The 52624-nt window shown below is 70.5% G+C and carries 63 protein-coding genes and 1 tRNA gene (1 of these 64 cut by a window edge); 33 read left to right on the top strand and 31 right to left on the bottom strand.

All coding sequences use genetic code 11. The features are described 5' to 3' along the window. Positions 1-342: hypothetical protein (locus AX721_RS11360; RefSeq protein ID WP_156467136.1), on the bottom strand; the 342-nt coding region annotated here is incomplete at its 3' end. A 117-nt stretch (positions 343-459) separates the two neighbouring features. On the opposite strand from AX721_RS11360, the gene AX721_RS11365 reads away from it, so the two are divergent. The 3 genes from AX721_RS11365 (at position 460) to AX721_RS11375 (ending at position 3970) form a co-directional block, all read left to right on the top strand. Then, on the top strand, positions 460-3153 hold the full coding sequence (locus AX721_RS11365; protein WP_068876124.1) for a GNAT family N-acetyltransferase: 2694 nt from the start codon (positions 460-462) through the stop codon (positions 3151-3153). 69 nt (positions 3154-3222) lie between these two features. Next, positions 3223-3537 (top strand): hypothetical protein, encoded by a 315-nt coding sequence (locus AX721_RS11370; RefSeq protein WP_068876125.1) that lies wholly within the window; start codon positions 3223-3225, stop codon positions 3535-3537. Positions 3538-3541: 4 nt separating this feature from the next. Next, on the top strand, positions 3542-3970 hold the full coding sequence (locus tag AX721_RS11375) for an ATP-binding protein (protein ID WP_068879300.1): 429 nt from the start codon (positions 3542-3544) through the stop codon (positions 3968-3970). Between the two features lie 6 nt (positions 3971-3976). Here the strand turns inward: AX721_RS11375 and AX721_RS11380 are convergent, their stop codons facing one another. The 5 genes from AX721_RS11380 to AX721_RS11400 form a co-directional block, all read right to left on the bottom strand. Continuing rightward, a complete protein-coding gene (locus tag AX721_RS11380) occupies positions 3977-4966 on the bottom strand; it encodes a zinc-dependent alcohol dehydrogenase family protein (RefSeq protein ID WP_068876127.1) in 990 nt (329 codons plus the stop codon). A 13-nt stretch (positions 4967-4979) separates the two neighbouring features. Further along, positions 4980-5459, bottom strand: a complete 480-nt coding sequence (locus AX721_RS11385) for a GNAT family N-acetyltransferase (RefSeq protein ID WP_068876128.1) — start codon at positions 5457-5459, stop codon at positions 4980-4982. Between the two features lie 231 nt (positions 5460-5690). Then, complete coding sequence (locus AX721_RS11390; protein WP_068876129.1) at positions 5691-5933, bottom strand: helix-turn-helix domain-containing protein; 243 nt, start codon at positions 5931-5933, stop codon at positions 5691-5693. Positions 5934-6035: 102 nt separating this feature from the next. Next, positions 6036-7808 (bottom strand): arginine--tRNA ligase, encoded by a 1773-nt coding sequence (gene argS, locus AX721_RS11395; RefSeq protein ID WP_068876130.1) that lies wholly within the window; start codon positions 7806-7808, stop codon positions 6036-6038. Further along, entirely contained in the window at positions 7805-8485 is a 681-nt protein-coding gene (locus AX721_RS11400) for a Tat pathway signal sequence domain protein (RefSeq protein WP_068876131.1), read from the bottom strand. Before AX721_RS11400 ends, argS begins: the two co-directional genes overlap by 4 nt. Before the next feature lie 123 nt (positions 8486-8608). On the opposite strand from AX721_RS11400, the gene ispH reads away from it, so the two are divergent. Next, positions 8609-9550, top strand: a complete 942-nt coding sequence (gene ispH, locus AX721_RS11405) for a 4-hydroxy-3-methylbut-2-enyl diphosphate reductase (RefSeq protein ID WP_068876132.1) — start codon at positions 8609-8611, stop codon at positions 9548-9550. 4 nt (positions 9551-9554) lie between these two features. Here the strand turns inward: ispH and AX721_RS11410 are convergent, their stop codons facing one another. The 3 genes from AX721_RS11410 to AX721_RS11420 are packed head-to-tail and all read right to left on the bottom strand — an operon-like array spanning position 9555 to position 10450. Then, positions 9555-9950, bottom strand: a complete 396-nt coding sequence (locus AX721_RS11410) for a type II toxin-antitoxin system death-on-curing family toxin (protein WP_068876133.1) — start codon at positions 9948-9950, stop codon at positions 9555-9557. Next, positions 9947-10174 carry an AbrB/MazE/SpoVT family DNA-binding domain-containing protein gene (locus AX721_RS11415; protein ID WP_068876134.1) on the bottom strand — a complete coding sequence of 76 codons (228 nt, stop codon included), beginning with the start codon at positions 10172-10174 and terminating at the stop codon, positions 9947-9949. Before AX721_RS11415 ends, AX721_RS11410 begins: the two co-directional genes overlap by 4 nt. A gap of 48 nt (positions 10175-10222) precedes the next feature. After that, positions 10223-10450, bottom strand: coding sequence for an AbrB/MazE/SpoVT family DNA-binding domain-containing protein (locus tag AX721_RS11420; protein WP_068876135.1), 228 nt, complete (start codon positions 10448-10450; stop codon positions 10223-10225). Positions 10451-10554: 104 nt separating this feature from the next. Here AX721_RS11420 and thrB point away from each other — a divergent pair, with 104 nt between their 5' ends. Further along, positions 10555-11526, top strand: coding sequence for a homoserine kinase (gene thrB / locus AX721_RS11425; RefSeq protein WP_068876136.1), 972 nt, complete (start codon positions 10555-10557; stop codon positions 11524-11526). After that, positions 11523-11978 carry a ribonuclease HI gene (gene rnhA / locus AX721_RS11430; protein WP_068876137.1) on the top strand — a complete coding sequence of 152 codons (456 nt, stop codon included), beginning with the start codon at positions 11523-11525 and terminating at the stop codon, positions 11976-11978. Before thrB ends, rnhA begins: the two co-directional genes overlap by 4 nt. Positions 11979-11986: 8 nt before the next feature. On the opposite strand, the gene AX721_RS11435 is transcribed toward rnhA, so the two are convergent. Then, a complete protein-coding gene (locus AX721_RS11435) occupies positions 11987-12526 on the bottom strand; it encodes a carboxymuconolactone decarboxylase family protein (protein ID WP_068876138.1) in 540 nt (179 codons plus the stop codon). Between the two features lie 66 nt (positions 12527-12592). Here AX721_RS11435 and AX721_RS11440 point away from each other — a divergent pair, with 66 nt between their 5' ends. The 5 genes from AX721_RS11440 (at position 12593) to AX721_RS11460 (ending at position 16183) form a co-directional block, all read left to right on the top strand. Further along, on the top strand, positions 12593-12931 hold the full coding sequence (locus tag AX721_RS11440) for a helix-turn-helix domain-containing protein (RefSeq protein ID WP_068876139.1): 339 nt from the start codon (positions 12593-12595) through the stop codon (positions 12929-12931). Positions 12932-13010: 79 nt separating this feature from the next. After that, entirely contained in the window at positions 13011-13295 is a 285-nt protein-coding gene (locus tag AX721_RS11445) for a hypothetical protein (protein WP_068876140.1), read from the top strand. Between the two features lie 118 nt (positions 13296-13413). Then, the gene (locus tag AX721_RS11450; RefSeq protein ID WP_068876141.1) at positions 13414-13962 is read left to right on the top strand and encodes a Spy/CpxP family protein refolding chaperone; all 549 of its coding nucleotides are present in this window, start codon (positions 13414-13416) and stop codon (positions 13960-13962) included. Between the two features lie 68 nt (positions 13963-14030). Further along, positions 14031-14762, top strand: a complete 732-nt coding sequence (locus AX721_RS11455) for a response regulator (RefSeq protein WP_082765628.1) — start codon at positions 14031-14033, stop codon at positions 14760-14762. Then, on the top strand, positions 14759-16183 hold the full coding sequence (locus tag AX721_RS11460; RefSeq protein ID WP_068876142.1) for an ATP-binding protein: 1425 nt from the start codon (positions 14759-14761) through the stop codon (positions 16181-16183). The genes AX721_RS11455 and AX721_RS11460 overlap by 4 nt, the downstream gene beginning before the upstream one ends. On the opposite strand, the gene AX721_RS11465 is transcribed toward AX721_RS11460, so the two are convergent. Both AX721_RS11465 and AX721_RS11470 read right to left on the bottom strand, forming a co-directional pair. Continuing rightward, a complete protein-coding gene (locus tag AX721_RS11465) occupies positions 16180-16935 on the bottom strand; it encodes a Crp/Fnr family transcriptional regulator (RefSeq protein WP_068876143.1) in 756 nt (251 codons plus the stop codon). The two genes, AX721_RS11460 and AX721_RS11465, sit on opposite strands and share 4 nt — an antisense overlap. Positions 16936-17012: 77 nt before the next feature. Continuing rightward, positions 17013-17735 carry a Crp/Fnr family transcriptional regulator gene (locus AX721_RS11470; RefSeq protein WP_082765627.1) on the bottom strand — a complete coding sequence of 241 codons (723 nt, stop codon included), beginning with the start codon at positions 17733-17735 and terminating at the stop codon, positions 17013-17015. 129 nt (positions 17736-17864) lie between these two features. Here AX721_RS11470 and AX721_RS11475 point away from each other — a divergent pair, with 129 nt between their 5' ends. Next, complete coding sequence (locus AX721_RS11475; RefSeq protein ID WP_068876144.1) at positions 17865-19544, top strand: sulfatase-like hydrolase/transferase; 1680 nt, start codon at positions 17865-17867, stop codon at positions 19542-19544. Between the two features lie 4 nt (positions 19545-19548). Here the strand turns inward: AX721_RS11475 and AX721_RS11480 are convergent, their stop codons facing one another. From AX721_RS11480 to AX721_RS11490, 3 genes are all read right to left on the bottom strand, one after another. Next, on the bottom strand, positions 19549-20058 hold the full coding sequence (locus AX721_RS11480; RefSeq protein WP_068876145.1) for a hypothetical protein: 510 nt from the start codon (positions 20056-20058) through the stop codon (positions 19549-19551). 113 nt (positions 20059-20171) lie between these two features. After that, positions 20172-20588: a DUF1330 domain-containing protein gene (locus AX721_RS11485; protein WP_068876146.1), complete on the bottom strand. Its 417-nt coding sequence runs from the start codon at positions 20586-20588 to the stop codon at positions 20172-20174. Further along, positions 20585-21490: a haloalkane dehalogenase gene (locus AX721_RS11490; RefSeq protein WP_068876147.1), complete on the bottom strand. Its 906-nt coding sequence runs from the start codon at positions 21488-21490 to the stop codon at positions 20585-20587. Before AX721_RS11490 ends, AX721_RS11485 begins: the two co-directional genes overlap by 4 nt. Positions 21491-21588: 98 nt before the next feature. On the opposite strand from AX721_RS11490, the gene AX721_RS11495 reads away from it, so the two are divergent. From AX721_RS11495 to AX721_RS11510, 4 genes are all read left to right on the top strand, one after another. Continuing rightward, positions 21589-22185, top strand: a complete 597-nt coding sequence (locus AX721_RS11495) for a TetR/AcrR family transcriptional regulator (protein ID WP_068876148.1) — start codon at positions 21589-21591, stop codon at positions 22183-22185. A gap of 47 nt (positions 22186-22232) precedes the next feature. Further along, positions 22233-22430: a hypothetical protein gene (locus AX721_RS11500; protein ID WP_068876149.1), complete on the top strand. Its 198-nt coding sequence runs from the start codon at positions 22233-22235 to the stop codon at positions 22428-22430. 106 nt (positions 22431-22536) lie between these two features. Next, positions 22537-22935, top strand: a complete 399-nt coding sequence (locus AX721_RS11505) for a hypothetical protein (RefSeq protein ID WP_068876150.1) — start codon at positions 22537-22539, stop codon at positions 22933-22935. Positions 22936-23074: 139 nt separating this feature from the next. Beyond that, positions 23075-23608: a PEPxxWA-CTERM sorting domain-containing protein gene (locus tag AX721_RS11510; protein WP_082765626.1), complete on the top strand. Its 534-nt coding sequence runs from the start codon at positions 23075-23077 to the stop codon at positions 23606-23608. 19 nt (positions 23609-23627) lie between these two features. On the opposite strand, the gene AX721_RS11515 is transcribed toward AX721_RS11510, so the two are convergent. Then, positions 23628-24188, bottom strand: a complete 561-nt coding sequence (locus tag AX721_RS11515) for an HNH endonuclease (RefSeq protein ID WP_068876152.1) — start codon at positions 24186-24188, stop codon at positions 23628-23630. A gap of 1073 nt (positions 24189-25261) precedes the next feature. On the opposite strand from AX721_RS11515, the gene AX721_RS11520 reads away from it, so the two are divergent. From AX721_RS11520 to AX721_RS11530, 3 genes are read left to right on the top strand one after another with little or no spacing between them, the layout of a single operon-like run. Beyond that, positions 25262-25891: a TetR/AcrR family transcriptional regulator gene (locus AX721_RS11520; protein WP_068876153.1), complete on the top strand. Its 630-nt coding sequence runs from the start codon at positions 25262-25264 to the stop codon at positions 25889-25891. A 10-nt stretch (positions 25892-25901) separates the two neighbouring features. Then, positions 25902-26729: a tRNA glutamyl-Q(34) synthetase GluQRS gene (gluQRS, locus tag AX721_RS11525; protein ID WP_068876154.1), complete on the top strand. Its 828-nt coding sequence runs from the start codon at positions 25902-25904 to the stop codon at positions 26727-26729. Next, the gene (locus AX721_RS11530; protein WP_068876155.1) at positions 26722-27612 is read left to right on the top strand and encodes a DMT family transporter; all 891 of its coding nucleotides are present in this window, start codon (positions 26722-26724) and stop codon (positions 27610-27612) included. Before gluQRS ends, AX721_RS11530 begins: the two co-directional genes overlap by 8 nt. Here the strand turns inward: AX721_RS11530 and AX721_RS11535 are convergent. The 4 genes from AX721_RS11535 to AX721_RS11550 form a co-directional block, all read right to left on the bottom strand. Continuing rightward, complete coding sequence (locus AX721_RS11535; protein WP_068876156.1) at positions 27557-29020, bottom strand: protein adenylyltransferase SelO; 1464 nt, start codon at positions 29018-29020, stop codon at positions 27557-27559. The two genes, AX721_RS11530 and AX721_RS11535, sit on opposite strands and share 56 nt — an antisense overlap. A 151-nt stretch (positions 29021-29171) precedes the next feature. Next, complete coding sequence (nhaA, locus tag AX721_RS11540; RefSeq protein WP_068876157.1) at positions 29172-30419, bottom strand: Na+/H+ antiporter NhaA; 1248 nt, start codon at positions 30417-30419, stop codon at positions 29172-29174. Positions 30420-30465: 46 nt separating this feature from the next. Beyond that, complete coding sequence (locus AX721_RS11545) at positions 30466-31266, bottom strand: SDR family NAD(P)-dependent oxidoreductase (RefSeq protein ID WP_068876158.1); 801 nt, start codon at positions 31264-31266, stop codon at positions 30466-30468. A 1-nt stretch (position 31267) separates the two neighbouring features. After that, the gene (locus AX721_RS11550) at positions 31268-31837 is read right to left on the bottom strand and encodes a carboxymuconolactone decarboxylase family protein (protein WP_068876159.1); all 570 of its coding nucleotides are present in this window, start codon (positions 31835-31837) and stop codon (positions 31268-31270) included. 96 nt (positions 31838-31933) lie between these two features. Here AX721_RS11550 and nhaA (AX721_RS11555) point away from each other — a divergent pair, with 96 nt between their 5' ends. The 3 genes from nhaA (AX721_RS11555) (at position 31934) to AX721_RS11565 (ending at position 35892) form a co-directional block, all read left to right on the top strand. After that, entirely contained in the window at positions 31934-33124 is a 1191-nt protein-coding gene (gene nhaA / locus AX721_RS11555) for a Na+/H+ antiporter NhaA (RefSeq protein WP_068876160.1), read from the top strand. Positions 33125-33190: 66 nt separating this feature from the next. Beyond that, the gene (locus tag AX721_RS11560; RefSeq protein ID WP_068876161.1) at positions 33191-33652 is read left to right on the top strand and encodes a (2Fe-2S)-binding protein; all 462 of its coding nucleotides are present in this window, start codon (positions 33191-33193) and stop codon (positions 33650-33652) included. Next, entirely contained in the window at positions 33649-35892 is a 2244-nt protein-coding gene (locus AX721_RS11565; protein WP_068876162.1) for a xanthine dehydrogenase family protein molybdopterin-binding subunit, read from the top strand. The genes AX721_RS11560 and AX721_RS11565 overlap by 4 nt, the downstream gene beginning before the upstream one ends. Before the next feature lie 185 nt (positions 35893-36077). On the opposite strand, the gene AX721_RS11570 is transcribed toward AX721_RS11565, so the two are convergent. Continuing rightward, positions 36078-37520, bottom strand: a complete 1443-nt coding sequence (locus AX721_RS11570; protein WP_068876163.1) for an aldehyde dehydrogenase family protein — start codon at positions 37518-37520, stop codon at positions 36078-36080. A 73-nt stretch (positions 37521-37593) separates the two neighbouring features. Between AX721_RS11570 and AX721_RS27360 the strand changes: the two genes are divergently transcribed. From AX721_RS27360 to AX721_RS11585, 4 genes are all read left to right on the top strand, one after another. Next, positions 37594-37812, top strand: a complete 219-nt coding sequence (locus tag AX721_RS27360) for a hypothetical protein (RefSeq protein WP_156467137.1) — start codon at positions 37594-37596, stop codon at positions 37810-37812. 13 nt (positions 37813-37825) lie between these two features. Then, positions 37826-38557 (top strand): SDR family oxidoreductase, encoded by a 732-nt coding sequence (locus AX721_RS11575; protein ID WP_068876164.1) that lies wholly within the window; start codon positions 37826-37828, stop codon positions 38555-38557. Further along, positions 38554-38922, top strand: a complete 369-nt coding sequence (gene folB, locus AX721_RS11580) for a dihydroneopterin aldolase (protein WP_068876165.1) — start codon at positions 38554-38556, stop codon at positions 38920-38922. The genes AX721_RS11575 and folB overlap by 4 nt, the downstream gene beginning before the upstream one ends. A 90-nt stretch (positions 38923-39012) precedes the next feature. Next, entirely contained in the window at positions 39013-39408 is a 396-nt protein-coding gene (locus tag AX721_RS11585) for a hypothetical protein (protein ID WP_068876166.1), read from the top strand. Here the strand turns inward: AX721_RS11585 and AX721_RS11590 are convergent. Together AX721_RS11590 and alr are read right to left on the bottom strand one after the other, a co-directional pair. Next, complete coding sequence (locus AX721_RS11590; RefSeq protein ID WP_068876167.1) at positions 39405-40661, bottom strand: D-amino acid dehydrogenase; 1257 nt, start codon at positions 40659-40661, stop codon at positions 39405-39407. The two genes, AX721_RS11585 and AX721_RS11590, sit on opposite strands and share 4 nt — an antisense overlap. Beyond that, positions 40658-41797: an alanine racemase gene (alr, locus tag AX721_RS11595; RefSeq protein ID WP_068876168.1), complete on the bottom strand. Its 1140-nt coding sequence runs from the start codon at positions 41795-41797 to the stop codon at positions 40658-40660. Before alr ends, AX721_RS11590 begins: the two co-directional genes overlap by 4 nt. A 134-nt stretch (positions 41798-41931) precedes the next feature. Here alr and AX721_RS11600 point away from each other — a divergent pair, with 134 nt between their 5' ends. Further along, entirely contained in the window at positions 41932-42417 is a 486-nt protein-coding gene (locus AX721_RS11600) for an Lrp/AsnC family transcriptional regulator (protein WP_068876169.1), read from the top strand. A gap of 12 nt (positions 42418-42429) precedes the next feature. On the opposite strand, the gene AX721_RS11605 is transcribed toward AX721_RS11600, so the two are convergent. Both AX721_RS11605 and AX721_RS11610 read right to left on the bottom strand, forming a co-directional pair. Continuing rightward, positions 42430-42514: transfer RNA gene (locus AX721_RS11605), tRNA-Leu, on the bottom strand. 187 nt (positions 42515-42701) lie between these two features. Next, positions 42702-43250 carry a dihydrofolate reductase family protein gene (locus AX721_RS11610; protein ID WP_068876187.1) on the bottom strand — a complete coding sequence of 183 codons (549 nt, stop codon included), beginning with the start codon at positions 43248-43250 and terminating at the stop codon, positions 42702-42704. Positions 43251-43300: 50 nt separating this feature from the next. Here AX721_RS11610 and AX721_RS11615 point away from each other — a divergent pair, with 50 nt between their 5' ends. The 5 genes from AX721_RS11615 (at position 43301) to AX721_RS11635 (ending at position 49120) form a co-directional block, all read left to right on the top strand. Beyond that, positions 43301-43867: a TetR family transcriptional regulator gene (locus tag AX721_RS11615; RefSeq protein WP_068876170.1), complete on the top strand. Its 567-nt coding sequence runs from the start codon at positions 43301-43303 to the stop codon at positions 43865-43867. Between the two features lie 201 nt (positions 43868-44068). Beyond that, positions 44069-44377 carry a FeoA family protein gene (locus AX721_RS11620; RefSeq protein ID WP_197422538.1) on the top strand — a complete coding sequence of 103 codons (309 nt, stop codon included), beginning with the start codon at positions 44069-44071 and terminating at the stop codon, positions 44375-44377. Next, positions 44374-46248 (top strand): ferrous iron transporter B, encoded by a 1875-nt coding sequence (locus AX721_RS11625; RefSeq protein ID WP_068876171.1) that lies wholly within the window; start codon positions 44374-44376, stop codon positions 46246-46248. Before AX721_RS11620 ends, AX721_RS11625 begins: the two co-directional genes overlap by 4 nt. Before the next feature lie 93 nt (positions 46249-46341). Then, on the top strand, positions 46342-46662 hold the full coding sequence (locus AX721_RS11630) for a hypothetical protein (RefSeq protein ID WP_068876172.1): 321 nt from the start codon (positions 46342-46344) through the stop codon (positions 46660-46662). 196 nt (positions 46663-46858) lie between these two features. Beyond that, entirely contained in the window at positions 46859-49120 is a 2262-nt protein-coding gene (locus tag AX721_RS11635) for a PAS domain-containing hybrid sensor histidine kinase/response regulator (protein WP_068876173.1), read from the top strand. Between the two features lie 6 nt (positions 49121-49126). Here AX721_RS11635 and AX721_RS11640 read toward each other — a convergent pair whose 3' ends face one another. Beyond that, positions 49127-49537, bottom strand: a complete 411-nt coding sequence (locus AX721_RS11640; protein WP_068876174.1) for a DUF1801 domain-containing protein — start codon at positions 49535-49537, stop codon at positions 49127-49129. Positions 49538-49688: 151 nt separating this feature from the next. Here AX721_RS11640 and AX721_RS11645 point away from each other — a divergent pair, with 151 nt between their 5' ends. Then, positions 49689-49985: a hypothetical protein gene (locus tag AX721_RS11645; protein WP_068876175.1), complete on the top strand. Its 297-nt coding sequence runs from the start codon at positions 49689-49691 to the stop codon at positions 49983-49985. Between the two features lie 9 nt (positions 49986-49994). On the opposite strand, the gene AX721_RS11650 is transcribed toward AX721_RS11645, so the two are convergent. The 5 genes from AX721_RS11650 to AX721_RS11670 all read right to left on the bottom strand — a co-directional run. Further along, a complete protein-coding gene (locus AX721_RS11650) occupies positions 49995-50498 on the bottom strand; it encodes a MarR family winged helix-turn-helix transcriptional regulator (RefSeq protein WP_068876176.1) in 504 nt (167 codons plus the stop codon). A gap of 79 nt (positions 50499-50577) precedes the next feature. Next, entirely contained in the window at positions 50578-51582 is a 1005-nt protein-coding gene (locus AX721_RS11655; RefSeq protein WP_068876177.1) for a fumarylacetoacetate hydrolase family protein, read from the bottom strand. After that, positions 51579-51854: a hypothetical protein gene (locus AX721_RS11660; RefSeq protein WP_068876178.1), complete on the bottom strand. Its 276-nt coding sequence runs from the start codon at positions 51852-51854 to the stop codon at positions 51579-51581. Before AX721_RS11660 ends, AX721_RS11655 begins: the two co-directional genes overlap by 4 nt. Before the next feature lie 2 nt (positions 51855-51856). Continuing rightward, positions 51857-52222 carry a cupin domain-containing protein gene (locus tag AX721_RS11665; RefSeq protein ID WP_068876179.1) on the bottom strand — a complete coding sequence of 122 codons (366 nt, stop codon included), beginning with the start codon at positions 52220-52222 and terminating at the stop codon, positions 51857-51859. Beyond that, positions 52219-52624: the end of a homogentisate 1,2-dioxygenase gene (locus tag AX721_RS11670; protein ID WP_068876180.1), read on the bottom strand. Its footprint extends 728 nt past the window's final position; the window shows 406 of its 1134 coding nt (coding positions 729-1134); its start codon lies beyond the right edge, outside the window; it ends in the stop codon at positions 52219-52221. Before AX721_RS11670 ends, AX721_RS11665 begins: the two co-directional genes overlap by 4 nt.

Below are 52624 nucleotides of genomic sequence, written 5' to 3' on the forward strand. Positions count from 1 at the left end.
GGCCAGTCCCCCGAGCCAGGCATCCAGCCGCCCCGCCGCGCGCGCCGCCGCCAGTTCGGCCGCCAGGTCGCGCACCGGCGGCGCCAGGGCCCAGTCGGAATCGATCCGCGACGGGCGCACCCGCTGGCCCGTCTCCACCCGCGCATAGGCGAGGATGCGGCCCGACAGCGCCCGATCGTCGAGATCGAAGCGGCGATCCTCCAGCCCCAGCGCCGCGCCGATGATCACCCGCTCGGCGGCCGTGAACGGCGGATCGGCGGCGGCGCGCGCCGCGGGCGCGAGGGCCAGCGCCGCAAGCAGGGCGCCCAGCGATCGTCGCCGGCCGCCGGCGGCGTATGTCATGAGCGCCATCATCGGGCCGACATACCCGCCTGGCAGGCTGGGGACCGTGATCCAGATCAACGGGGCCGCTTGCGCCCGATCAAGGACGCCGGCCGTTAGAGGCGTCATGAGCCGCGCATGACCACCAGAAACTTCGAAGCCCTGTTCGCGCCCAGGCGCATCGCGCTCATCGGCGCCAGCGACCGCGCCGGCTCGGTGGGCGAGGTGCTGGCCGCCAACCTCCTGGGCGGCGGCTTCCGCGGCGAGCTGCTGTTCGTCAATCCGAAGGGCCGGCCGGTGCACGGCCGCACGGTCTTCCCGTCGATCGCGGCCCTGCCGCAAGCGCCCGACCTGGCCGTTGTCGCCACGCCTGCGCCCACCATCGCCGGCGTGATCGCCGAGCTGGGCGCCCGGGGGTGCCGGGCCGCGGTGGTGATCAGCGCCGGCTTCGAAGGCGACGATCCCGACAGCGCCGCCCGCCGCCAGGCCATCCTCGACGCGGCGCGGCCCCACCTGCTTCGGATCGTCGGCCCGAACTGCCTGGGGCTGCTGTCGCCGGTCCACGGGATCAACGCCAGCTTCGCCCGCAGCACACCGCCCGCCGGTGGCCTCGCCCTCGTCGCCCAGTCGGGCGCGGTGGCGGCGGCCGCGCTCGATTGGGCCCCGCCGCACGGCCTGGGATTCAGCCACGTCGTCACCCTGGGCGACTCTCTCGACGTGGACGTGGGCGACCTGCTCGACTTCCTGGGCCGGGACCCGGCGACCCGCGCCATCATGCTCTACGTCGAGAGCCTGCGCGATGCGCGCAAGTTCATGAGCGCGGCGCGGTACGCGGCCCGGGCCAAGCCCGTGATCCTGCTGAAGGGCGGCCGCAGCCGCGCCGGCGCCAAGGCCGCCTTCTCCCACACCCGGGCCCTGGCCGGCGCCGACGACGTCTACGCCGCCGCCTTCCGCCGCGCGGGCGTTCTGCAGGTGGACGGCCTGGACGACCTTCTGGACGCCGCCCTGGTCTTCGCCGACGGCCGCCCGCCCCCGGCCCGTGGCCTGACGATCCTGACCAACGGCGGCGGCGCCGGCGTGCTGGCGGTGGACGCGCTGGAGCGCACGGGGGCCAGGCTCGCCTACCTGGAGCCGGCGACCCAGGAGACCCTGCGGGGCCTCGCGCCCGCACACGGCGCCGTCGGCAATCCGGTGGACATCCTGGGCGACGCCGGCCCCGGCCTCTACGGGCGCAGCCTGGGCGCCCTGCTGGCCGCGCCCGAGGTGGACGCCGTGCTGGTGATCAATTGCCCCACGGCCGTGGCCGACAGCGGCGAAGCGGCTGACGCGGTCATCGCCGCCCGGACCGCCGCCCGGAGCCGCAAGCCGGTGCTGGCCGCCTGGCTCGGCGAGCCCAGCGTCGCCCTGGGCCGCGCCCGCCTGACCGCCGCCGGCGTTCCGACCTATCCCACCGCCGAGGCCGCCGTCCGCGCCTTCGCCGGCTGGGGCCGCGCGCAGGCGCTGCACGCGCTGCTTCTGGAGGCGCCCGACGGCGCCGCCGGTCCGCCCGACCTCGCCCACGCCCGGGAGATCGTCGAGCGCGCCCTGGCCGAGGGACGGGCGGCGCTCGCCCCCCTCGAGGTCCAGGCCGTGCTCCAGGCTTACGGGATCACGACCGCGACGGCGCGCCTGGCGCGTACGCCCGCGGAAGCCGGCGAGGCGGCGGCGGCCATCGGCGTAGATGATCCCGTGGCCCTGAAGATCCAGTCGCCGGACATCAGCCACAAGTCCGACGTGGGCGGCGTCCTGCTCGATCTGCGCGGCGCGCAGGCCGTGGAACAGGCCGCCCAGGCCATGCTGGACCGGCTGGCCGCGGCCCGACCCGACGCCCGTCTCGAGGGTTTCCTGGTCCAGCCGATGATCTCGCGGCCCAAGGCCCAGGAGGTGCTGGCCGGCCTGGTCCGCGATCCAACCTTCGGCCCGGTGGTGGTCGTCGGCCACGGGGGCGTCTCGGTGGAGGTGGTGGCGGACCGCGCGCTCGGCCTGCCGCCCCTGAACGCCGCCCTCGCCCGGGACATGATCGGCCAGACCCGGGTGTCGCGCCTGCTGGCCGGCTACCGCGACCGGCCCGCGGCCGACCTGGACGCCCTGGCGGCGGTGCTCGTGGCCCTGGGCCGCCTCGCCACCGACCTTCCGGAGATCGCCGAGCTCGACATCAACCCCGTGCTCTGCGACGCGCAGGGCGCCCTGGCGCTGGACGCACGCATCGCGGTGCGCCGGCCCGACGCCGCCACGGCCCGGCCGGCGATCCTCCCCTACCCCGAGCACCTGGCCCGGGACATCGTGGCCGACGGCGAGGCCCTGCGCCTGCGCCCGATCCGGCCTTCCGACGTCGCCCGACTGATCGAGATGGTCGACCGCTGCACGCCCGAAGACATCCATCTGCGCTTCTGCAGCGGGATGGGGCATCTCAATGAGGATCTGGCCACTCGCCTCTGCCAGATCGACTACGACCGTCACATGGCCTTCGTGGCCGAGACGGCGGCCGGCGACCTCCTCGGCGTGGGCCGCCTCGTGGAGGACCCGGAGGGCGAGACGGCGGAATTCGCGCTGATGGTGCGCAGCGACCGCCAGCACCATGGCCTGGGCGGCATCCTGCTGCAGGCGGTGCTCGACTACGCCGCGGCCCGGGGGCTGCGCGAGGTCTGGGGCGATATCGCGCGGGAGAACAGCCGGATGCTGGACCTGGCTCGCGCCCTGGGCTTTTCGACCGCGCCCAGCGAGGGCGACCTCGCCCGCGTCTGCGCCACCAAGGCCCTCCCGGCCAGCCACGGCGACGCGGTATCCGCATAGGGCCGTTGATCGAGGTCAAGGCGTAGATGGCCCGGAGGCGCACGGTCGGCCCGCAACGGGAGACCGGCCATGACTGTCCAGTCCGCGACGACCTCGAAGACCCCCGCACCCTTTGACGCCGCGACGCGCGATGCGCTCGGGCCCTGGGTCCAGGCGTGGGGTGTCGACGGCTACGCCTTCGCCTGCGAGGCCATGGGCGCCTGGGCGTGCGCCTCCACGGCCTGGATGAACTATCTCAGCCGGCTCACGACCTGCGCCACGCCCCTGGCCGCCTTCGACGCCGGCTCGGCTCTGATGACCGACTGCCTGGAGATCTGCAGCCGCGCGGCCAGCGACCGGCTGAAGGACGCCGGACTCGCGACTCCTCTCCTCAACGATGCGTGATCCGATGACCAACCCAGCTCCCCTCGCCGAGTCCTCGGCCCTGGCCCTTCCCGCCCTGGCGGGCCTCGCGACCGCCTCTTCCAGCCCGCTGCGCGACGTCCAGGTCGAATGTGCCCCGGATTTGCGTCTCCCGGCCTCCGAGCTCGCGCCGATCAAGACCATCACCGGCGAGGCCATCGCCTACGCCTTGCAGCATGCCTTTCCCGAGGGCCGCCACGGTCACATCTGGATCAAGCTGGCCGAGAAGGAAGGCCGGCTGGTCCTGACCGTCCGCGATGACGGCATCGGCATGCCCGACGACCTGCCCGCGGAACCTTCCAACGGCTTTGGGGCGATCCAGGCCCTGGCGCGGCAGCTCGGCGGTTACGCCCGGATCGGCAGCGCGCCCTTCGGCGGCGGCCTCGTCAGCGTCATCTATCCGCGCACCCACTGAACGGCGTCAGGGGATAAGCACCGCCGCGCCCGTGAACGCGCCGCGACGCAGGTCGTCCAGGGCCGCGTTCGCCTCGGCCAAGGGATAGCGGCGCACGTGCGGGCGCACCCGGGCCGCGGCGGCCAGGGGCAGATACTCGCGCGCATCCTGCCGCGTCAGGTTGGCCACCGAGACCAGCCGCCGCTCCTCCCACAGCCGGGCGTAGGGAAAGCTTGGGATGTCGCTCATGTGGATGCCCCCGCAGACCACCGTGCCGCCCTTGCGCACCGCGGCCAGCGCCAGGGGGACCAGTTCGCCCACCGGCGCGAAGATGATCGCCGCGTCCAGCGGGTCGGGCGGCGCATCCTCCGATCCGCCCGCCCAGACGCAGCCCAGCCCGCGGGCCAGCGACTGCGCCGCCTCATCGCCGGTCCGCGTGAAGGCATGGACGGCCTGGCCCTCATGGATGGCGAGTTGCGCGAGCAGATGGGCCGCGGCCCCGAAGCCGTAGAGGCCCAGGCGCCGCACCGGCCAGTCCGCGCACGCCAGGCGCCAGGCCCGGTAGCCGATCAGGCCGGCGCAGAGCAGCGGCGCCGCCTCTTCGTCGGTGAGGCCTGGCGGCAGGGGAAAGCAATAGTCCGCCCGCGCGATGACGGTGGACGCATAGCCCCCGTCGCGGGTCCAGCCGGTGAACTCGGGCGCGTCGCAAAGGTTCTCGCGGCCCTCGCGGCAGTAGGGGCAGATCCCGCAGGTCCCGCCCAGCCAGGGCACGCCCCGCCGCTCGCCCAGCGCCACGCCTTCGACCCCGGGGCCGACGGCCTCCACCACGCCCACGATCTCGTGCCCCGGCACGATGGCGGCCCGGCGCGGCGGAAGGTCGCCGTCCACCACGTGCAGGTCCGTGCGGCAGACGCCGCAGGCGCGGACGCGCAACCGCAACTCGCCGGCCCCGGGCTCGGTCGGCTCGCAAGCCTCGGCGACGAGGAGCGTCCGCGGCTGCCGCAGGACCATGCGCATGGCCTCTTCCTTCCTACAGGGTCAGCGCCATGAAGATCGTGCCGGGCGGCGTGGGGGCATAGTAGGGGGCGATCCGGGCGAACCCCATCCGCTCGTACAGCCCGATCGCCGACGCCATGTCCGGCAAGGTGTCCAGGCGCAGCTCTGTATAGCCGATCGCCCTGGCCCGACCTACGGCCGCCTGCGCCAGCGCCCGGCCGAGCCCCAGGCCCCGTCCGGCGGGCGAAACATAGAGCCGCTTCATCTCGCAGCAGCCGGCCGGCGCGATCGGCCTTAGGCCCACGCATCCGAGCGGCGCGTCCCCGGCGCCGCGCGCCAGCAGCAGCGCCCCGGCCGGCGGTCCGTACTTTCCCGGCAGGGCGGCGAGTTCGGACCCGAAGTCCTGGTAGCCAAGATCCACGGGCAGGGAGGCGGCGTAGGCCTGGAACAGCGCCGCCACTGCGCTGATGTCGTCTGACGAGATGGCGGGACGGATGACGAACGCCTCGGGCATGGGGCGACATGAGCAGTCGGCGGGCCGCCCTGCAATGGCGCCGCTACAGTCGGGCTTCCGACGTTAGCGTTGAGGCCGACGGGACCTCCGAAAAAATAATCCTCACCCGAGGAAACCTTCTCGCGTCAGTTGAAGTTTTCTCGTCGACGGTGAGACATCCAGCCCCCCGTCACAGCCCCAAAGCCCCCGATCCTCACAGCCCCGGATCGGGGGCATCCCTTTTTAGGTCCCTCAAGCTTCGGCTCGGGCCAAGGCCTCCAGATCCTGGAAGAAGTAGCCGACCGGCACGCCGAGGCATCGGGACAACCGGTACAGCATCGGCGCCGAAATCGTGCTCTGCCCGCGCTCGTACTTGTGGATCTGCTGCAGGCTGACGCCGCAGCGTTCGGCGACGTCGGCCAGCGAGAGGTTCAGGTCGCGGCGCCGTTCGGCGAGCCTGCGGCCAATCTGCCGGGTGATGTCGTCGTTTGTCACGTTGTCCTGTCCAGGATCGGGGCTTCCTGGCGACGGGCGTGCAAACCGCGCGCCAGGACGGGGGCAGATAGCCGCCCGGTCCTGACCGCAGGATGAACGCTGTTACATGCGCTCGGGCGTGGCGATCCCCAGCAGGTCCAGGGCCAGTTCCAGCTGCCGCAGGGTGGCGCCGGCCAGGGTCAGGCGCGAGGCCTTGACCGCCGGCTCCGACAGCATGATCGGGCAGGCGGCGTAGAACTTCGAGAACGCCTGGCTCAGCCGGTAGGCGTGCTCGGCCAGGGCGTTGGGCGCCTTCTTGTCGTAGCCCTCGGTCAGGGCGGCGTCGAACGCGTCCAGGGTCAGCACCAGGTCGCGCTCGGCCGGCTCGGCCACGGTGACCGGCCCCGCCTGGGCGCCTTCGTCGGCGGCCCGGCGCAGCAGGCTCTTCACCCGCACGGCCTGGTACAGCAGATAGGGTCCGGTCTTGCCCTCGAAGCTGGTGAAGCGGTCCAGGTCGAAGACATAGGACGTGCCGCGGAAGTTCTGGAGGTCGGCGAACTTCAGCGCCGCCACCGCGACCTTGCCCGCGATCTCCTCGAACTCTTCCGTGGGCAGGTTTTCGCCCAGCCCCGCCTCGTGCAGGCGCTCGCGCGCCTTGGTCCGGGTCATTTCGATCAGGTCGTTCAGCTTGAGGACGCCGCCCTCGCGGGTCTTGAAGGGCTTGCCGTCGGTCCCGTTCATGGTGCCGAAGCCGATGTGCTCCAGCTGGCCCTCGGTCGCATAGCCGGCCAGATAGGCCGCGCGGAACACGATCTCGAAGTGGTCGGCCTGGCGCTGGTCGACGCAATAGATGACCAGATCCGGCCCGAACTGGCGCTTGCGGTCCAGGATGGTGGCCAGGTCCGTGGTCCCGTACATCGCCGAGCCCTCGGACGAGACGACCAGCAGGGGCGGCAGCTCGCGCTTGTCGCCCTCCTTCGCCACCCGAATAATCCGCGCGCCCTGGTCGTCGACCAGCAGGCCCTTGGCGTCCAGCTCGGCGACCATGCCCTCGATCAGCGGATCGGCGTCGCTCTCGCCCTTCCACCAGTCGAAATCCACGCCCAGGGCATGGAAATCGCGCTCCAGCGCCACCTGCGTCACCGCGCGGAACTGGCGCCACAGCACGTAGCAGCCCGGCTTGTGGCCCTGCAGGTCGGCGGTCAGCTTGCGCGCGCGGTCGCGGTAGGCCGGGTCTTCCTTCCCCTTGGCCGCGGCCAGGGGGTAGAGCCGGTCGAGGTCGGCCAGGGTGATCTTCTCGAAGGCCGCCGGGATCGGCGCGTCCTTGTCGTCCAGCGTCTCCACCAGGGCGGCGATGTCGGGGTGCTCGTCCATCACGGCCCCGATCAGCAGGCCCATCTGGTAGCCCCAGTCGCCGAAATGGGCGTCGCCCACCACGGTGTCGCCGCGGAATCGATAGAGGCGCTTGATGCTCTCGCCGATGATCGAGGCGCGCAGGTGCCCCACGTGCATCGGCTTGGCGACATTCGGGCCGCCGTAGTCGACGATCACCTTGCGGGCGTGCGCCACCGTCTCGGCGCCCGCGCGCGGATCGGCGGCGATGGCGTCGGCCCGGGCCGACAGGGCGGCGTCGGCGACCTTCAGGTTGATGAAACCCGGCCCGGCGATCTCCACCGAACTCAGCCGCGGATCGCCCGCCAGCTTCTCCGCCACGGCCGTGGCGATCTCGCGCGGGTTCTTGCCCAGCCGCTTGGCTGCCGCCAGCGCGCCGTTCGACTGGAAGTCGGCGAGGTCGGGGCGGTCCGAGGGCGTGACCCGGCCGAGTTCGGCAGGCGCGCCAATGGCGGCGAAGGCGGCCGCGACCGCCTCGCCCAGGGCCGATTTCAGGTCGCTCATGGGTTCGGGGTGGTGCTCGCCTGGCCGACGTTCAGGCGGAAGCGCTTGCCGTCGCGGTTGAAGGCCGCCATCTGCGGCGTCACCTCGAAGCCGATCAGCACCTCGAAATTCGAGCCGGATGTCGCGATCGACGCGCGCGGGATGGTGATGTTGTTGATGTTCTCGGTGACGTACAGCCGGTCCTCGCCCTCGGGGAAGGTCACCGGCAGGTCGAACGTCTCCTTGGCCAGAACGCTGCGGTTGCGGTCGGTCACCGCCACCCAGTAGCGATAGGTCTTCTGGCGGCTCTCGGCCTGCGGGCCCTTGCCCACCTCGAACAGCACCTCCATCCGCAGCTGGATCGGCTCGTCGTCCTTGTACTGGCAGCCGGCCGAGATGCCCTGGATCTCGCCGGACCAGGCGACGTTGGCCGACGCCTCGCGGCCTTCCTTGAACTCGACGTAGCGGGCGGCGTCGTACAGCGACTTCACGAACGGGCACGGGCCGGCGTTGCGCAGGGCCTGCAGCGGCGCCTGGTTGTCGCCCCACTCCTCGCGCTGCCTGCGCTTCTTGGCCGCCTCTTCTTGCTGCTTGCGCTGCTCGGCCTCGGGGTCGCGGCGTCCCTGCGCATACGACATGGCCGGGACGGCGGTGAAGGCCGCCACGACGGCGGCGGCGAGGAGCATCTGGCGGCGCATGGAAAAGCGTCTCGAAAATCGGCCCGCGAGGAGTTCGCGGGGTCAGGCCGCTAAGTACAGCCTGAGGACTATGGCTGCAACGCGGCCTAGCGATTGCGGCCATGCGGCACTAGGTTCCGCCCCATGTCGACCCGCCCGCCGCTCACCGTCCTGCTCGCCAGCCCCCGCGGCTTCTGCGCCGGCGTGGACCGGGCCATCCAGATCGTCGAGCGGGCCATCGAGAAGTACGGCGCCCCGGTCTATGTCCGCCACGAGATCGTCCACAACCGGCACGTGGTCGACCGGCTGAAGGCGCTGGGCGCGGTCTTCGTCGAGGAGTTGGACGAGTGCCCGGCGGACCGGCCGGTGGTGTTCTCGGCCCACGGGGTGCCCAAATCGGTTCCTGCCGACGCCAGGGCGCGCAAGATGCTGTACCTCGACGCCACCTGCCCGTTGGTCTCGAAGGTTCACGTCGAGGCCGGCCGCCACTTCGACGCCGGCCGCGAGATCGTGCTGATCGGCCACGCCGGCCATCCCGAAGTGGTCGGAACCATGGGCCAGCTTCCCGAGGGCGCCGTGGCCCTGATCGAGACGGTGGAGGACGCCCGGGCGTTCCAGCCGCGCGACCCGGCCAACGTCGCCTTTGTCACCCAGACCACCCTGTCGGTGGACGACACCGCCGAGATCGTCGCCGCGCTGCGCGCCCGCTTCCCGCAGATCGCCGCGCCCCACAAGGAGGACATCTGCTACGCCACCACCAACCGGCAGGAAGCCGTGAAGGCCATCGCCGCACGGTCCCAGGTGCTGCTGGTGCTGGGGAGCGCGAACTCCTCCAACTCGGTGCGCCTGGCCGAGGTGGGACGGCGCTCGGGCGCCGAGGCCTATCTGATTGACGACGCCTCGGCCCTGGACCTGTCGTGGATCGACGGCGCGCGGACGGTCGGCGTCACCGCCGGCGCCTCGGCGCCCGAGGTGCTGGTCCAGGGCGTCATCGATCGCCTGGCCGAAAGCTTCGACGTCACCGTGGAAGAGATCGACACGGCCCGCGAGACCGTCACCTTCAAACTGCCCCGCGCGGTGGCTTAGGGTCTCACGACCCCGGCGCACATCGCGCCCTGATCCATTCCGCCAGCGCGGCGATGTCGTGGTCGCCCGCGGCGACCGCCAGCACCCGATGCGCCGCCTCCGGCTGGGCCGCCGTCAGACGCAGCCCGTTCTTCCGCAGGAACAGACCTGCGGCAAGAAACGCCGCGCGCTTGTTCCCGTCCGCAAACGGATGGTTGCCGGCCACGGCCACGAGGTAGGTCGCGGCGAGGGTGCAGATGTCCGCCTCGCCCTCGTAGTGGAAACGATTGGCGGGACGCGCCAGGGCGGACTCCAGCAGCCCCTCGTCACGGAGCCCCGCCACGCCGCCGTGCAGAGCGATGCTCCGATCGTGGAGAACGAGGATGGCCGCCTTGGAAACCCAGTTGGGCTCGCCCGTCATTTCGCAAGTGCGCGGAACGTGTCGCGATACTCGTCCATGAAGGCCTCGCCCATGGCGATCTCTTCCGCCACGGCGGGATCGTATGCGGAGATCCGCATCTCGCCGTCGGGCGCCTCGGTCAGATAGACCACGCCGCCCTTCTCGACCCCGAGTTTCGCCAAGGCCTCTTTAGGAAGGATGACCCCGACAGAATTGCCGACCTGGGTGAGTTTCAGCGCGATCATCGGGAACCTCCACCGGAGGTTATAACAAACGTATTACGGACTGTCAGCTCAGCCCTCGAACCGTTCGAACGTGCGGTTGTAGCGGCGCAGGAAGGCGCGGCCGCGGGCGTGGGGATCTTCGATCCAGCCTTCCCGGCCCATGGCCTGCAGGCCGCCGTCGCCCGACGGCGTCAGCTGCAACGTGTCGCCCACATTGAGGTGGAGGGCCTTCAGCACGTCTTCCGTGAGGACGACCGCCACCCGGTCGCCGATCCGCTCGACCTTCAGCTCGATCATGTGTTCCTCCCGTGAGGGTCCTCGTCTTGTAGCACAATCGCGCGCCCGGGCGGAAAGCGCGCAACGTCCTTGACCGGCCGCCCGACCTCCCCCATCGGGGGCCCATGGCGGTCTACACCGACATCACCGACGACGAGCTCGCCACTCTGCTGGCCGACTTCGACCTGGGCGCGCCCCTGGCGTTCAAGGGCATCGCCGAAGGCGTGGAGAACTCCAACTTCCTGCTGGAGACCGAGGCCGGCCGCTTCATCCTCACCGTCTACGAAAAGCGGGTGAACGCGGCCGATCTGCCGTTCTTCCTGGAGCTGATGCGCTGGCTGGCCAGGCACGGCTATCCGTCGGCCGAGCCCAAGGCGGACCGCCGCGGCGACCTGATCAAGACCGTTCGCGGCAAGCCCTGCGCCATCGTGGAGTTCCTGAACGGCCTGTCGGTCCGCCGGCCGACCGCCGCGCACTGCCGCGAGGCGGGCGCTGGCCTCGCCGGCCTGCACCTGGCCCAGGCGGGCTTCCCCGGCCAGCGCGCGAACGACCTGGGCCAGGCCGCCTGGGGGCCGCTGTTTGCGGATTTGCACGCGGCGGCCGAGGGGCTGAAGCCCGGCCTGTCCAAGGTGATCGCCCAGGATCTGGAGATGCTGGCCCGGCGCTGGCCCACGGGCCTGCCGACCGGCGTGATCCACGCGGACTACTTCCCGGACAACGTGTTCTTCGCCGGGCCGAAGTTCGCCGGGACGATCGACTTCTACTTCGCCTGCGTCGACGCCTTCGCCTACGACGTGGCGATCGCCCTGAACGCCTGGTGCTTCGAGCCGGACGGCAGCTTCAACATCACCTCGGCGCGGCAGTTCCTGGCCGGCTACGAGAGCCTGCGCCCGCTGTCCGACGCCGAGCGCGCCGCCCTGCCGGTGCTGGCGCACGGCGCGGCCATGCGCTTCTTCCTGACCCGCCTGCACGACTGGGGCGCGACGCCGGCCGGGGCCCTGGTCCGGCCCAAGGACCCACTGGAGTACGAGCGCAAGCTGGCCGTCCACCGGTCCTCGCCCGACCTCGTCCTGTTCGGGGCGCCGGCCGCAACGTGACCCCGGGCGTGGTGATCTATACGGACGGCGCCTGCTCGGGGAATCCGGGCCCGGGCGGCTGGGGCGCGATCCTGATGCACGGGTCGACGACCAAGGAGCTCTCGGGCGGCGAGCTGGCCACCACCAACAACCGCATGGAGCTGATGGGCGCCATCGCCGCGCTGGAAGCCCTCAAGAAGCCCTGCCAGGTCGAGCTGCACACCGACAGCCAGTACGTGATGAAGGGCATCTCGGAGTGGATCCACGGCTGGAAGCGCCGCGGCTGGCGGACCGCCGACAACAAGCCCGTCAAGAACGACGACCTGTGGCGCCGTCTCGACGAGGCCCGCGCCCGCCACGACGTGAAGTGGCGCTGGGTCAAGGGGCACGCCGGCCACGAGCACAACGAGCGCGCCGACGAGTTGGCCCGCCAGGGCCTGCGCGAGACGGTCGAGGCCGCGGCGTCGCAGTAGGCCCAGCGTCAGGCCGGGAACCGCGCGGCGCCGGGCTCCAGCGGCAGGGCGAGGCCGCCGACCACGTACGACACCATCCGATAGAAGCCGCAGAGCAGGATCGCCTCCAGCACCTGCGCCTCGTCGTAGTGCGCGCGCAGGGCCGCGAACTCCGCATCGCTCAGCGCCGCCCGGGCGTGCAGAGCCTCGGCGGCGGCCAGCAGCGCACGTTCCGCCGGGCTCCAGCAGGCCGCCGCGGAGCCCTCGCCCGCCGTGGCCGCGACCTCCTCCGGCGTCAGGCGCGCGGCCGCGGCGAAGGCCGAGACATGGACGCCCCACTCATACTCGGCGCCCGCCAGCGCGCAGGTCCGGTCGATCAGCAGCTCGCGCTCGCGCAGCCCGAGCGGCCCCCGGTCCAGCAATGAGCCGGCCCGGAACTTCCGCCAGGCCCGCTCCGACGTGGCCAGGGTGCGGAACAGCACCAGCGGCGGCGCGCCCTGCATGATGGCGTCGAAGTTGGCCTGGATGTCCGCCGGATAGGGCGGTTCCAGCGGGGCGATCCTTGGCATGAGCCCGGCTCCTTGCTACGATTTCGATAGCATGAACGCTACATTTTCCGTAGCGCCGGTCAAGTCATGACGGATCGGCGCGTCCGCGGCTCGCGCACGGGGCGGCCGATCATGGTGCTGCTCGACCTGCTCGGGCGGCGCTGGGCCTTGCGCGTGCTCTGGGAGTTGCGCGACGGGCCGCTGACGTCCCGCGCACTCCGGACCGCCTGCGACGAGGCCTCGCCCACCGTGCTGCAGGCCCGGCTGGCCGAGCTGCGCGAGGCCGGGCTCGTGGACCATGCGACCGGCCACGGCTATGGGCTGACGGCGCGCGGGCGAGAGCTGCTGGACGCCTTCGCCCCGCTCTACGACTTCGCCGAGCGATGGGCTGGGGATAAGCCCTCCGGCTCAACCACGCCGGGTTGAGGCGACTCAAAAAAACAGCCGGTATGGCGTAGTCGCGTCCGAAAAGTTCTGCTTTTGTTCGCGCCAAGGAGTCTCGATCATGGCGGACGGAAGCAGACAGTTTGCGCGCGAGTGGAGCTTCGGCGAGGCGCGCCTGGGCTGGGCCACGGCGGCCAGGTCCAGCCTGTGGGCGCGCTGCGCCTGCGGGCGTGAGGCGGCGGTCGACCCCAGGCCGTGGCTCGCCCAGGGCCTCAGCCGCCAGACCCTGCACGACCTGGAGCACCGGCTGCGCTGCGCCTGCGGCGCGCGACGCGCCCAACTGGAGATCCGCGGCCTGGCCGAGGCGCCCGGCGGCGGCGCGGGCGGCATCCACGTCTTCCGCTGACCCAGCGTAGGCGCCGCCGCTTTTCCCGAACGTTTCAGGGATGTCGCCCGGGCCGGCATCATGAACGGTGCGGCCCGTGAGAAACTCCTCGACCTCAGGGAAGAGGAGAATGCCCCCGATGACACGCCGACTGATCCTGGGCCTGGTCCCGGCCGCGCTCGCGCTGGCCAGCTTCGCCCATGCCCAGCCCGCGCCCCCTCACCTGCGGGGTGAACCGCCGTCAGCCGAGCTGAAGGCGCGCCATGAGGCCATGCGGAAACAGCACCTGGAGGACCTCAAGACGGTGCTCCGCCTGCGGCCGGACCAGGAGCCCGCCCTGGCGGCCTTCGTCGAGGCTCACAAGCCGAAGATCCACGAACGCAAAGGCCCCGCAGAGCCCACGCCGCTGACGACGCCCCAGCGCCTGGAGGAGATGTCGCGGCACGAGGCCGAGATGCGCGCGCACCTCGACGCGATGCGCCAGGCCCTCGCCAAGTTCTACGCCGCCCTGTCGCCCGAACAGCAGAAGGTGTTCGACGCGCTCCAGCGCCTGAAAGGGCCGCGCGGCGGCACGGGCCCTCACATGATGATGGGCGTCGCCGGACGTCCGGGCGATGGTCCCCACATGATGATCCGCCGGCGCGGGGGCCCCGACGACGACCCGCCGGCCCCCTCTATCCCGCACTGACCGGTCCCGGCGGCGAATTGTGGCGAAGTCGCTATGACGGCGCCACAGTTCGCGGCGAGAGGACCTTCATGATGGCCCAACCTTCGGTCCTGCCGGCCCGCCACATCCTGGTCGTCGAGGACGACACACAGTTGCGCGAGCAGGTGACCGCCTACCTCGCCGATCACGGGTTCCACGTGCATGCCGCCGCAGACGCGCGCGCGATGGACCGCGCCCTGGCCCAGGCCCCCGTAGACCTCGTCGTCCTCGACCTCATGCTGCCGGGCGAGGACGGCCTGTCGATCTGCCGACGCCTCTCGGCGGAGGGCGGCCCGGCGATCATCATGGTCAGCGCCATGGGCGAGGAGATCGACCGTGTCCTGGGCCTCGAGCTCGGCGCCGACGACTACCTGCCCAAGCCCGTGAGCCCCCGGGAGCTGCTGGCCCGCGTCCGCGCCGTGTTCCGGCGGCTGGAGGAGGTGCGCGGCGGCGCGCCCCGCAAGGGCAAGGCCTACCAGTTCCAGGGCTTCGTCGTGGACGCGCTGCGCCGCCAGCTTCGGGCGCCCAACGGCGCGACCATCCTGCTGACCTCGGGCGAGTTCTCGCTGCTGTCGGCGTTCCTCGACCATCCGCAGCGGATCCTGTCGCGCGACCAGCTCCTCGACATCGCCCGCGGCAACGACGCCGACGTGTTCGATCGCGCGGTCGACGTCCAGATCAGCCGCCTGCGGCGCAAGCTGCACGCCTGCAGCGAGACCGAGATCATCAAGACCGTGCGCGGCGCCGGCTACATGTTCGACGTGGCGGTCACCCGGCCATGAAGCTTCCGGCGCGCCCGCGCGCCTCGATCGGCCTGCAGCTCGTCGCCCTGCTCGTCGCGTGCCTGGTTGCAACGCATCTGCTGGTGTTCGTCGCCGTGGCCCTGCTGCCGCCGCCGCAGCCGCCGCTGTACCGCCTGAGCGAGATCGCCGGCGCCTTGCAGGGCGGTCCGCTGACGACGCGGTTCGGCCGGCCGATGCAGCGGACCGTCGCCGAGGCGCCCCCACCGCCGCCCAGCGCCCGCCGCCACATGGCCGTGCATGGCGAAGCCGCACTGGCCGCCGCGCTTGGCCGGCCGCCGGGGGACGTGCGGTTCGTCCCGCGGCCGCCCGCCCTGTTCGAGCGCCTGCTTCACCCCAGGATGCGGCGGATGGTGTTCGAGGACCGCCGCGAGCGGGACGGCGCGCGGCCCGGGCTTCCGCAGGGCGCCGGCGTCAACGGTCCGCCAGGACCGCCGCCGCAGTTCCGCGTCCGCGGCCCGCGCGAGATGGTTCTGGGCGACTTCACGGCGGCCGTGAGGCGCGACGACGGTCGCTGGATCGTGGTGCGGTCCAGCCCCGAGCCGTTCCCGACCGATTGGCAGAAGCGCATCTTCCTCCTGCTGGCGACGGGGTTCGCCGTGGTGGCGCCGGCGGGCTTCCTGTTCGCACGCCGTATCACGGCGCCCCTGAAGCGCTTTTCGGAGGCCGCCGAGCGCCTGGGCCGCGATCCCCACGCCCCCCAGATGGCGCTGTCCGGCCCGGCCGAGATCGGCGCCGCCGCCGAGGCCTTCAACGGCATGCAGGGCCGCCTCAAGCGCTACATCGACGACCGCACCGCCATGGTCGGCGCCATCAGCCACGACCTGCGCACCCCGCTGGCCCGCATCCGGTTCAAGCTGGAGGGCGCGCCGCCTGCGCTCAAGCAGACGGTCCTCTCCGACGTGGCCCAGATGGAGCAGATGATCCAGGGCGTGCTCACCTTCATCCGCAACGAGAGCACCCCGCGCCATCGCGAGCGGCTGGACCTGCTGTCGCTGGTGGAGTGCGTCGCCGACGACGCGGCCATGGTCGGCGGCGATGTGGAGATCTGCGAGTCGGCGCCGGTGACGGTGGACGGCGACGCCGTCGCGCTCCAGCGCCTGTTCGTGAACCTAGTGGACAACGCCGTGAAATACGGCGGCCGGGCGCGGATCCGCGTCGGCCGTGAAGGCGACCAGGCCGTGGTGGAGATCGACGACGCCGGCAAGGGGCTGTCCGACGACGATCTCGAGCGGGTGTTCCAGCCCTTCTACCGCGCCGACGCCTCGCGGAACCTGGACGCCGGCGGCATCGGCCTCGGCCTGCCCATCGCCCGCTCGACGGCCCGCGCCCATGGCGGCGACGTGGAACTGTTGTCGAGGCCGAGAGGGCTGCGGGCGCGAGTCACCTTGCCGGTGGTCTAGCCTCGGGCGGCCAGCCCGCCGCCGACCCGCGCCGTCGCCGCCCGGTCCGCGGCGCCCTGAAGGTAGGCCGGGTCGAACTCCCCCGCTGCGGCCAGTCCGGCCCAGTCGCGCACGATCAGCTCGCGCGAGCGCAGCTCGATCAGGCCGTTGGCCCGGAGCGCCTGCAGCACCCGGTTGGTGTGCACGCCGGACAGTCCGGCCGCGTCCGCCAGGTGGTTCTGGGTGATCGGGAAGCGACAGCGGTTGTTCTGCACCAGGTCCGCCCGCTGCATCCGCGCATAGACCTCGCACAAGAGGTGGGCGACGCGGGCATAGGCCGTCCGCCGCCCCATGCCGAACATCCACTCGCGCTGGATCGCCGCTTCCAGCAGGCTGAGGCGCCAGAAGGCCTGGCCCAGCCGCGGACGCAGCGCGATCAGGTCGGCCAGCCGCCCCCGCGCGATGGGCGCCACCCGGCACATCGCCAGGGTCGAGACGCTGTAGTCCACCGCCATCCCCACGAGTTGCAGGTCCAGGATGTCGCCGGGGACATGGAAGAAGACGATCTGTCGCCGCCCGTCGGGCAGCGTCTTGTGTCGGAAAGCCTGGCCCTCCATCAGCACATGGCAGTCGGGCGAGGCCTCGCCGTCCGTCACCAGCTCCGTATCGGACGGCAGGGTCTTCATCGGGCCTACCAGGGCCTCGACGGCGGCGCGTTCCTCCGGCGCCAGCGGCCCGTGACCTTCCAGATTCGCGATAAGTCTCCCCGACATCCCGGTTTGCAGACCATGCGCCGCGGGCTCTGCGAATTAACTGGGTTAAGGTCGCTCACAATTGCAGCGTGCAGGCGTCAGCGATCCATGGCCTCCAGCATCAGGTAGGTCGGGTCGAATTCGGCCAGCGCTTGCAGTCCCGGCCAATCGAGGATCCGCACCGTCTCGTCCCGCCAGGTGACGAAACCGCGGCTCCGCAGTTCGCCGACGACTCGGTTCGCATGGACCTGCGAGACCCCCAGCGCATCGCCCAGCTCGGCCTGGGTGAGGGGCAAGCTGAACAGGCCGTCGGGGGCCGCGCCCACCACGTCCAGCCGGGTGAACAGCTCGCAGATGAGGTGAGCCGCCCGTTCGAGGGCCGATCGCTGGCCGGCCCCCAGCAACCATTGCCGAAGGATGGCCGCATCGATCAGCGTGGCCATCCACAGCAACCGCGTCAGGTGCGGCATCGTCTCGCTCAGGCGGCGCAGGTTCTCGTGCGGATAGACGGCGATGCGGCAGCGGCTCAGCGTCGCCACGGTGTGGTCCATGCGCTTCAAGGGGAAACTCTGCAGGTCCACGAAATCCCCGCTGACGTGCAGCGCCAGGATCTGCCGGCGGCCGTCCGGCAACGCGCCGTACCGGCAGGCCCAGCCCTGTTCCAGCAAGAGGGACTGGTGGCTGATCTCATCCTGGCGGACCAGCTCCACGTCGGCGTCCACGTCAATTCGGTGCGATACGGCCGCCTCCAGCGCCTGCGCCTCGCCTTCGGTGAGGCTGCGGTCGCGGCGCAGAAGCTTGCGGAAGAAGGGGTTCGTCACGAAGGCTCCACGTCATCGACGTCCGCTACCCCCGCTCCCAAACGCATCCGAACGGCTAAGGTTCGAACGATCTAGCGACATGCATAATGTCACTATATGCTGTCCTCAACGAAAGAGAGGGAGGACGGCATGCGGCTCTGGAAGTGGCTGGCGGCCCTTGTGCTGGTCGTGCTGGTGGGACTGGGCGCGGCCTATCTGAACCGCACGACGATCTTCGCCATGATCGCCCGCTCACGCCTGCCGCCGGTGGAGCCCAACCGGCCCGTCACCTGGGCCCAGGGGCCGGCCACGGCGCCCGAAGGCCAGCGGCCGCCGAACGTCGTGTTCATCCTGGCAGACGACCTCGGCTACAACGACATCAGCTTCAACGGCGGCGGCGTGGCGAACGGCGCGGTCCCGACGCCCAACATCGACGCCATCGGTCGCGAAGGCGTGGCCTTTACGGCAGGCTACGCCGGGAACGCCACCTGCGCCCCCTCCCGCGCGGCGCTCATGACGGGCCGCTACCCCACGCGCTTCGGCTTCGAGTTCACGCCTGCCCCCGTCGCCTTCGAGCGCATGGTCGGCACCGAGGCCGAACCCGGCGCCCTGGTGAAGCCGAAGTTCTTCAAGGACCGGCTGAAGGACATGCCGCCCGGGAGCACGGCACGGACGCCCGACGCGGTGAACACCCTGAGCATGCCCGCCGGCGAGATCACCATCGCCGAGGTGTTGAAGACCCGCGGCTACCACACCGTTCACCTCGGCAAATGGCACCTGGGCGGCAGGAAGGGCTCGCGCCCTGAGGACCAGGGCTTCGACGAGAGCCTGGGCTTCATCGCCGGCGGCGCCATGTACCTGCCCGAGAAGGACAAGGGCGTGGTCAACGCCAAGCAGCCCTGGGATCCCATCGACCGCTTCCTGTGGCCGAACTTGCCCTATGCCGTCCAGCACAACGGCTCGCCGATGTTCCAGCCCAAGGGCTACATGACCGACTATCTGGCCGACGAGGCGGTCCGCGCGATCAAGGCCAACCGGAACCGGCCCTTCTTCATCTACTTCGCGCCGAACGCCATCCACACGCCGCTGCAGGCCAAGAAGGCCGACTACGACGCCCTGCCCCAGATCAAGGACCATCGCTTGCGCGTCTACGGCGCCATGGCCCGGAACCTGGACTGGAACGTCGGCCGCATCCTCCAGGCGCTCAAGGACGAGGGGCTGGACGACAACACCCTGGTGATCTTCTCCAGCGACAACGGCGGCGCCGGCTACGTCGGCCTGCCGGACGTCAACCGCCCGTTCCGCGGCTTCAAGTCCACCTTCTTCGAGGGCGGCATCCACGCGCCGTTCTTCATGCGCTGGCCCGCCGCGATCCCCGCCGGATCGCGCTATCCCTATCCCGTCGGGCATGTGGACATCTTCGCCACCGCCGCGGCGGTGGCCGGCGCCGCCGTCCCGACCGACCGCAAGATCGACGGCGTCGACCTCCTGCCCTACGTCCAGGGCAAGGCCTCCGACCGGCCGCACCAGGTGATGTTCTGGCGCTCGGGCCAGTACAAGGTCGTCCGCGACGGGGACTGGAAGCTCCAGTCCAGCGAGGCGCAGAACAAGGTGTGGCTGTTCAACCTCGCCGCCGATCCCACCGAGCAGCACGACCTGTCGAAGAAGGAGCCGGCCCAGGTCCAGCGCCTGCTGGCCCTGATCCGCGCCCAGGACGCCGAGAGCGTGAAGCCGCTATGGCCGTCCCTACTGCAGGGGTCCGTCTTCGTCGATCGCCCCAGCGGACAGCCGCAGAAGCCCGGCGAAGAATACGTCCTCTGGGATAACTGAGGCGCTATTTGCCTGCGTAGTAGTCCACGGCGGCCTGGGCGGCCTCGTCATAGGCCGCCAGCAGCGGGTCGGTCTTGGCCGAGCCCGCGCCGTTGCGGGCGGTCAGAAAGTAGTTCGCGTAGTGGCCGTAGGCGACGCGGCACAGCCGGTCGCGCTCGGGGTCCCCGTAGTTTGACACGAAGGTGCGGTAGTTCTCCCAGGCGTAGCCGACGCAGGCGACCTCATGCGCCAGCCAGTCAAGCCGCCCGCCGTGCGCGTCCGCGATCCGCTTGGCGAGGCTGGGCGGCTCGACCGCCACCGGCGCCGAATAGCCGCCGTCGCGCACGCCCTGCTCGATCTCCTCGGCCTGCCGCAGCAGGTCGGCGACATCCTCGGGCGGCAGGCTGTCCTTCATCTGCGCCGCCTGCGCGCGCAGCTGCCGGGCGAGGTCCAGCATCTTCTGTGGCGTGTCCTGCGCCTGCGCGGCGGGCGCCGCGACCAGGGCGAAGGCGAGGGCGAGATGCAGGAGACGCATCCTGAAATTCCTGTGCTGCTTGGACCGGTGAGCGGCCGCGCGCGGGGCCGCTCACATTCTACGCAGGAATGCCGGTTTCGGACGACACAGCCAAGCTTGCAGTTCGCAGGCGGCTACAAGCCCAGGCCCGGCTTGGTCCGAATGTTCAGCTGGCCCGCAAGGCCCGCCTTCCGGTGGTGCTCGATGGCGCCCATCTGCGGCGACATGGCCATGGCGCGGAAAGCCTCCAGCGACGGGTATTCCGCCAGGGCCACCATGTCCCACAGCTCCTCCACCTCGCCCAGCAGCAGGCCGGTGACATGGCCCGAGTAGCGGATCCTGCCGCCCAGCCCCTCGACCAGCTTGCGCACCTCCTCGCCGTAGCGGGCGTAGGCCTCGGCGCCGGTCAGGTGGGCGTCCGAGCCGTCGGCGTACTCGGCCTTCGGCTTGAACTTCAGCAGGTTGACCATCACGAACGGGCCGTCCTCGGCGTCGCCGAAGAACGCCATCGCCTGCTCGGGCTGCGGGAAGACCGCGTTCTCGACCTTCACGACCGCGCCCTCTCGATCAGCCCGTCGATGGCCTCGACGATCGGTCCCGGGCTGTCCTCCTGCAGGAAGTGGCCGCCGCTCAGGGTGACATGCGGCTGGCCCTTCGCTCCCGGGACCCGCGACTGGAAGGCGGCCTCGCCGCCGCGGGTGATCGCGTCGCCGTCGCTGAATGCGGTGAGGAACGGCTTGTCGAACGCCTCCAACACCTTCCACGCTGCAAGGTTCTCAGCCACCGAGGGATGCTCGGCGGTGACGGGCACCAGGGTCGGGAACTGGCGCGCCCCTTCCTTGTAGGTCTCGTCGGGGAACGGGGCGTCGTAGGCCGCGATCTCGGCGTCCGAAAGATTCCGGCCGCTGCCGCCGTTGAGCAGCATGCCGATCGGCATCTGCGGCACGTTCTGGCTGAACTCGAGCCAGGCCTTGAACCCCTCGGTCATGCCGCCGCCCACGGGCAGGCCGGTGTTGGCGACCACCACGCCGGCGAACCGCTCGGGGAAGGCCGCCACCAGGCGCAGGCCGATCAGCCCGCCCCAGTCCTGGCAGAAGAGCGTCACGCCCCCGAGGTCCAGGCCGGTGAGCCAGGCGCTCATCCAGGCCACGTGCCGCTCGTACGTGTAGTCGGTCCGCTTCGCCGGCTTGTCCGACCGGCCGAAACCCACCAGGTCCGGCGCGATCACCCGGCGCCCGCGCGCGACCAGGCCCGCGATGATGTGGCGGTAGAGATAGGCCCAGGACGGCTCGCCGTGCATCAGCAGCACCACCGCCCCGTCGCGCGGCCCTTCGTCCACATAGTGGATCCGCAGGACCGTCCCGTCCGCGTCCCGGACTTCGGCGTAGTTTGGCGCATAGGGCCATTCTGCCAAGCCCTCGAACCGCGCCTCCGGCGTCCGCAGGATGTCCATGCCGCTCTCCCTCTTTGATTATTGACATTATGCGTGCCACTATATCCGCGTCAATGCCGCCCTCTCGACAGGCCGGCTGACACGGGCGAGATGAAGGCATGAGCACCGCCGCCAAGGCCAAAGCCCCGACCGAGGTCGCCGACGGCCGCCGCCGACGCGGCATGGACAACCGGGTCCGCATCGTCGCGGCGATGATCGAGATGGTCCGGGCCGACGAAGTCGCCCCCAGCGCCGAGCGGGTCGCGGCCCGGGCGGACGTCGGCCTGCGCACCGTCTTCCGGCACTTTCAGGACATGGACAGCCTCTACCGCGAGATGTCCCTGGTCATCGAGGCGGAACTCCGCGCCATCATCGACCAGCCGTTCCAGAGCGCGCCGGGGCCCGAGCGGGCGGTCGAACTCGTCGCTCGCCGCGCGCGCGCGTTCGAGACCATCGCCCCCTTCCGCCGCGCCGCCGAGGCGGTGCGCCACCGCTCCCGCTTCATCGGCTCGGACTACGCCCGTCTCGTCCGCGAACTGCGCGCCATTCTGGAAAGGGAGCTGCCGGCCGAGGTCGTGGGCGACCCCATGAAACTGGAAGCTCTGGACCTGCTGCTCAGCTACGAGGCCTGGTCGCGCCTGCGCCGCGACCAGGGCCTGAGCCCCGAGCGCGCGCAGGCGGTGATCGAGACGGCGGTCCGCCGCGTCATCGGCTGATCGGAACCCTCCGCGCCCCCGGCGATTGATCCCCTAAGGAGATCGCCATGCTGACACCTGAAATCCTCTATGGCCTCGGCGCGCTCGTGCTGCTGGCCGCCCTCGTCTGGGGCATGACCCAGTACAAGCGCCGCAACCGCGCCAACGACCCGGTCACCGAGCGCGCCACCCGCGCCGAGTATGACCACCCCGACACCTACCAGCGCGAAGAAGAGAAGTTCCGCGACCAAGTCCGGCCCTCGTAGTCGCCGATGAACGGAAGCCGACCGGGCGGCTCAGAGGGCTGTCAGGCGTCGTGTGGTCTTGTCCCGTCACAAGGTCGGCCGGAGCCGATCGAATTGGAGACCACAGATGAAGACCATCATCGCCACCCTGGCCGCTGCGGCCGCCCTCACGGCGGTCGCTGGTCCGGTCGCCGCACAACCGTATCGCGACCACGATCGGTACGAACAATCCGGTTACCGCGACCACGATCGCTACGAGCAGCGCCGCTGGCGCGTCAGCGAGCGCGTCGAGACCGCGGAGCGCCGGATTGAATCCGGCCTGCGCAACGGCGAGCTCCGGCCCCGCGAAGCCGCGAGGCTGCGGGCCGAGGTGCATGAGTTCGCCCGGCTCGAAAATCGCTACCGCGCAGGCGGCCTGACCCGCCGCGAGCGCCTTGAGCTCGACGACCGCCACCGCGTCCTGATCGCCAACATGCGGGCCGCCCTCTACAACGAGTACGGCCAGGGCTACGGTCGCCGCCGCTAGCCGCCACAGAGCCCCGCCTTGCCCGCACGGCGGGGCTCGATCGGCCAACTGGCGGGGCCCTTCCCGGCCGCGCTTAACCCTTCGGTAACCGCGTTTGGCGGACACCTCCGCCTCCGGAAGAGCGTGCGGGGGACGGGTCATGATCGTCAGATATGCGGCTGGGATGCTGGCGGCCGCCGGACTGGCTCTGGCGGCGACGTCCGCCGACGCGGCCCTCGTGTTCGTCGGCAGCTGGGAAGTCGACGACGGCCCGGCATGGCTCGACGGCGAAGAGCACGGCCCTCTCGCCTACACCGCCCAGGAGGCCGCCGCGTTGCTCTATGGCGGCGTCGCGGCTGACTATGTCATCTCCACGGCCGGCGAAAACCCGGGCCAGGCCGACGGCCAGGCTTGGTATTCGGTCCTGGGCATCGGCGTCGGGATCTTCGCGCAGGACTACAGCGCCAAACACCTCGGGCTATACTACGGGCCCTCCAGCGCGCACGGCGGCGGCGTCTTCGGGCCCGTCTCCGCCTATGTGAACGACTGGGCGGTCGGTTCCCGGTACACGAACTATGCGTTCCGCGAGTCGGACGTGACCTCCGGCGCGCCGGAGCCCGGCGCGTGGGCCCTGCTGATCCTTGGCTTCGGACTCGCGGGCGCCGGCCTGCGGCGGCGCGCGGCCCGGGCCTGAGCGCCAGGCCGCCGGGGCGCTAGGCTTCCAGCTCGATGTCCCAGTAGAGATAGTCCAGCCAGCTCTCGTGCAAATGGTGCGGTGGGAAGCGCCGGCCGCGCTCCTGCAGCTCGAAGGCGGAAGGGCGGCGGGGCTTCAGGCGCGGGTGCATGTGCGCCTCGTGCGGCGTGCGCCCCCCCTTCATCAGGTTGCAGCGCGCGCAGGCGGTGACGATGTTCTCCCACGTCGTGCGCCCGCCGCGCGAGCGCGGGATGACGTGGTCGAAGGTCAGGTCCTCGCCCCGGGTGCAGTACTGGCAGGTGAAGCTGTCGCGCAGGAACAGGTTGAAGCGGGTGAAGGCCGGGGGCCGGTCCTGGGCCACGTAGCTCTTGAGCGAGACCACGCTGGGCAGCTTCATCGCGAAGGAGGGGGAGTGGACTTCCTGGTCGTAGGTGGAGACCACGTCCACGCGGTCGAGGAAGACCGCCTTGATCACTTCCTGCCACGGCCACAGCGACAGGGGATAGTAGGAGAGCGGCCGGAAGTCTGCGTTCAGGACGAGACACGGCCATCCGGAGGGCGCAGCCTTAAGCACCTGCATGGCAGGGCCTCCGGGGATGCCTGACGGCGGCTATGACGGTCGACGTGGGACTGAAGACGCACCCCCAGCTGCGGAAATCGACGTACCTGAGGAAAAATATAGGCCCGATTCGGAGACAACTCTACGACGGGAAGCGTGGCGTACGGCGGTTCGCCTCGCCCGGGTATTCCGCGGGCGAGGCCTTAGGCGCCTTGCATGGATCAGGCGCCGAGGACGGCGGTGGCGCCGGCGACGGTCAGGGCCAGGCCCACCACCGCGAAGGACACGACCACGTCGAGCATCCGGTTCATCAGGATCGACATTTGAGATCTCCATTTTTCAGTTTCAGGCCCGGTCGCCCGGGCCCCGTCCGATCTGGACAGTGATTAGATAGCACGATCTAAACGCTGCCTAGATAGTTGATTTCGCCGACCGGGAATGCGTTTCCGCATATCTCCTGCGGCGACCCCACAACGAAAAGGGGCCCTCGCGGGGCCCCTCCTCGGTCCGGCCGGGGTGGGGATTTCAGACGCCGAGACCCGCCGTCGAGAGGGCGGCGAAGAGGCCGAGGGCCAGCAGGAAGACCGGGGCGATCCGGTCGAAACCACGTTCGAAGCGCGAGAGAGTCATGACACACACCTTCAGTTTTTCAGTTCCGGGGAACCCCGGGGGAGCGGGGCCGTCCGTTTGGACAACGATGGAATAGCACGATCTAAACAGTGCCTAGATCAGCGATTTCACCGGACCGTTATGCGTTTGTGCACCTCGTTCGGATGCACTCCCCGGCGCGGGCGCACGAAAAAGGGGCCCTCGATGGGGCCCCTCCGTCAGCTTCGACGTTCTGAGTGGGGAGGCTCAGGCGCCCAGGCCCGCCGTCGCCACGGCCGCGGTGAGGCCGAGGAACAGGAGGAAGACCGGGGTCGCGCGGTCGAAGAAGCGTTCGAACTTTGCGAGAGACATGACACACACCTTTCAGTTTGAAACCCTCAGGGGAGTGAGGGACTTTTCTATTTGAACAGCGCTCAGATATGTCCACATCTGATCGTCGTCAAGATATCTGTACAGCGCTTAGATATGAAATTATGGTAAGGTTCATGAGCCAAGCGAAGACCGCCGAACCCCGCCCCTATCACCACGGCGACCTGCGCCGCGCCCTCGTGGACGCCGCCCGCAGATTGCTGGAGGCGGAAGGGCCGAGCGCGCTTTCGCTCCGCGCCGTGGCGCGCGAGGCCGGCGTCAGCCCGGCGGCTCCCTACCACCACTTCAAGGACAAGTCCGAACTGCTGGACGCCGTCGCCCACGAGGGCTGGGAGACGCTCAACGCCCAGATGGCGGAGGCGAAGGCGCGGGACACCGGTCCCCACCAACTCACCGGCCTGGGCATCGCCTACGTCTGCTTCGCCCGTGAGAACCCGGCCCTCTACCGCGTCATGTACGACATGGTCCGCGAGAAGGAGGCCCTGCCGGTGGACGTCCAGGGCGACAACGACAGCGCCTACTGCATGGTCCGCGACACCATGGTCGAGCACGGCGCCGACCCGGGGGCCGAGACCCACCTGGAGTTGGCCACCATCGCCGCCTGGTGCGGCGCCCACGGCCTGGCCGAGATGGCCGGCTTCAAGCAGTTCGAGCACCTCAAGGAGGAGCTTGGCGGCGAGCGCGCCTTCCTCGACGCGGTGCTGAGCCACATGGGCCTGTTCACGCCCAAGCACGGCGCCTGCTAAAGCCAGACGGGTGTTCGTCACCCGCTTCGCGCCCTCCCCCACCGGCGACCTGCATCGCGGCCACGCCTTCTCGGCCCTGACCGCCTTCGAGGCCGCGCGCGCGGCCGGCGGGCGCTTCATCCTGCGCATCGAGGACATCGACGCCACCCGCTGTCGTCCGCAGTTCGAGGCGGGCGTCTACGAAGACCTGGCCTGGCTTGGGCTGACCTGGGAAACGCCGGCCCGACGTCAGTCCGAGCACCTGGACGATTACCAGGCGGCCCTTGCCCGCCTGGAGGCCGACGGCCTGCTGTACCGCTGCTTCCGCACCCGTCGCGAGGTGGCCGAAGCCATGGCCTCGGCCCCGCACGGGGCCATGGAGGTGTTCCGCGGGCGCCCGCTTCCCCTGGCTGACGAGATGCGTCGGCTGGCGGCGGGCGAGCCGTTCGCCTGGCGTCTATCTTTGGACGCGGCCGCGCGCAGGCTGGGTGGGTTCGGCGACCTGACCTTCACCGAGGAGGGCGAAGGCGTGATCCGGGCGCGGCCCGAACTGGGAGGCGACGTCGTCCTGGCCCGCAAGGACGTGGGCGTGGCCTACCACCTGGCGGTCGTCGTCGACGACGCCCTGCAGGGGATCACCCACGTGATCCGCGGCCAGGACCTGTTCGAGGCCACTCACGTCCAGCGCCTGCTGCAGGCGCTGCTGGGCCTGCCCACGCCGCTCTATCGTCACCACGCGCTGCTGACCGGCCCCGACGGCAAGCGATTCGCCAAGCGCGATCGGGCCGAGACGCTGCGGTCTCTTCGCGAACGGGGTATGAGCGCGGCGACTCTGCGCAGGGAATTGGGTTTTGACTGAGGCCGCCGCCGAAGAGCCGTCGCAGCAGAGGGGGCTGGCGCTGGCCGCCTTGCTCGGCGGCGCCTGTGTCATCGGCCTTGCGGCGATCCTCGTGCGGATGTCCGACGCCGGTCCCGCGGCCACCGGTTTCTGGCGGCTGATGTTCGCCATGCCCCTGCTGGCGCTGATGACCCGGCGCGTCGCCGGAGCGATCGGCCGGCCGCCCCCCATGGCGCTGTGGGCCGGCCTGTTCTTCGCCCTCGACCTGGGCTTTTGGCACTATGGCATCCAGTACACCTCGGTGGCCAACGCCACGGTGCTGACCAACCTGACGCCCGTGGTGGTCACGGCGTTCGCCTGGATCTTCCTGCGCCAGACGCCCAGGGCGCTATTCCTGCTCGCGGTGGCGGCCGCGGTCGGCGGGGCGTCCCTCATGGCGTACGCCAAGGGCGGCGGCGTCCTGCGCAACCAGGCGCTGGGCGACGCCCTGTCGGTCGCGACGGCGTTCTGGTACGCCCTCTACTTCCTCTCCATGGCGCAGGGCCGAAAGACCGAGGCGGCCAGCCGGATGATGTTCTGGGCGGGCGTGGCCGGCGCGCCCCTCCTGCTCGCCGCGGCCCTGCTGCTGGGCGAGCGCCTGGCGCCGGCCACCGCCGCGGGCTGGGCCGCCGTCTGCGGCCTCGGGCTGATGCACGTCTCCGGCCAGGGCGCCATCGCCTGGGCCATGGGCCGCCTGCCCACCTCCACCGCCGCGGTGGTCGTGCTCGTTCAGCCGGTCGTGGCGGCGGTTCTCGGCTGGATCCTGTTCGCCGAGGCCATCGGCCCGCTCCAGGGCCTGGGCGCGGCGATCACCCTGGCGGGCGTGGTCCTGGCGCAATGGGCGTCACGGAGGCAGCCGAGCTGAGTCCCCACGCCACGCGCGCCCTCTCGACCCGCGCCAGCTTGGCTTGAAAGGCGGTCCAGTCGTCGCGCTGGTCGATGTCGGCCCAGATGGCCTCGATCTCGTCGATCAGCAGCTCCTCCGGCTCCGGTCGGGCGAAGTACGGATGGTCCAGCCGCTCCGGGCGCTCCGCCGCATAGGCGCCCAGCCGCCGGCGGAACTCGGCGAAGTCCGGGCCAGCATAAAGGTCGGCTCGCGGCCCCTTCAGCGCCCGATCCTCGCGGCCACCGAACCAGTCGAAGAAGAAAGGCTCCCAGCACAGCCGCTCGCCGCCCTCGGCCATGGCCCCGAACGCCGCCTGAACCAGCGCGGCGTCCGCCTCGTCCCCCTGCGGCGTCACGCCCAGGCGCGCCAGCATCGCCGCCATCAGTTCGCGCCGATACGCGGGGCCGAACCCGTTCAGCGCGTCCACCAGCGCGTCGCTGCCGGTCACCAGGCTGAGGCAGCCGGCGAGCTGCTGCAGGTTCCAGAACACCGCCTCGGGCTGGCGGCCGAAGCTGTAGAGGCCGCTGTGGTCGAAATAGGCCGCCGTGAAGTTCGGGTCCGACTTGGGGAGGAACCGATAGGGCCCGTAGTCGAAACTCTCGCCCGTGATGTTCATGTTGTCGGTATTGAGAACGCCGTGCACGAAGCCGGCCGCCATCCAGCGGGCCGTCAGCCGCGCCGCCCGGCCGCACACCGCCTCGAGCAGGGCCGCCGGCCGGTCGTTCGCGCCCTCCAGCTCCGGGTAGTAGAGGCCCACCACATGCTCGACGAGGGCGCCGACTCTGTCCTTGGCCTCGAAGTAGGCGTGTCGCTGGAAGGTGCCGAACCGCACATGGCTGTGGGACAGCCGCACCAGGACCGCCGAACGGGTCGGGCTGGGCTCGTCGCCCCGCTCCAGCGCCTCGCCCGTCTCGACCAGCGAAAACGACCGCGACGTGGGAACTCCCAACGCCTCCAGCATGGCGGTGGCCAGCACCTCCCGCACGCCGCCCTTGAGCGTCAGCCGCCCGTCCCCCTGCCGCGACCACGGGGTCTGGCCCGAGCCCTTGGTCCCCAGGTCGAGCAGCCGGCCCGTCCCGGCTTCGCGCAGCTGTGCGAACAGGAAGCCGCGACCGTCGCCGAGATCGGGGTTGTAAACGCGGAACTGGTGGCCGTGGTAGCGCTGGGCCACCGGCGGGTCGATGTTGTCGGGCAGCGGGCGGAAGCGGCCGAAATGGGCGATCCACTCGTCGTCGCTCAGGGTGTCCAGTCCCACGGTCGCCGCCGCCCGGTCGTTGCGGTAGCGCAGGATCGCCGCAGGAAAGTCCGCCGCCGCCACCGGGTCGGCGAACTCGCGTCCCAGGGCCGGGAACTGCGGATCGGGGCGATAGGCGGGGGAAACGGGCATCGGGGCAGCTAGCCGTCCCTCCCCCCGTTGCGCTAGCGGATTCCGAGGAAGCCCAGCACGGCCAGGACGACGACCACCAGGCCGACAAGATAGATGATGCTGTTCATCAGGCAGCTCCGCTCGGTTTGCGAGACGGCCTAACGCCGAGCCCTCAGGCCTCGTTCCCCTCCGGCCGGCGACCCGGCGACGGCTCGCCCCTGGTGTCGGGTCCGAAGATTTTCAGCAGGAAGAGGCCCAGCAGCGCCGAGGCCAGCGAGCCGGTGAAGACTCCCGCCTTGGTCTCGGCCAGCAGCTCGGGCGAAGTGAAGGCCAAGTTGCCGACGAACAGGCTCATGGTGAAGCCGATGCCGCAAACCACCGAGACGCCATAGAGCTGGCCCACCGAGGCGTTGCGGGGCATGTCCGCCCAGCCCAGCCGGATGATCAGCATCGAGGTCAGGAACACGCCCAGCTGCTTGCCGAGGAACAGGCCCAGGCCGATCCCCAGCGGAATGCTGTCCACGAAGTGCCGGAGCGTGAGCTCGCCCAGCGCCAGGCCCGCGTTGGCGAAGCCGAAGATCGGAATCACCAGGAAGGCGACCGGCTTGTGCAGCCCGTGCTCCAGCCGGTGCAGCGGCGAGGTGGCGCGCGAGTCGGGCGCGCCGGGCGTCCGCTTCAGGGGGATCGTCATGGCGAGGGCGACGCCGGCCAGGGTCGCGTGCACGCCCGACTCCAGCACGAACCACCACAGGCCCAACCCCACCAGCAGATAGGGCCACAGCGCCTGCACCCGCAGCCGGTTGAAGAGGATCAGCAGCGCCAGCGCGCCGCCCGCGCCGGCCAGGGCCGCCATGTGCAGCTCGGCGGTGTAGAAGATCGCGATGATCACGATGGCCGCCAGGTCGTCCAGCACCGCCAGGGCGGTCAGGAAGATCTTCAGCGAGGGCGGCACCCGGTCGCCGGCAAGGGCCAGGACGCCCAGGGCGAAGGCGATGTCGGTGGCCGCGGGAATCGCCCAGCCCCGGATCGCCTCCGGATCGCCGCTGTTGAAGGCGACGTAGATCAGCGCCGGCAGGGCGACGCCGCCCACCGCCGCCAGGCCGGGCAGCACCACCCGCGACGGGCGCGACAGCTCCCCGTCCAGGACCTCGCGTTTGATCTCCAGCCCGACCAGCAGGAAGAACAGGGCCATCAGCCCGTCGTTGATCCAGTGCAGGACCGTCTCGTGCAGCGCCAACGGTCCCAGCTCGAAGCCGAGCTTGGTGTCGAGCGCGCCGAAGTAGGCGGGCGCCAGCGGAGAGTTGGCCACGATCAGCGCCAGGGCCGCCGCCGCCATCAGGACGTAGCCGCCGGCCGCCTCCTGGCGCAGGAAGTCCTGGAGCGCGGAAATGCGCTTCTTCACGGCTCGCTGTGCAGACATGGCCCCTTGATAGGGAGCTTGGCCGGCGAGGCCAATAACAATCCGGTCAGCCGATCCGCACGCCCATGCCTCCGTCGACCGGCAGGATCGCTCCGGTGATGAACTTCGCCTCGTCCGAGGCGAGGAAGAGCGCGGCGTGGGCCGTGTCCCAGGCGGTGCCCATCTTGCCGCCCAGCGGCACCCGCGCATCGCGCTCGGCCCGCACCTCCGCCTGGCTGCGACCGCTGGCGCCGGCGATGCCGGCCACCGCCATCGGCGTGTCGATCAGGCCCGGCTGTACGGCGTTGCAGCGGATCCCGTAGCGGGCCTGGCTCTGGGCCGTCGAGGTGGTCAGCCGGTTCACCGCCGCCTTCGAGACCTCGTACGCCACCTGGATGCCCCCGGCCCGCGCCGCGAGCGACGAGATGTTGACGATCGCGCCGCCGCCCTGCTCGCGCATCGGGCCCAGCGCCGCCTTGGTCACGAGCCACATACCCTTGAGGTTCACCGACAGGATGCGGTCGAACGCCGCCTCCTCGATCTTGTGGACCGGTCCGTCGCCGCCCCCGATCCCCACGTTGTTGACCAGGATGTCCAGCCGCCCCAGCCGCGCCAGGGCCTCCGCCACTATGGCCGCCGCCTCCGCCGCGCGCGTGACGTCGGCCTGCAGCGCATAGGCCTCGCCGCCCGCCTCGTCGATCATGGCCGCCGTCTCCTGGGCGCGCTCGGCCACGCGGTCGACGCACAACACCCGGGCGCCTTCCTGGGCGAACAGCAGCGCCATCGCCCGGCCGTTGCCCAGGGTCTCGCCGGGCGACTGCCCCGCACCGACGACCACCGCGGCCTTGCCCTCCAGGCGGCCCGCCACCTCAGTAGCCCTTGAGCTCGGGATCGAGGGTCTGGCCCTCGTCCAGCTGCACCCCGAAGGTGTTCAGGATCATCGAGACCTGGGTGTACTGGCCGGTGGTGAACACCACGTCCATGCACTGCTTCCGGGTGAAATGCTTGCCCAGCTCCGCCCAGGTCGCATCGCCGATGAAGTGGTCCCGGTGCAGCTCGTCCACCGCCCGGATCAGCGCCGCGTCGGCCGCGTTCCAGCCCGCGTCCGGACCCCGCTTGATGGCCTCGATCTCGGCTTCGGTCAGGCCCGACTGCAGGCCGATCCTCGTGTGCTGGGTGAACTCGTAGCCCGACTTGCACAGGTACCCGACCCGCAGGATCACGATCTCCCGCTCCCGCGCCGGCAGGTCGTTGCGCCGCGACAGCACATAGCCGCCCCAGTCGTTGAACCGCTTCAGCGCCTTGGGCGCATGGGCCAGAGTCCGGAAGATGTTGAGCACGCCCACGGTCCCGTTGCGCACCGGCTCCAGCGCCTCGGCCTGCTCGGGAGTGAGCTGATCGTCGCGCAGCGGCTCGATGCGGGGCTTGGCGAGTCTCATTGGGCTTCCTCGAACTTCCGGTTTGTTTGGCCGGCACCTTAAAGCCGCCGCCCGATTTCGCTAGAGCGGCGCGGGGCGGCTTGTTACCCAGGCGGCATGTCGAGCCGGCCCACGCTGGAGTTCCTGAAGACCGAGACGGGCTCCGGGGCCCTGCTTGCCGCGGCGGCCGTCGCCGCCGTCATCTGGGCCAATTCGCCCTGGGCCGGCGCCTATGCGCACCTGACCCAGTATCCCGTCCCCGTCCGGGTGGGCCCCTTCGCGGAGCAGATGAGCGTGGCCGGCTGGGTGACCACCGCCCTCATGCCGGTCTTCTTTTTCGTCATGGGCCTGGAGATCAAGCACGAGATCCTGCGCGGGGAACTCTCGAACCCGCGCCGGCTGGCCCTTCCGGTCCTGGCGGCCGCCGGCGGCGTGCTCGCACCGGCCTTGATCTACCTCGCCGTGGCCGGCCTGTCCGGCGCGCCTCTGCGGGGATGGCCCGTCGCGGGCGGAACCGACATGGCCCTGGCGCTCGCGGCCCTCGCGGCGGCCGGCCCGCGGCTGCCGCCGACCCTGCGCACCTTCCTGCTCACCCTGGCCATCGCCGGCCACCTGGTGGTCGTCGTGCTGATCGCCCTGCTGTTCACTACCAATCTGCAGTTCCCCATGCTGGCGGGCGCGGCGGTGACCCTGGCGGTGCTGGCGGCTATGTCGCGCTGGCGGGCCGCGCCCTACTCCTTCTGGGCGGTCGGCGGCCTGCTCCTCTGGGGGTTCACGCTGAAGTCCGGGGTGAACACCTCGCTCGCCGGGATCGCGGCGGCCGCCTGCCTGCCGCTGGAGCCCAAGCGAGCCGGCGGCCGGCCCGTGCTCACCGAGACCCTGGAGGCGCTGCACCCTTACGTCGCCTTCCTGATCCTCCCGGCCTTCGCCTTCGTGGCGGCCGGGTTCCGGCTGACGGGCGAGGCCGGCGCGCCGCTCCTGGGCGCCGTGGGCCTGGGCGTCGCCGCGGCCCTCTTCTTCGGCAAGCAGGTCGGCGTCTTCGGCGCCGCCGCCCTGGCCATCGGCCTGAAGTGGGCCCGCCGCCCCACCGGCGCCAAGTGGATCGAGCTCTACGGCGTCTCGGCCCTCTGCGGCGTCGGCTTCACCATGAGCCTCTTTGTGGGCGGCCTTGCCTTCGGCGAAGCTGACGCCGGGCGCCAGGCCCAGGTGCGGGCCGGCGTGGTGCTGGGTTCGCTCGCCTCGGCCCTCCTGGGCGTCCTGGTCCTGTCAGTCAGTGCCCGCCGCCGCGAGCTGGAGCCGCGGGACTAGTTCCCGCTTGCGGCGACGCCGCAGTTGGCGTCCGCTAAGCCCTGCCACATGCGCAGGAGGGCGGGCATGACCAGCTTCCGATTGAACGGCCGCGAGGTCTCGGTCCAGACGCCGGAGGATGCGCCCCTGCTCTGGGCCATCCGCGACGAGGCGGGCCTCACCGGCACGAAGTTCGGCTGCGGCATCGGCCAGTGCGGGGCCTGCACCGTCCATGTGGACGGCGAGGCGATCCGATCCTGCATCACGCCGGTGGGCGCCGTCGCCGGCCGGGCCGTCACCACGATTGAGGGCCTGGACCCCAAGGGCCAGCATCCGCTGCAGCAGGCCTGGATCGAGGCCCAGGCGCCCCAGTGCGGCTACTGCCAGTCGGGCCAGATCATGCAGGCCGCCGCCCTGCTGAATGCGACCCCGCGGCCCACCGACGCCGAGATCGAGGCCGGGATGAACGGCAACCTCTGCCGCTGCATGGCCTACGTCCGTATCAAGAAGGCCATCAAGGCCGCCGCCGCCAAGGGAGTCGCCGCATGAACGCGATCCTTCCCGACGTCTCGCGCCGTGGCTTCCTGGTCACCGTCTCGGCGGCCGGCGCGCTCTTCGCCCTCGGCCAGCAGCCCGCCCAGGCTGCCGACGGCTTCGCCCCCACGATCTGGTACGGCATCGACCGCGACGGCCTAGTCACCGTCCACATCATCCGCGCCGAGATGGGCCAGCACGTGGGAACCGCCATCGCCCGCATCGTCGCCGACGAGCTGGAGGCCGACTGGTCCAAGGTCCGCATCGACCACGTGGACTCCGACCCGAAGTGGGGCCTGATGGTCACCGGCGGCAGCTGGTCTGTGTGGCAGAGCTATCCGCTCTACAGCCAGGCCGGCGCGGCGGGCCGCATCGCCCTGATCGACGCCGGCGCCAAGCTGATGGGCGTGAAGCCCGCCGACTGCGTGGCGCGGAACGGCGCGGTGACGGCCGGCGGCAAGTCCCTCTCCTATGGCGAGATCGTCGCCAAGGGCGACCTCGGCCGCACGTTCACCGCCGACGAGCTGGCCAAGCTGCCGCTCAAGGCCGCCTCGGAGCGCCGCCTCATCGGCAAGCCGGGCCAGGCCCGCGACATCCCGGCCAAGACCAACGGCCAGGCCCGCTACGGCCTCGACGCCAAGGTCCCGGGAATGGTCTACGCCCGGCCCAAGCTGCCGCCCACGCGCTACGGCTCGACGGTGGTCTCGATCGACGAGACCGAGGCCAGGAAGGTTCCCGGCTACATCCGCGCCATCGCCCTGGACGATCCCTCCGGCACGGTCCCGGGCTGGGTGATGGTCTATGCCGACAGCTTCGTGGCCGCCGACCGCGCCGTCGAGGCGCTGAAGGTCACCTGGAAGGCCGGCGACACCGACAAGGTCTCGGAGGCCGACCTCCAGGCCCGCTCCCGCGCCCTGATTGCCGACAAGACGGCCGGCTCCCAGGTCGTGGAGCCCCCCGGCGTCGATGCGGCCTTCGCCGCCGCGGCCTCTACCCTGGAGCAGAGCTACACCACCGCCACCGCCCTGCACTTCCAGCTGGAGCCGGTGAACGCCCTCGCCTTCGAGAAGGACGGGATGTTCGAGATCCATACGGGCAACCAGTGGCAGTCGCTGGTGCTGCCCTGGCTGGCCAAGGCGCTGGGCCGCAAGGAAGAGACCATCGTCCTGCGCACCTACATGCTGGGCGGCGGTTTCGGCCGGCGGCTCAACGGGGACTATGCGGTTCCGGCCGCCCTGGCCTCCAAGGCGATCGGCGGCAAGCCCGTGAAGATGGTCCTGACCCGGGCGGACGACACGCGGTTCGACAGCCCGCGCTCGCCCTCGGTCCAGACCCTGCGCATGGCGTTCGGCGAGGGCGGCCGGGTCACGGCCATGGAGCATCACGCCTGCGCCGGCTGGCCCACCGAGGCCATGGCCCCGTTCTTCATGCCCAAGGGCGCAAACGGCCGCCCCTACGACCCTTTCGCCATCAGCGGCGCTGACCACTGGTACAATGTCGGCGCCCAGCGGGTGCGGGCGATCTCCAACGACCTTGCGGGCCGGACCATGCGGCCCGGCTGGCTGCGTTCGGTGGGGCCGGGCTGGACCAACTGGGCGCTCGAAAGCTTCATGGACGAGGCGGCGCAGAAGGCGGGCGTGGACCCCCTGGCCTTCCGGCTGCGGATGCTGGACGCCACGGGCCGCAACGCGGGGTCCGCCCCGAATGCGGTCGGGGGCGCCAAACGCCAAGCCGCGGTCCTGCGGCGGGTCGCCGAGAAGGCCGGCTGGGGCAAGTCGCTGCCCAAGAACACCGGCCTCGGCCTCGCCACCAGCTTCGGCCAGGAGCGCGACATGCCGACCTGGGTCGCCTGCGCGGCCCGCGTGGCCGTGGATCGCGCCTCAGGCGCGGCGAAGGTGGAGAAGCTGACCCTGGTCGCCGACGCCGGGACCATCGTCGACCCCGACGGCGCCCTGGCCCAGATGGAAGGCGCAGCCCTCTGGGGCCTCAGCCTGGCGCTGTTCGAAGGCTCGGCGTTCGAGAACGGTCAGCCCCGCGACACCAACCTCGACGGCTACACGCCGCTGCGGATGGCGGACGTTCCCGACGTGGAGGTGGAGTTCATCGCCAGCGCCGAGGCGCCCGTCGGCCTGGGCGAGCCGGCGACCACCGTGGTCGGTCCCGCCATCGGCAACGCCATCTTCCGCGCCGTCGGCGCCCGCGTGCGCGACCTGCCCATCCGCCCGGAGGCGGTGAAGGCCGCGATGAAGACCTAGCCCGACGATATCGGCGCCGAAGGCGTCATCCGCCGGACGAACAGCGCCTTCGGCGCCAAACGAAAACCGCCAAGCCGCCAAGTTCGCCAAGGGCTCCCAGCCTGCCGGGCCGTCTTGGCGTTCTTGGCGTCTTGGCGGTTCAAGACGACAGCCGCCCCTCCCCCGCGAGGGAGGGACTCTCGCAACTACTCCGCGGCCTGCTTCGGCGCGTAGCCCAGCACCGCCTTGGTCTCCAGGAACTCGTGGAAGGCGAAGTCGCCCCACTCACGTCCGTTGCCGCTCATCTTGTAGCCGCCGAACGGCGCCATCAGGTCGCCGCCGCCGCCGTTGATCGACACCTGGCCGGCGCGCAGCTTGGAGGCGACCTTCCGAGCCTTCTCCAGGTCGCCCGCCTGGACATAGGCGGCCAGGCCGTACTCGGTGTCGTTGCCGATCTGGATGGCCTGGTCGACCGTCTCGTAGCCCAGGATCGACAGCACGGGGCCGAAGATCTCTTCCTTGGCGATGGTCATCTCGTTAGTCACGTTGGCGAAGACGGTGGGCTTCACATAGTAGCCCTTGTCCAGGCCCTCGGGCCGGCCCGTGCCGCCGATGACCAGGGTCGCGCCCTCGTCGATGCCGGCCTGGATCAGCTTCTGGATCTTGTCGAACTGGGTCTTGTTGACCACCGGGCCCAGCTGGCTATTGCCGTTCGGGTCACCGACCGTGATGCCGGCGGCCGTCTCGCGGGCCACGGCGATCGCCTCGTCCATGCGCTTCGACGGGACGAGCATCCGGGTGGGGGCGTTACAGGACTGGCCCGAGTTGGTCATCATGGTGGCCACGCCGCGGCCGACGCCCTTGGCGAAGGCGTCGTCGTCCAGGACGATGTTCGGGCTCTTGCCGCCCAGCTCCTGGGCCACGCGCTTGACGGTCGGGGCCGCCGCCTTGGCCACCTCGATGCCGGCGCGGGTGGAGCCGGTGAACGAGACCATGTCCACTTCCGGATGGCTCGAGATCGCCGCGCCCACCGTCGGGCCATCGCCCTGCACCATGTTGAACACGCCGGCCGGGACGCCCGCCGCATGCATGATCTCAGCGAAGATCTGGCCCGAGAACGGCGCCACTTCCGACGGCTTCAGCACCATGGTGCAGCCCGTGGCGATGGCCGGGGCCACCTTGCAGACGATCTGGTTCAGCGGCCAGTTCCAGGGGGTGATGAACCCGCAGACGCCGATCGGCTCCTTGACGATCATCGTCGGGCCGCGGTCTTCCTCGAACTTGAAGGTCTTCAGCACCTCGATGGCGGTGTTCAGGTGGCCCATGCCGATCGGCACCTGGGCGCGCTGGGCCAGGCTGGCCGGGGCGCCCATTTCCTCGGTCACCGCGGTGGCCAGGTCGCCGAACCGCTTCTGGTACTCGGCCATGATCCGGCCCAGCACCTCGATGCGCTCTTCGCGGCTGGTCTGCGACCAGGTCTCGAACGCCTTGCGGGCGGCCTTGCAGGCCTTGTCCACGTCGGCCGCCGAGCCTAGGGCGATCTTGCCCACGACTTCTTCGGTCGCCGGGTTCTCGACGTCCAGCGTCTTGAGGCCCTCGGCGGGATCGACCCACGCCCCATCGATGTAGAACTTGAGGTACTCGCGCATAGACGTCCTCCTGGCGACCTTTGTCGTTAGCGGCTTAGGGCCACAGGGCCCCCGCCTTCAAACAATCATTTTAGTGATCGGCGTTCAGGTGGAAAGCCCCGACGCACATGACACCTGGGGAACTTGCCCGGAAACCGCAACAGGCGTGCGACGCGGCTTGCCCGGCGAAGTGCGCCTCGCTAAAGCCGGGCCACAGCGTTTTGGAGGCCCCATGAGCGGCATCTACATGATCCTCGTCTTCCTCGCGGTGATGGCCGCGCTGAACCGGTTCGAGTTCGGCCGCTTCGACTGATAGGAGCCGCCCGATGGCCGGCCGCGGCGCAGCACTGGTGACGGGCGGCGCGCGGCGGATCGGCCGCGTGCTGGCGGCCACGGCCGCGCAGGCCGGCTACGACGTCGCCATCCACGTCCGCGGTGAGGGCGACGACGACGCCGAGGCCGCCGCCGGCGAGGTGCGCAGCCACGGCCGCAAGGCCACGATCCTCTCCTGCGATCTGCGCAAGGAAAGCGCCACCGTCGCCCTGGTGGGCGAGGCCGAGGCCGAGCTGGGGCCGGTCACCCTGCTGGTGAACTCCGCGTCCGTCTTCGAACAGGACGCCTTCTCCGACATGAACCGCGCGTCGTGGGACCTCCACATGGAGACCAACCTGCGCGCGCCGCTGGTCCTGGCCCAGGTGTTCGCCCGCCGCCTGCCCGCCGACCGCGAGGGCCTGATCGTCAACATCCTCGATCAGCGCGTGCTGCGGCCGGGCCCCGAGTTCTTCTCCTACACCCTGTCCAAGGCGGCCCTGTGGGACGCCACCCGGATGCTCGCCCAGGACCTGGCCCCGCGGATCCGCGTGAACGGCATCGGCCCGGGGCCCACCCTGCCCTCGATCCACCAGGACGAGGCCGCCTTCCGGGCCGAGGCCGAGGCCACGTTGCTTCGCCAGCCCGTCCCGCCGGCGGAGATCGGCGCGGCCCTGCGCTATCTGATCGACGCCCGCTCGGTCACCGGCCAGATGATCGCCGCCGACTCGGGCCAGCACCTCGCATGACGGAGACCACGCTCATCAGCTCGAAAGTGTTCGTCACCGGCGTGAAGGTCCAGGCCGAGATCGGCGTCTATCGCCACGAGATCGGCCGGGTGCAGCCCTTGATCGTCGACGTGGAGCTCGACGTGCCCACCGACGCCTCGGACCGCTTGGCCGACACCTTCAACTACGAGGCCATCCTCCAGGCGGCCCAGGAGGTGGCGGCCGGCGGCCACATCCACCTCGTCGAGACCTTCGCCCACCGTCTGGCCGACCGCTGCCTCGCGGACGCCCGGGTCAGCCGCGCCCGCGTGCGGGTCGAGAAGCCTCTGGCCCTGGCGCCGGACGCCGTGGCCGCCGGCGTCGACATCACCGTCGGCCGCGGGTGAGCAATTTGTAACAACGTCACGTCTTTTCGTGACGCCGTTCCAGGTCCATTTCTTGGGGGCCCGCTTCCGGGCCGGAGACGAATAGAGACGATGACCGATGACGTGGGCTACGCGGCGAACGAAGACAAGACGATGCCGGCGGTCTGCTACGCGCTCTACCTGCTGGCCTTCGCCACCGGGATCACGGCCATCATCGGCCTGATCATCGCCTATTCCCAGCGCGCGGCCGCCGGGCCGACGATGGAAAGCCACTACACCTTCCTGATCCGCACCTTCTGGATCGGCCTCGGCCTGATGATCGCCGGCGGCGTCCTGTTCGGCGTGGGCGCCCTGCTCGCCGTGATCCTGATCGGCTTCCCGATCATGGCCGCGGCCTGGCTGATCATGGGCGGCGCGGCCATCTGGTACGGCGTGCGGTGCGTGGTGGGCCTGGTGTTCCTCAGCCGCGGCGAGGCCTACCCGCGCCCCTACGCGGTGATCGCCTAGCGCTTGTAACGGCCGATCGCGAGGTCGGCCGTCTCGATCTCGGCGGCCCGGCCTGACAGCAGGTCGGCCAGCACCCGGCCCGAGCCGCACGCCATGGTCCAGCCCAGCGTCCCGTGGCCGGTGTTTAGGAACAGCCCCGGGACCGGCGTCGCCCCGATCACCGGCGTCCCATCCGGCGTCATCGGCCGCAGCCCCGCCCAGAACGTGGCCTTCGCCGCATCGCCGGCGCCGGGGAACAGGCTCTCCATCGAGTATTCCAGCGTCCGCTGCCGCCGCGGCTCCAGCGTCGCCCGATAGCCCGAGATCTCGGCCATCCCGCCCACCCGAATCCGGTCGCCCAGCCGGGTGATGGCGATCTTGTAGGTCTCGTCCAGCAGGGTGGATTCCGGCGCCCGGTCCGCCGCCACGATCGGCGCGGTGATCGAATAGCCCTTCACCGGATAGACCGGCAGCCGCAGGCCCAGCGGCCGGACGAGCCGCGCCGACCAGCTTCCCAGGGCCACCACGTAGGCGTCGGCGGTGAGCTCGCCCTTGTCTGTCACGACCGCCTGCACCCCGTCCGCGTCGGCCCGCAGCCGATGGACCGTGGTCTCGTGCAGGAACCGCACGCCCTGCTGCGCGCACAGCGCCGCCAGCGCCTGGGTGAACTTGAAGCAGTCCCCCGTCTCGTCGTTGGGCAGGCGCAGGCCGCCGGCGATCGGCGAGCCGCTGTGGCGCAGCCCCGGCTCGGCGCGCTCGCATCCCGCCCTGTCCAGCACCTCGAACGGCACGCCGTACTGGCGCAGCACCTCGACGTCCTTGGCGATCCCGTCCAGCTGGGCGGCCTTGCGGAACAGCTGCAACGTGCCCTGCATGCGCGCGTCGTACGCGATCCCCACGGCCTCGCGCAGGGCCGCCAGCTCGTCACGGCTGTACTCGGCCAGCCGCACCATCCGCGACTTGTTGAGGGCGTAGCGGTCCGAGGTGCAGTTGCGCAGCAGCGCCAGCAGCCAGGTCACTGTCTCCAGGTCCGCCTGCGGCCGCAGGATCAGCGGCGCGTGCCGCATGAACAGCCACCGCACCGCCTTCTGCGGTATGCCCGGCCCCGCCCATGGCGAGGCGTACCCCGGCGAGATCTCGCCGGCGTTGGCGAAGCTGGTCTCCAGCCCCGCGCCGGGCTGCCTGTCGACCACCGTCACCTCGTGGCCCGCCTGCGCGGCGTACCAGGCGCTGGTCACCCCGACCACGCCCGCGCCGAGGATCAAGACCTTCATGCCCGCGCCCCCTGCGCCGAAGCCGCGCCCACGTAGCGCCGGGCATAGCGGCGGCCCAGGCGGGTGAGGATCTCGTAGGGGATCGTCCCGGCCAGCGCCGCCACGTCCGCCACCGACTGGTGCGGCCCGATCAGCTCCACCGCATCGCCGGCGCCCAGGGCGTCGGCCGGCAGCGCCGAGACGTCCACCATCATGCTGTCCATGGAGACCTGGCCCACGATGGGCAGCCGCACGCCGCCGAACCAGGCCGCGCCGCGGTTGCTCAGCGCCCGCGGCCAACCGTCAGCGTAGCCCACGCCCACCGTGGCGATCCGCTCCGTCCCACGCGTGGTATAGGTGAGGCCGTACCCAACCCCGGTCCCCGGCGGCAGTGTCCGTACCTGGATCACCCGCGCCGACAGCGACACCACCGGCGTCAGGCCGGCCGCTTCGCTAGGCCGAGGCTCCACGCCGTAGAGCGCCAGCCCGGCCCGCACCAGGTCGCCGTGAGTCAGCGGATCCGCCAGGGCCGCCGCGGAGTTGGCGAGGGTGCGCGGCCGCGCCGGCAGCAAGGCCGCCAGCCGCTCGAAACTGGCCCGCTGGGCGGCGTTCACGTCATCGCCGGGATCGTCCGCGCTGGCCAGGTGGCTCATGACATGGCGCACGTCGAGCGCGTCCAGCAGGTCCGGGGCCGCGGCGACGGCCGCCACCTCCGCATCGTCCATCCCGAGCCGCGACATGCCGCTGTCCAGCTGCAGCACGGCCGGCAGCCGCCGGCGCCGTACGCGCGCCAGCTCTGCCCAGGCGCGCACCTGAGCCAGCGAATTCAGCACCGGCGTGACGCCGGCCTCTTCCGCCAGCGCCTCGGCCCCCGGCCACAGCCCGTGCAGGACGTGGATGCGCGCTTCGCCGCCCACGTGGGGCCGCAGGTCCAGCGCCTCGGCGAGATCCGCCACGAAGAAGTCGCGGCAACCGGCGGCCGCCAGGGCCGCGGCCACCGGCGCTGCGCCCAGGCCATAGGCGTCGGCCTTCACCACGGCGCCCACCCGGGCCGGCGAGACCGCGGCCTCCACCCGGCGCAGGTTCGCCATCACGGCGCCGAGATCGATGGTGAGCTGGCCGCCGGCCAGGCTGGCCGCCCGATCGTCCTCGTCCATCGCCGTCTCCGCCTCGCAAGCTGCCAGCATGGCGCCGAAACTAGAAGCTGCGCCGTCGAATTTTCCGCTAAACTTGCCGATCATTCGCGGAATTGCGGCATTCTGCGCAACATCCTGCGAACGGAGCGCACAGATTGACCGACTTGGATGACTTCGACCGCCGGCTCCTGGCGCTCCTGCGCATCGACGGACGCCGCTCCAACGCCGAACTCGCCGCCGAGATCGGCCTGTCGCCTTCCGCCTGCCTGCGCCGCCTGCGGGCCCTGGAGCAGAGCGGCGTCATCCGCGGCTACACCGCCATCGTCGCCGACCCGCAGGACGAGGGTGTCGTGGCCCTGGTGCGCATCACGCTCGAGAAGCAGACCGAGGACTATCTGCGCCGCTTCGAGGCCGCGGTGCGCGAGCACCCCGAGATCGACGAATGCTACCTGATGACCGGCGACGTGGACTACATCCTGCGCGCCCGGGCGCCGACCACCGCCGCCTACGAACAGATCCACAACGGCGTGCTCTCGCGCCTGCCCGGCGTCGCGCGCATCCACTCCAGTATCGCGATCCGCGACGTCCTGCGCCAGCCGGACCGGCGCACCCTCCGCGGACCACGGCCGACGTCGCGCTGAAGTCTTGAGAGCTGGTGCGGGCGGTCGGGGTCGAACCGACACTCCTTTCGGAACCGGATTTTGAGTCCGGCGCGTCTACCAGTTTCACCACGCCCGCAACGGCGTTTCTCTATCGCCCAGAGTCCGCTTCGCCAAGCGAAAGCCTTGGGATCTTCGCCGCGCAAGCTGGCGGCGCGACGACCGTCAAGGGAGTCGCCTTGATCGCCGCTCGGGGTCGAGCGCGGAGTTCCGACCCGCACTGGAGAGCGGAGTCACGGATTGGCAGATGAGGCAGTAACCTGACGTCAGGCCGCTCGCCCGCTCGTATCCGAGAGCGCGTAATGAAGCCGAACGCAGCCCCGGTCCAACGCCTGCGCACTGAGGAGCTTGGGGCTGGTCTCGAATCCGGTCGCGGGGAAGAGCGGCGTACCGCCGCCGATCAACTCCGGCATGACATAGATCTCTATCTCGTCGAGCGCGCCGCGCTCAAGGAAGGCCATCTGGAGTCGTCCGCCGCCGAGCATCCAGACGTCCCCATCTTCAAGGCCCCGCAATTCGGGGATGAGTGAACCGATGTCGCTGCGAATCTCGAGAGGCCCCTTCGGGTCAAGGATCGGCTTGGACGTAACGACGATCGCGCGCTGTTCGCCGTATGCCCAGGGCGCCGGGTCCCTGGCGATGAAGTCGTATGTTCCACGACCCATGACGACGGTGCGGATCCGCTTGAGAAAGTGGCTGTAGTCGTGCTGCCCGAGGTCCATGCCGTCGTATCGAAAGAGCCAGTCCAGACGATCGCCGGGCGCCGCGATGAAGCCGTCGAGGCTTGCTGCGATGTAGCCCAGAATCCGCGCCATCCGCTTCCCCTTCGCTTGAATATAAACGATCATTCGTTTATAAACGTGCAATGAGCCGAGGCAAGACGGTTTCCGACGATCTCCTGCTGGACAGGCTCATGGCCCCCATGATGGCCCACGGGCCCGCGGACCTTTCTTTCGCCAAAGCCGCGAACGCGGCTGGCCTCGCCGCCGCAACGCTCGTTCAGCGCTTCCGTAACCGTGAGAGAATGGTGGAGGCTATCCTGCTGCGGGCGTGGGATCGGCTAGATGAAGCCACGGCTGCTGCCGATGCGCGGGCTTCGCCTGATCCTCCGGGAGCGATCGAGCTCCTCTTGCGCCTGACGAATTCAGACGCGGCGGAGTTCGACTTCACGGACGGTCTGCTGCTGCTGCGCGAGGACATCCGGAACCCTGTCCTACGCGCTCGAGGCGCTCAATGGGGACTGCGCCTGGCTGAAGCGCTCGGTCGTCGGCTTGGCCGTGACGCGGATCGCGGGACCCAGCTTGGATGGCAGATGGCGAGCCTCTGGCAAGGGACTCTCATCTGGTGGGCCTTCCGGCGGGATGCAGAGCCGGCGGTGAAGGTGCGGGAGATCTTGGAGGATTGGAGCCGCACCGCTGGCCTCCTCCGGTGACGCCCCAGCGGCGCCGTCGGCGACCGGCGGCGTCCATGGCTGCTTCGCCATGGCCTCGTTCCAACGCAACTGCCGCGCGCTCAAGCGGTCCTGGGCGATCATGTCGAGCGCCTGCGACGAGACGAGCCTTGCGCCCGAACGGCCAAGGCCATAACTGATAATCGTTCGCAAAATTCGGCGGACGTCAGGATATTCCGTTCCATGCACGAGATGCTCGCCGGCCAGGCGGCGGCGGTGGACGCCGAGCTCACGCGGCTCAGCCAGGCCAGGCCCGGCGATCGCGGGGTCATCGTCGACGTGCGCGCCGACCACGCGGGCGGCCACGGGGTGGACGTGCACGAGCTGGAGCGCCGGCTGCTGGAGTTCGGCTTCGTCGAGGGCGCGGCCTTCGAGATCATCCACCAGGGCCTGGTCGGCGCGGACCCGATCGCCGTGCGGCTGGACGACATGCGCGTGGCCCTGCGCCGCCGCGACGCCGAGGACGTCTGGGTGCGGCTGGATCCTAAATGAGCGAAGCTGCGCTAAGGCCGGCCCGGGTGGCGCTGGTCGGCAATCCCAACACCGGCAAGACGGCCCTCTTCAACGCCCTGACCGGCAGCCGGCAGAAGGTGGCCAACTACGCCGGCGTCACCGTCGAGCGGAAGGAAGGCTTCATCACCACAGCCGCCGGGCGCAGCCTGTCGATCCTCGACCTGCCCGGCACCTATTCCTTACGCGCCCGCAGCCCGGACGAGGCGGTGACCCGGGACGCCGTCCTGGGCCGCCTGGCGGGCGAGGCCGAGCCCGACGTGGTGGTCGCCGTGGCCGACGCCACCAACCTGCGCCTCGTCCTGCGCCTGATCCTGGAGCTGAAGGCCGTGGGCCGGCCCATGGTGCTGGCGCTCAACATGTTCGACATCGCCCAGCGCCAGGGCCTGCGGATCGACCTCGAGGGCCTGCAGCGCGAGCTGGGCTGTCCCATCGTCACCACCGTGGCCACCCGCAAGCGCGGCGTCGGCGAGCTCACCGCCAAGGTCGACGAGCTGGTGGCTTCCGGCGCCCTGTCCACCAACAACGTCTGGCACGAGCCCTCGGCCGCCGAGATCCGCGACGCCCACCGCGAGGCGCAACGCATCCTGAAGGCCTACGTTCGCCCGCCGGAACGTCCCGACACCCTGACCGGCCGGATCGACGCGGTGCTGCTGCATCCCGTGGCGGGTCTGGCGATCCTGGCCTCGATCATGTTCCTGATCTTCCAGGCGGTGTTCAGCTGGGCCGGACCGCCCGCCGACGCCATCGAGGCGGGGGTGGGCTGGCTGGGCGCCCAGGTGGCGACGGTGTTACCCGATGGCCTGCTCGAGAGCCTGATCGTCGATGGCCTCTTCGCGGGCGTCGGCGCGGTGCTGGTCTTCCTGCCGCAGATCCTGGTGCTGTTCTTCTTCATCATCCTGCTGGAGGACTTCGGCTACATGGCCCGGGCGGCGTTCCTGCTGGACCGGCTCATGGGGGTCGCCGGCCTGCACGGCCGCGCCTTCATCCCGATGCTGTCCAGCTTCGCCTGCGCGATCCCCGGCATCATGGCCACGCGGGTGATCGACCAGAAGCGGGACCGGCTGACCACCATCCTGGTCGCGCCGCTGATGACCTGTTCCGCCCGCATCCCGGTCTACACGCTGATCATCGGCGCCTTCATCCCGAACCGCACCGTCGGACCGGGCCTCAACCTGCAAGGCCTCGTCATGTTTGGCCTGTTCGTCGCCGGGGTGGTCAGCGCACTCGCGGTCGCCTTCGTGATCCGCAAGGTGTTCTGGCGCGGCGCCGTGGAGCCCTTCCTGATGGAGCTTCCGACCTACAAGTGGCCGTCGGCCGAGAACGTGGCGCGCAACCTGCTGCAGCGCGCCCAGATCTTCCTGAACCGCGCCGGCCGCATGATCCTGCCCCTGATGGTCGTCGTCTGGGTGCTCTCGACCTTCCCCTATCCGCCGGAAGGCGCCACCGGGCCGGCCATCGACTACAGCTTCGCCGGCATGATCGGGCATGCGATCCAGCCGCTGTTCGCGCCCATCGGTTTCAACTGGCAGATGGTCGTGGCGCTGATCCCGGGCTTCGCAGCGCGCGAGGTCGCGGTCGCTGCGCTGGGAACCGTGTATGCCGTCGCCGACGCCGAGGCGAACACCCGCGCCTTGGAGCTTCAACTGGCCGACGCGTGGAGCCTGGCGACCGGCCTCTCCTTCCTCGCCTGGTACATCTTCGCGCCCCAGTGCGTGGCGACGCTCGGGGTCGTGAAGCGCGAGACCAATTCCTGGGGGTGGGTCGGGGTCATGTTCCTCTACATGATCACCCTGGCCTACCTGGCCTCCTTCGCCGTCTACCACGCCGCGGTCGCGCTCGGCGGAGGTTAGCGAGGGGTTTTCGCGCGTCGGTTGCGTTAACCTGTCTTTTTCCGTGCGCCTTAACTTGCCGATAAACGAGACGAGCGCAGGCTCATCCTCGTCATGCAGAACCAGCACGAAACCGCCCACGACGCTCCGAACGGCAAAAAGCCGGTGCGGGTCAAGGAAACCCTGTGCAAGCGCGTCCGTGAGGCCCTCCTTTCGCTCGGCGGCGAAGCGCACCGATCGATTGTGATCGAGCAAGTGGCCCGCAATCTGGGTCATAACGTCCACCAGATCCCCGAGGAGCTGCAGCAGCAGGTCATCGTCTCGTTCGAGGCGTTCTGGCGCGACGAGCGCAAGCGAGCGGCCTACGGCTTCCACCTCCCGTTCGGCGAGGGGTCGCACCGCTGGAGCGTCCGCAACGAGTCCTTCGCGGCCTGAACACCAGGTTCAGGAAGCGACTGGAGGCCGGGCGGCGCTGGGGCGCCGACGCCCATCAGATCTCCGTGGACCCCTGCCGAAGCCGCCGAGGGCACGTCCCGCGACGAATTATGCGGCAAATCAACGCGAGGTTCTGATTCCAACGCGCTGTTAGCCTTGGGGCGTCAGGCTCGGCTGGTTCGAACGAGAGCTAGCGATGCCCGACGCTTCTGCAGCGACGCTCCACGCCACCGAGGCCGGGACCGGTAAGGCGGAACACGGCGCCGACAGGCCGCCGTCGGCCGCCGCGTTCAGCGTGGCCACCAGCGTCGAGCTGGCGCTGGTCAGCACCCGCGGCCGGCTGGTCTACGCATCCATCTATGCGGTCGCCTCGCTCCTGATCCATCCCTGGGTCGTTCCCGCCGTCTGGATCGCGCTCATCTTTCTCTGGGAGCTGAAGGTGCGGGTGGCGTTCGACCGAGCGGTCTTGCGCCAGCCGGCGGCGCGCGCGGAACCGATCTACGCCGCGGTGAACTTCGTCGGGGCGTGCCTCTACTACTTCATCGCGCTCCTGGGCCTGGCCAGCGGCTCGACCATCGGCGTCGCCATCGCCACCACGTGGATCGCCGGCGCGTTCATGAGCAATTTCATCTACTTCGGCGCCAACCGCCGGCTCCTGCTTTCCGTGCTGGGGCCGGGGATCGCGGCGGCCCTGGTCGGCCCCTTCCTGGCGTCGGGCCTGCAGCTGCAGTCCGCGGCGATCAGCGCCCTGATCCTGATCGGCCTGATATCCACGCGCGGGTTCGCCCTGGACCAGCAGGCGCTGCTGCGGACCCTGGCGGACCGCCAGGTCGCCCTGTCGGACGTCGAGCGCAAGCTGTCCGTGGCCATCGAAGCCTCCGGGGACGGCCTCTTCGACCTCGACCTCGTGGGCGGAGAGACTCACGTCAGCGATACGTGGCTGGCGATGCTGGGCTATGCGCCGGGCGAAGCGCCGCCGGCGCTGCTCCGAGACTGGCGCCAGAGCATCCACCCCGACGATCTGCCGGCTCTTCAGGCCGTCTATGCGGCGCACTTCCGCGGAGAGACCCCGCACGCCAGTTCCGAGCACCGCATGCGCTGCAAGGACGGCCAGTACAAATGGGTGCTCGCCCGCGGCCGGCTGGTCGAACGCATGCCCGACGGCCGGCCCTGGCGGATCGTCGGCGCCATGATGGACCTGTCGGCGCGCAAGGCGCTGGAACAGCAGCTTGAGACCGCCCGCGACGTCGCCGAAGGCGCCAACCACGCCAAGGGCGTCTTCCTCGCCAATATGAGCCACGAGATCCGCACGCCGTTGAACGGGGTCATCGGCACGGCGGGCGCGCTGGCCCGGCGCCCGCTGGCGGCCCCGGAGCGCGAGATGGTCGCGCTGATCCAGTCCTCGGGCCAGACGCTGGACCGCCTGCTGTCGGACATTCTCGACCAGGCCAAGATCGAAGCGGGCGAATTCGAACTGCTGGTCGCCCCCTTCGACCTGCGCGACACCATCGAGACCGCCGCCGAACTGATGCGCGCCCGCGCCGACGAAAAGGGCGTGAGCTTCCGTGTCGTCTACGCCGACGCCGCGCGAGGAAGCTTCTCCGGCGACGGGGTGCGGCTCCGTCAGATCGTCTCCAACCTCGCCTCCAACGCCATCAAGTTCACCCCGGCGGGCGAGGTGACCATCCGGGTCGATTGCCGCGAACCGGACCAACCGGGCGCGCCCAGCCGCCTCACGATCGAGGTGTCGGACACCGGCGTCGGCTTCGACGCCGAGGCGGCCAGGCGCCTGTTCGCGCGGTTCACCCAGGCGGACGGGTCGATCTCCCGCCAGTTCGGCGGAACCGGCCTCGGCCTGGCGATCTGCAAGGCCCTGGTGGAACTCATGGGCGGCGAGATCGGCGTCGTCTCCGAACCCGGCGTCGGCTCCACCTTCACGGTCGGGATTCCCCTGGTCCGGACCGTGTCGCTGGACGACTACGAGGCCCGACGCGACGCCGGCGCCCAGGCGGCCGACTCGTCCGACATCGCGGCCGCGATGGGACAGCTCCGCATTTTGCTGGCGGAGGACCACCCGACCAACCAGCGCGTCGTGCAGTTGATCCTGGAGCCGTCCGGTGTCGACCTCACCATCGTGGGCAACGGCCGCGAGGCCGTGGAGATCTTCCGGCCGGGACGCTTCGACCTGATCCTGATGGACATGCAGATGCCGATCATGGACGGCCTGGCCGCCACGCGCGAAATTCGTCGCCTGGAGCGCGCGTCCTGCGCGACGCCGACGCCCATCGCCATGCTCACCGCCAACGCCATGAGCGAGCATCGCGAGCAGGCGATGGCCGCCGGCGCCGATCACCTCATCGCCAAGCCGATCACGCCGGAAAGCCTCACCCTTGGCGTGGAATTCACCCTGGCCACGGCCGAGCCGCCGCCTGAACGCGGCCTGTCGACACCTGGCTGATCTGCCTCAGGCCCGACGGCGGCCGGCCGCCTTGGACGTGTTCAGCGCCACAGCCGCGCGCACCAGCGCCTTGAACGCGGCCTCGTCCAGGCTCTGGCCCTCGGCGATGTCGATCGCGCGACGCGTATTGCCGTCCAGGCTGGCGTTGAACAGCCCCGCAGGGTCGTCCAGCGACGCGCCCTTGGCGAAGGTCAGTTTGACGACAGCCTTATAGGTCTCGCCCGTGCAGATGATGCCGGCGTGCTCCCACACCGGCACGCCGCGCCACTTCCAGGTCTCCTCCACCTCCGGGTCGGCCTCGCGGATGAGCCGGCGCACCCGGCCCAGAGCCTCGCCGCGCCAGTCTTTCAGCTCCGCGATCCTGGCGTCGATCAGAGCGGACGGCGAAGCCTCCTGCGTCGTAGCGTTTCGGTCCATGGCGTGCGACTCCCTTCACTGGCGCGGCATCCTGCGGCAGGCCCGGCGGACCTGTCGACCCGCACCCCTGCACCGGAACCGCACATCCCACACAACACGTTCTGCGCTCAGCCAGGGCAGGGTAAGGCTCCAAACGCGCGGAGGCTGAGGGATGACCGAACTGGACCATGACGTGCGCGGCCGCCGCGACCATCGCTGGCGCCGGCTCCGCTGGGGCGCCGCCGCCCTCCTGCTGCTCGCCCCCGCCGTGGCCATGCCCTTTACGACCGAGGTGAACTGGGGTCCGGCCGACTTCGCCCTCTTCGCCGCCCTGCTCTTCGGCGCCTGCGCGGCCTACGAGGTCGGCTTGCGGATCACCACCGCCCGCGCCTGGCGCACCGCCATCGGCCTGGCCATCGCCGCGGCCTTCCTGCTGACCTGGGCGCACCTGGCGGTCGGCGTGTTCTAGACTCCCCGCCTACCGCAGGCTGGGCGTGGGCGGCGCTTCGCCGGCCAGTTGGCCCGCCGCCGATTGCAGGCGGGTGAGCAGCCGCTTCAGCAGCGTCACCTCCTCCGGCGCCAGCCCCGCGATCAGCGCCGCCTCATAGGCCAGGGCCAAGGGCGCGATCTCGGAATGCAGGCTGCGCCCCTCGGCGGTAAGGGTCAGGACGTGGCTGCGCCCGTCGGCCTTGTTCTGCGCGCGGCCCACCAGCCGCCGCTTCACCAGCCCCTGAGCCGCGCGGCTCACCGTCACCTTATCCATCACCGTGCGGGCCACGATCTGCACCTGGCTGAGCCGGCCGTCCTCGGCCAGCACGCACAGCACCCGCCACTGCGGCACCGTCAGCCCGAACCGGTCCTCATACGCCCGCGCGATCAGCCCCGACACCGCGTTCGAGGCCACCGACAGCCGGTACGGCAGATAGGCGTCCAGCCTAAGCCCCGCCTCGTCCCCGCCGCTCGCCTTGGCCGCGCCGCTCATCCCGCCTTGCTCCCACCGGAGCTTCGCAGGACCAGCCCAGCGCAAGGACAAAGTCCTGCGAAGCCTCGGCGAAGCAGGATCATCCCGCCGCCACCTCCTGCTCGATGGCGCCGAAGATGGAGTGGCGCTTCTCGTCCACCATCTGGATGCGGACCGTATCGCCGGCCTTGAGGAAGGGCGTCGAGGGCTTGCCGTCCAGGATGGTCTCCACCGTCCGCACTTCGGCCAGGCAGGAATAGCCCACGCCGCCTTGACCGATCGGCTTGCCGGGACCGCCGTCCGGTCCGCGGTTCGACACCGTGCCCGAGCCGATGATGCTGCCGGCCGACAGCGCCCGGGTCTTGGCCGCGTGCGCGATCAGGGTCCCGAAGTCGAAGGTCATGTCGACCCCCGCATCGGCCTCGCCCAGCGGCTTGCCGTTCAGCTCGACCTCCAGCTTGCCGTGCAGCTTGCCGTCCTTGAAGCTCGGCAGGGCGTCCGGCGTCACCGCTACCGGGGAAAAGGCCGACGCCGGCTTCGACTGGAAGAACCCGAAGTTCTTGGCCAGTTCGCCCGGGATCAGGTTGCGCAAGCTGACGTCATTGCACAGCATCACCAGCCGGATGGCCTTCAGCGCCTCCTCGCGGCTCGCGCCCATGGGCACGTCGCCGGTGATCACCGCGATCTCGCCCTCCATGTCGCAGCCCCAAGCCTCGTCCTTCAGCGGGATCGGGTCGCGCGGCCCCAGGAACCCGTCCGAGCCGCCCTGGTACATCAGGGGGTCGGTCCAGAAGCTCTCGGGCATGTCGGCGGCCCGGGCCTGTCGCACCAGGGCCACGTGGTTCACATAGGCCGAGCCGTCGGCCCACTGGTAGGCCCGCGGCAGCGGGCTCATGGCGTCGTGCTCGTGGAACCGGGCCTTGGGAACCGAGCCGTGCTCCAGGCTCTCGGCCAGACCGCGCAGGTCCGGCTCGACCCGTTCCCAGTCGTCCAGCGCCGCCTGCAGCGTCAGGGCGATCCGGTCGGCCGGCGAATACCAGGCGAGGTCGTTCGAGACGACCACCAGGCGGCCGTCGCGCCCCCCCTTCAACGACGCCAGCTTCATCCGTCACTCCCGTCCTTGGTTATCATTCGGGTCAGCCGCACCCCGTCCTCGAAGGCCCGCGGCTCGTAGACGCTGACCTCGACGCGGATGTCGCCGCCGCTCGCACCTTCCCACATGTAGGCGCGTTCGAAACAGACTTCGCGGCCCTCGGGGGTGAAGCCCTCATAGGTGTCGCCCCACGGGGTGTGTTTCGAGAGCTGCGCCCAGCCCAGGCTCATGGCGCGGTCCAGCTCCTCGGTGGCCGCGGCCGTCAGGTCGTCCTGGAAGCCCATCTTCAGATTCCCACGCCGACGGGCGCGGTGAACTCCGAGACCGGCGCGTCGCCGGTGTTCACCACCTCGGACGGCTCGAAGATCATCACCTCGGCCTCCTCGTCCGACCCGGTGCGATGCTCGACACCGCGGGGGACGACGATCATCTGGCCCGGCTCCAGCTCGACCACCCGGTCGCGGAACTCGACCCGGAAGCGCCCCTTGAACACCAGGAACATCTCCTCGGCGTCGACGTGGGTGTGCCAGGGAAACAGCCCCTGGGTCTTAACCAGTCGGACGTCCTGGCCATTGAGCCGCGCGGCGACCTTCGGCCGCCAGTGCTCGGTGAAGTCCGCGAACTTCGCCGCGATGTCGATGGGGTCGCTCACGCGCCCTTCCAGCTGTCCACGTAGGCCGGGTTCTCCACCGCCGCCGCCGCCTCGCCCACGTCCAGCGGGTCGCGGGTGTCGATCATCACCGCATATTCGTCGGTGGCCGGCTTGGGCTGGGTCAGCATGTTCTTCAGCGCCTTCGGGTGCGGCCCGTGCGTGAAGCCGCTCGGGTGGAAGGTCATCATGCCCGCTTCGATGTGGTCGCGGCTGAAGAAATCGCCAGCGTGGTAGAACAGCACCTCGTCGTAGTCGTCGTTGTTGTGGAAGAACGGGATCTTCAGCGCCCCCGGATCGGTCTCGAAGGGCCGCGGCGCAAACGTGCAGACCACGAACCGGTCCGAGACGAAGGTCGAGTGCACGCTGGGCGGCAGGTGGTAGCGGTGGCTCACCACCGGCCGG

The sequence above is a fragment of the Phenylobacterium sp. CCH9-H3 genome (genome assembly GCF_001557235.1).
Taxonomy (GTDB): domain Bacteria; phylum Pseudomonadota; class Alphaproteobacteria; order Caulobacterales; family Caulobacteraceae; genus Phenylobacterium.

Bases quoted from the DNA above. Each gene is read 5' to 3' on its own strand.
- AX721_RS11365 (WP_068876124.1), top strand. From the start codon at position 460: ATGACCACCAGAAACTTCGAAGCCCTGTTCGCGCCCAGGCGCATCGCG.
- AX721_RS11370 (WP_068876125.1), top strand. From the start codon at position 3,223: ATGACTGTCCAGTCCGCGACGACCTCGAAGACCCCCGCACCCTTTGAC.
- AX721_RS11375 (WP_068879300.1), top strand. From the start codon at position 3,542: ATGACCAACCCAGCTCCCCTCGCCGAGTCCTCGGCCCTGGCCCTTCCC.
- AX721_RS11380 (WP_068876127.1), bottom strand. From the start codon at position 4,966: ATGCGCATGGTCCTGCGGCAGCCGCGGACGCTCCTCGTCGCCGAGGCT.
- AX721_RS11385 (WP_068876128.1), bottom strand. From the start codon at position 5,459: ATGCCCGAGGCGTTCGTCATCCGTCCCGCCATCTCGTCAGACGACATC.
- argS (WP_068876130.1), bottom strand. From the start codon at position 7,808: ATGAGCGACCTGAAATCGGCCCTGGGCGAGGCGGTCGCGGCCGCCTTC.
- AX721_RS11400 (WP_068876131.1), bottom strand. From the start codon at position 8,485: ATGCGCCGCCAGATGCTCCTCGCCGCCGCCGTCGTGGCGGCCTTCACC.
- ispH (WP_068876132.1), top strand. From the start codon at position 8,609: ATGTCGACCCGCCCGCCGCTCACCGTCCTGCTCGCCAGCCCCCGCGGC.
- AX721_RS11410 (WP_068876133.1), bottom strand. From the start codon at position 9,950: ATGACGGGCGAGCCCAACTGGGTTTCCAAGGCGGCCATCCTCGTTCTC.
- AX721_RS11415 (WP_068876134.1), bottom strand. From the start codon at position 10,174: ATGATCGCGCTGAAACTCACCCAGGTCGGCAATTCTGTCGGGGTCATC.
- AX721_RS11420 (WP_068876135.1), bottom strand. From the start codon at position 10,450: ATGATCGAGCTGAAGGTCGAGCGGATCGGCGACCGGGTGGCGGTCGTC.
- thrB (WP_068876136.1), top strand. From the start codon at position 10,555: ATGGCGGTCTACACCGACATCACCGACGACGAGCTCGCCACTCTGCTG.
- AX721_RS11435 (WP_068876138.1), bottom strand. From the start codon at position 12,526: ATGCCAAGGATCGCCCCGCTGGAACCGCCCTATCCGGCGGACATCCAG.
- AX721_RS11440 (WP_068876139.1), top strand. From the start codon at position 12,593: ATGACGGATCGGCGCGTCCGCGGCTCGCGCACGGGGCGGCCGATCATG.
- AX721_RS11445 (WP_068876140.1), top strand. From the start codon at position 13,011: ATGGCGGACGGAAGCAGACAGTTTGCGCGCGAGTGGAGCTTCGGCGAG.
- AX721_RS11450 (WP_068876141.1), top strand. From the start codon at position 13,414: ATGACACGCCGACTGATCCTGGGCCTGGTCCCGGCCGCGCTCGCGCTG.
- AX721_RS11455 (WP_082765628.1), top strand. From the start codon at position 14,031: ATGATGGCCCAACCTTCGGTCCTGCCGGCCCGCCACATCCTGGTCGTC.
- AX721_RS11460 (WP_068876142.1), top strand. From the start codon at position 14,759: ATGAAGCTTCCGGCGCGCCCGCGCGCCTCGATCGGCCTGCAGCTCGTC.
- AX721_RS11465 (WP_068876143.1), bottom strand. From the start codon at position 16,935: ATGTCGGGGAGACTTATCGCGAATCTGGAAGGTCACGGGCCGCTGGCG.
- AX721_RS11475 (WP_068876144.1), top strand. From the start codon at position 17,865: ATGCGGCTCTGGAAGTGGCTGGCGGCCCTTGTGCTGGTCGTGCTGGTG.
- AX721_RS11480 (WP_068876145.1), bottom strand. From the start codon at position 20,058: ATGCGTCTCCTGCATCTCGCCCTCGCCTTCGCCCTGGTCGCGGCGCCC.
- AX721_RS11490 (WP_068876147.1), bottom strand. From the start codon at position 21,490: ATGGACATCCTGCGGACGCCGGAGGCGCGGTTCGAGGGCTTGGCAGAA.
- AX721_RS11495 (WP_068876148.1), top strand. From the start codon at position 21,589: ATGAGCACCGCCGCCAAGGCCAAAGCCCCGACCGAGGTCGCCGACGGC.
- AX721_RS11500 (WP_068876149.1), top strand. From the start codon at position 22,233: ATGCTGACACCTGAAATCCTCTATGGCCTCGGCGCGCTCGTGCTGCTG.
- AX721_RS11505 (WP_068876150.1), top strand. From the start codon at position 22,537: ATGAAGACCATCATCGCCACCCTGGCCGCTGCGGCCGCCCTCACGGCG.
- AX721_RS11510 (WP_082765626.1), top strand. From the start codon at position 23,075: ATGATCGTCAGATATGCGGCTGGGATGCTGGCGGCCGCCGGACTGGCT.
- AX721_RS11515 (WP_068876152.1), bottom strand. From the start codon at position 24,188: ATGCAGGTGCTTAAGGCTGCGCCCTCCGGATGGCCGTGTCTCGTCCTG.
- AX721_RS11520 (WP_068876153.1), top strand. From the start codon at position 25,262: ATGAGCCAAGCGAAGACCGCCGAACCCCGCCCCTATCACCACGGCGAC.
- AX721_RS11535 (WP_068876156.1), bottom strand. From the start codon at position 29,020: ATGCCCGTTTCCCCCGCCTATCGCCCCGATCCGCAGTTCCCGGCCCTG.
- nhaA (WP_068876157.1), bottom strand. From the start codon at position 30,419: ATGTCTGCACAGCGAGCCGTGAAGAAGCGCATTTCCGCGCTCCAGGAC.
- AX721_RS11550 (WP_068876159.1), bottom strand. From the start codon at position 31,837: ATGAGACTCGCCAAGCCCCGCATCGAGCCGCTGCGCGACGATCAGCTC.
- nhaA (WP_068876160.1), top strand. From the start codon at position 31,934: ATGTCGAGCCGGCCCACGCTGGAGTTCCTGAAGACCGAGACGGGCTCC.
- AX721_RS11560 (WP_068876161.1), top strand. From the start codon at position 33,191: ATGACCAGCTTCCGATTGAACGGCCGCGAGGTCTCGGTCCAGACGCCG.
- AX721_RS11565 (WP_068876162.1), top strand. From the start codon at position 33,649: ATGAACGCGATCCTTCCCGACGTCTCGCGCCGTGGCTTCCTGGTCACC.
- AX721_RS11570 (WP_068876163.1), bottom strand. From the start codon at position 37,520: ATGCGCGAGTACCTCAAGTTCTACATCGATGGGGCGTGGGTCGATCCC.
- AX721_RS11575 (WP_068876164.1), top strand. From the start codon at position 37,826: ATGGCCGGCCGCGGCGCAGCACTGGTGACGGGCGGCGCGCGGCGGATC.
- folB (WP_068876165.1), top strand. From the start codon at position 38,554: ATGACGGAGACCACGCTCATCAGCTCGAAAGTGTTCGTCACCGGCGTG.
- AX721_RS11585 (WP_068876166.1), top strand. From the start codon at position 39,013: ATGACCGATGACGTGGGCTACGCGGCGAACGAAGACAAGACGATGCCG.
- AX721_RS11590 (WP_068876167.1), bottom strand. From the start codon at position 40,661: ATGAAGGTCTTGATCCTCGGCGCGGGCGTGGTCGGGGTGACCAGCGCC.
- alr (WP_068876168.1), bottom strand. From the start codon at position 41,797: ATGGACGAGGACGATCGGGCGGCCAGCCTGGCCGGCGGCCAGCTCACC.
- AX721_RS11610 (WP_068876187.1), bottom strand. From the start codon at position 43,250: ATGGCGCGGATTCTGGGCTACATCGCAGCAAGCCTCGACGGCTTCATC.
- AX721_RS11615 (WP_068876170.1), top strand. From the start codon at position 43,301: ATGAGCCGAGGCAAGACGGTTTCCGACGATCTCCTGCTGGACAGGCTC.
- AX721_RS11620 (WP_197422538.1), top strand. From the start codon at position 44,069: ATGCACGAGATGCTCGCCGGCCAGGCGGCGGCGGTGGACGCCGAGCTC.
- AX721_RS11625 (WP_068876171.1), top strand. From the start codon at position 44,374: ATGAGCGAAGCTGCGCTAAGGCCGGCCCGGGTGGCGCTGGTCGGCAAT.
- AX721_RS11630 (WP_068876172.1), top strand. From the start codon at position 46,342: ATGCAGAACCAGCACGAAACCGCCCACGACGCTCCGAACGGCAAAAAG.
- AX721_RS11635 (WP_068876173.1), top strand. From the start codon at position 46,859: ATGCCCGACGCTTCTGCAGCGACGCTCCACGCCACCGAGGCCGGGACC.
- AX721_RS11640 (WP_068876174.1), bottom strand. From the start codon at position 49,537: ATGGACCGAAACGCTACGACGCAGGAGGCTTCGCCGTCCGCTCTGATC.
- AX721_RS11645 (WP_068876175.1), top strand. From the start codon at position 49,689: ATGACCGAACTGGACCATGACGTGCGCGGCCGCCGCGACCATCGCTGG.
- AX721_RS11650 (WP_068876176.1), bottom strand. From the start codon at position 50,498: ATGAGCGGCGCGGCCAAGGCGAGCGGCGGGGACGAGGCGGGGCTTAGG.
- AX721_RS11655 (WP_068876177.1), bottom strand. From the start codon at position 51,582: ATGAAGCTGGCGTCGTTGAAGGGGGGGCGCGACGGCCGCCTGGTGGTC.
- AX721_RS11660 (WP_068876178.1), bottom strand. From the start codon at position 51,854: ATGGGCTTCCAGGACGACCTGACGGCCGCGGCCACCGAGGAGCTGGAC.